Raw genomic sequence first — 54,597 nt, 5'->3', positions numbered from 1 at the left:
CACCGGCCAGGGCGCGGCTGACCGCATGCTGGGCCAGCACATCCAGCGACAGCGTCGGCGGCCTGCGCGCTTCGACCACGCCTTGGGCCAATGCACGGCGCACCGCGGCGTATTCGGCCAGCTCCAGTGCATGGCTGGGCACGCACAGGATGGAACCGCTGGCGCCCGGGCGGTGACGCGCACGTCCCGCGCGTTGGCGCAGGCGGGCCACGCCCTTCGGGCTGCCCAGCTGCAGTACCTGCTCAACCTCGGGGAAGTCCACGCCGAGGTCGAGGCTGGAGGTGGCAACCACGCAGCGCAGCGCGCCCGCGCGCAGGCCATCCTCGACCTGCTGGCGCAGCGCTGGATCCAGCGAGCCGTGGTGCAGCGCAAGCGTGTCCGGGGCTTCCGGCCAGACCGCGGCCAGCGCCTGATGCCACAGTTCTGCCTGCGCACGGGTGTTGGTGAACAACAGGCTACTGCGTGCCCGCATCAACGCGTCCAGCACCCGCGGCAGCTGCGCCAGGCCCAGATGCCCGGCCCACGGAAAACGTTCGCCGGGTTCCGGCAGCAGGCTGCGCACGCTGATCGCGCGCGGGCGCACGCCCTGCACGATCGGCGCGTCGGGCTGTCCGGGCAGCAGCACGTCGCGCGCCTCATCCAGGTTGCCCAGCGTGGCCGAAAGCCCCCACAGCTGCACTGCAGGCGCAGCTTCGCGCAACACCGCCAGGTTCAACTGCAGCAGCACACCGCGCTTGTTGCCCAGCAGCTCATGCCATTCGTCCACCACCACGCAGCGCAGCTGGCGCATGCGCGGCAACGTATCCGGATAGCTCAGCAGCAGCGCCAGTGATTCGGGCGTGGTGACCAGTACGTCGATGCGGCCTTCGCGGGCCTGGCGCCGCTCGCGGTTGCTGGCGTCACCGCTGCGCAGGCCGACACGCCATCCCAGTCCCAAGCCGTCGACGACGGCCTGGAGCGCGCGTGCGGTATCACTGGCCAACGCGCGCAAGGGCGTTACCCACAGCACCTGCAATGGGCGCACCGCACTGGCGCGGCGGGGCGAGGGCGGTGGATCGATCAGCGCCTGCAGCAACGGCCCGCCGAACATCGCCAGCGTCTTGCCGCTGCCCGTGGGCGTATGCAGCAACCCGGATTCGCCGGCCAGGTAGTGGCGCCACATCGCGCGCTGGAAGGGCAGTGAGCGCCAGCCGCGTGCCGCGAACCAGTCTTCCAGCCGGCGCAGTGCCTGGCTGCGGGTCATCGCGCCAGCGCCTGCAGGCTGGCCAGCTGATCGGCCTCGCTGGCAGGCTTGTCGTGGCGCCAGCGCAGGATGCGCGGAAAGCGCACGGCGATCCCCGACTTGTGCCGGCTGCTGCGGTTGACCGCTTCGAAACCCAGCTCGAACACCTGTTCGGCGCGTACGCTGCGCACCGGCCCGAAACGCTCGCGGGTGTTGGCGCGGATCCAGCGGTCAAGCGCGAGGATCTCTTTGTCGTCCAAGCCCGAATACGCCTTGGCCACCGGCACCAGCGTGTCGCCGTCCCAGACGCCGAAGGTGTAGTCGGTGTACAGCGTGCTGCGCCGCCCATGGCCCGCCTGTGCGTACAGGAGCACCGCATCGATGGTGAGCGGATCGACCTTCCATTTCCACCAGTCACCGCGGCGTCGCCCAGCCAGGTAGGGCGAGCCGCGTCGTTTCAGCATCAGCCCTTCCACGCCACGTTCGCGTGCCACATCGCGCATCGCCGCCGCCTGCGCCCAGTCGACGGCGGCAACGTCGGGCGACAGCTGGATCCGCACATCGTCCAGTGCACCGATGACCGCGGCAAGCCGCGTACGCCGTTCCTGCAACGGCAGCTCACGCAGATCCGCGCCATCGTGCTCCAGCAGGTCATAGGCGAGCACGCGTACCGGCGTGTTGCGCAGAGTCGCTGCTCCTGGCTTGCGGCGCTGGATGCGGGTCTGCAGGGCGGTGAATGCGCGCGGCAGGTTGGCGGTCTCGTCCCAGGCCAGCAGCTCTCCGTCCAGCACGCAGCCCTCCGGCAACGCCATCGCGGCGTGCTCGATCTCGGGGAAGCGGCCATCCAGTCGTTCCTCGCCACGGGACCACAGCGCGACTTCGCCACGCCGGCGCAGCAGCTGCAGGCGTATGCCATCCCATTTCCATTCCAGCAGCCAGTCGTCGATCGCGCCGAGGCGTTCGGCAGGATCGCCTTCCAGAGGGGAGGCGAGGAAGAAGGGGTAGGGCTGCTGGCGGTCGGACGGCAGCTCGTCCGGTGACAGCAGTTGAGCCAGCAGCCCGGGCGAGGGGACCCACTCGCCGAGCATGCGCTGGGCGATGCGTGCGATGTCCAGGCCGGACCATTCCGCCAGTGCCTGCTGTACCAGTCGCTGCGAAACGCCAACGCGCAGGGCGCCGGTCAGCAGCTTGTTGAACACCAGGCGTTCGCTGCTGCACAGCTGCCGCCACCCGGCGACGACCGCAGCGCGGCGTACTGCCTCGGGTTGGTTGGCCACGGCCAGCAGATGCTGTTCGATCCAATCAGCCAACGGGCGGTCGGCGGCTGGCTGCGATGGATCATCCAGCAGCAGGGTCAGCGTTTCGGCCAGGTCACCCACCTGCGCATAGCTGTCTTCCACCAACCAGGGGGGCAAGCCGGATTCTTCGGCAATCCAGCCGCGCAGTTCGCCGCTGGCGGCGATCTTCCGGCGTGCGCCGCCCACCTTGCCACCGCTGAGCAGGTACATCGCCCATGCCGCATCGTGCGCGCGCGCCTGGCGGAAGTAGTCGACCAGGGCTGCACGCTTGTCCAGCGTAGCCGTGCTGCGGTCCAGGCGCTGGTAGAGCGCAGCGAAGGCCTTCATTCCTCGCTCCCGAAATCGGTGCGGAAGGCTTCGGCAGCCACGCCGCGCTCGCGCAGGAACGGAATCAACGCATCGGTATTGCCATGGGTAGCGATCACCCGCTGCGCGCCCGTCTGTTCGATGGTCTGCAGCAGTGCTGGCCAATCGGCGTGATCGGAAATGACGAAACCGCGATCGACATTGCGGCGCCGCCGATTGCCGCGCAGCTGCATCCAGCCGGATGCGAAGCCCAGCTGGTGGCGGCCGAAGCGGCGCATCCAGGGCGTACCCGCAGCCGACGGCGGCGCGAGGATCAGCTGGCCGGCGGCATCAGGCTGGCGGCCCTGCTCGGCCACGGTGAGCGTCTCCAGCATCGGCACCCCGGCCTGCCGGTACACCGCCACGCCATTGGCGATGGCGCCGTGCAGCCAGGCTGGTCGATCGTCTAGCGGCAGCAGCTCGGCCAGCACCCGCTGTGCCTTGCCCAATGCGTAGCACAGCACGATCGCGGCTTCGCCACGTTGTTCGCATTCGCGGCGCCACGCCACGATCTCTGCAGCCACCGCCGGCGTGTCCGGCCAGCGGTAGATCGGCAGCGCGAACGTAGCTTCAGTGATGAAGGTATCGCAGGGCACCACTTCGAACGGTGTGCAGGTCGGATCAGGCTGTCGCTTGTAGTCGCCGGAGGCTACCCATACCTGCTGCCCGTCGTCGATGCGTACCTGTGACGAACCGAGCACGTGGCCGGCCGGATGCAGCGATACCTGCACCTGCCCGAGGCGGAACGGCACACCCTCGGCATGCCCCTGCACCGGCACGTCACCCAGACGCCAGCGCAGGATCGGCAGGCTGCCTTCGCTGCAGTGGTACTCCCCCATGCCCGGGCGGGCATGGTCGCCGTGGCCATGGGTGATGACCGCGCGCGCTACCGGTCGCCACGGGTCGATATGGAAATCGCCGGCGGCGCAGTACAGCCCCTCCGGGCGCAGCACCACCAGATCGTCGTTGCCTGCCATGCGGTCACTGTGGCCTGCGTCTCGTGCAGAGGGTGAGAACCGGCCTGAACACGGGCTTGGCAGGCGATGCGGCACAATCGGGCCGCAGACCTCTTGCCGCCAGGATGGACCGGATGAGTGGACCCAGCTTCAGCAGCAACGCACCGTATGAAACCCATGTGGTGTTGAACCAGCCGCCGCCGTTCGCAGGGCGACAGTTGTGGACCGACGACGTGGCGCTGATGGAGGCCGTACAGCGCGAAGGCGCCGCCAGCTTCGCGCCGCGACTGGGTGTCTATGGTGCACTCGCCGGTGATGAACTGTACCGGCTCGGCTTCGATGCCAACCGTGATCGTCCGCGGCTGCGCACGCATGATGCACAGGGCCATCGCATCGACATCGTGGAGTTCCATCCGGCCTATCACCAGTTGATGGACACGGCAAAATCGCACGGTGTCGCTGGATTGTCCTGGCATGAGCCGCAGCCTGGCGCGCACGTGGCACGTGCGGTGTTGAGCTACCTGCATCACCAGGCCGAGGCGGGCACCAGCTGCCCGTTGACCATGACCCATGCGGCAGTGGCGGTACTGCATTCGCAGCCGCATCTGGCCGAGTGGGCGCGCAAGGCCGCTGCGCCGGTCTATGATCCGCGCGACGTGCCGGTGGCGGACAAGGCCGGCATCACCCTGGGCATGGGCATGACCGAGAAGCAGGGCGGCTCGGATGTCCGTGCCAACAGTACGCGCGCCGAACCGATCGATGGCGAGCGTTACCGTCTGGTCGGCCACAAGTGGTTCTTTTCCGCACCGATGTGCGATGGCTTCCTGGTGCTGGCGCAGGCGCCGGGAGGCCTGACCTGCCTGCTGATGCCGCGCCGGCTGGCCGATGGTGACCGCAATGCGTTCCGGTTGATGCGGCTGAAGGACAAGCTCGGCGATTGGGCCAACGCTTCCAGTGAGGTCGAGTTCTGCGGCGCACAGGCATGGCGCGTGGGCGAAGAGGGGCGCGGCGTAGCCACCATCATCGGCATGGTGATGATGACCCGCCTGGACTGCATGCTGGGTGCAGCGGCGGAGATGCGCATGGCGCTGGCGCAGGCGCTGCACCACGCACGTCATCGACGTACCTTCGGCAAGCTGCTGGTCGAGCACCCGCTGATGACCAACGTGCTGGCTGATCTGGCGCTGGAGTCGGAAGCGGCCACGGTGTTGGCGATGCGGATCGCGCGCGCGGTGGATCGCGCCGGTGTGGATGCCAATGAAGCCGCGATGGCGCGGTTGGGGACGGCACTGGGCAAGTACTGGCTGTGCAAGCGCGCGCCCGCCTTCGTCAATGAAGCGCAGGAATGCCTGGGCGGTGCGGGCTACGTGGAGGAGTCGATGCTGCCGCGCCTGTACCGGCAGGCACCGTTGAATTCGATCTGGGAGGGCAGCGGCAACATCCAGTGCCTGGATGTGTTGCGTGCGCTGGCGCGTGAACCGGAGGCGATGGCGGCGCTGCGCGGTGAGCTGGCATCGGTGGCTGACCGTGATGGGCGCTATGCAGCGGCATTGCAGCGTTGGGCAGCGGCACCGCCACCGGAGGAAGCGCAGGCGCGGCTGTTCTGCGAGCGCACTGCGCTGCTGCTGCAGGCGGCGCTGTTGCTGCGTGCGCGCAGCCCGATGGCGGAGGCGTTCGTGCGTAGCAGGCTGGAAGGGGAGCACGGGCTGGCGTTCGGGACGCTGCCGGCGGGGGGGGAGCTGACGGCGATGCTGGCGCGCGCGCTGCCGTAGGAGGCGGCCAACGGCGGAGCCCCTCGTGGTGGGCGCTGATACTGATGGGTGGGCCGCGCGGGTAGGTCGCGCAGGGGGCGCTGCAAGTACGTCCATGTAAGCTCGGGCGCGCCATCCATGGCGCTTACGCCCCTGCGCAACCTACCCGCGCGTCCGTGGACACTTTCCGTACGCGTCCACCACGGAATCAACAGAAAGAGCAGAGAGCGAAAAGCAGAAAAGCCGCGGCAGTGCCGCGGCTTTTCCTGTAGCGCCGAGGCCATGCTCGGCTGGTCGGTAGCGCCGGGCCATGCCCGGCGAACGAACCGTTAGTGCTTGGCTTCTTCCTTGGCGGCGTTGGCCTTGGCGTCATTGGCGACATCGCGGGCCTTGTCGGCGACCTTCTGTGCGGCGTTCGCAGTGGCGTCGCTGGCGTGTGCGGCGGCATCGGTTGCGGCGTCCTTGGCCTTGTCGGCGGCGTTGGCGGTGGCGTCTGCAGCCTTGTCCAGCGCCTGCTGGGTATCGGCGGCGGCCTGCTCGGACGCGGCAGCGGTCTTGTCGGCGGCGTCGCGGGTGGCTTCGGCGGCCTTGTCCACGGCGTCACGGGCGGCAGCGCCTGCGCTGTCGGCAGCCTGCTGTGCGTCCTGCTTGGCCTGTTCGGCTTCCGGGCCCTTGCAGGCGGCCAGGGCCAGCAGCAGGGAGGCGGCCAGCAGGGTGGTGGTGATCGGACGAATCTTCATGGCGGTCTCCGGTACTGCAATGGATGGGGACGCCAGCCTATTCATGCCGTTGTGAAGACGGGGTCGCGATGCAGCGGCTCAGTCGCGCGCATTCGAAAAAAGAAAAAGCCGCTGGCGAACCAGCGGCTTTTCCAGAACAGCGTGAAGAAAGAAGTTATTACTTCTTGGCTTCTTCAGCAGCGTCCTTGGCCTTCTCAGCGGTGCCTTCAGCAGCCTTGGCAGCGTCAGCAGCGGCGCCGGCAGCGGCGTCGGTGGCAGCAGCGCCAGCCTGGGCAGCAGCGTCAACCGAAGCGTCAGCAGCGGTGGCGGCGGTGTCAGCGGCCTGCTGGGCAGCGTCGGCGGTCTGGGCGCCAGCAGCGGCGGCCTGGTCGGCAGCAGCCTGGGCTTCGGTGGCGGCTTCGTTGGCCGAAGCAGCGGCGTCCTGGGCAGCTTCCTGCTTCGAGCAGGCGGCCAGGGCCAGAGCCAGGGACATCGCGACCAGCAGCTTGTTGATGCTCATTGTGTGAATCCTCGTCGTTAGAATTAGGCAACGCGCATGCTGCGCGCCGACAACATGATGACAAGCCAAGATTGGGTGTCAAGCGATCCCGCATTCATTTTTGCGAAATCATCGTTAAACCCATTTAAATCAATTCGATGGCGATAGCCGTTGCTTCGCCACCGCCGATGCACAGGGTGGCAATGCCGCGCTTGCCACCGCGCGTGCGCAGGGCGTTGACCAAGGTCACCACCAGGCGTGCACCGGAGGCACCGATCGGATGGCCCAGCGCGCAGGCGCCGCCATTCACGTTGAGCTTGTCGTGCGGAATGCCCAGTTCGCGCATCGGCGCCATCGCCACCACGGCGAAGGCTTCATTGATCTCGAACAGATCGACCTGGTCCAGCGACCAGCCGGTCTTGTCCAGCAGTTTGTGCAGCGCGCCGATCGGGGCGGTGGTGAACCACTCCGGTTCCTGCGAATGGGTCGCGTGGCCGACGATGCGGGCCAGCGGGGTGATGCCGCGAGCGGCTGCATCTTCCTCGGTCAGCAGGACCACTGCAGCAGCGCCGTCGGAGATGCTGGAGGAACTGGCGGCGGTGACGCTGCCGTCCTTCTTGAAGGCCGGGCGCAGGGTCGGGATCTTGGCGATGTCCGAGCGGCCCGGCTGCTCGTCGGTGGTGACCTCGACCTCGCCCTTGCGGGTGGCGACCTTCACCGCGACGATTTCATCGGCGAACGCACCGTTGGCCTGCGCCGCCTGCGCGCGCTTGACCGATTCGATGGCGTAGGCGTCCTGCTCTTCGCGGCTGAACTGGTATTTGTCCACGGCGCATTCGGCGAATTCACCCATCGCCTTGCCGTCATAAGCGTTGACCAGGCCATCGTGGGCCATGTGATCGACCGCCTGGAAGTTGCCGAAGCGGTTGCCGGTGCGCGAGTTCGGCAGCATGTGCGGCGCGTTGGACATCGATTCCATGCCGCCGGCGACAACGATGCTGGCCGAACCGGCCTTGATCAGGTCATGACCGAGCATGATGGTCTTCATGCCCGAGCCGCACACCTTGTTCAGCGTGGTGGCACCGGTCGACAGCGGGATGCCGGCAGCGATCGCCGCCTGGCGGGCGGGCGCCTGGCCGAGGTTGGCCGGCAGCACGCAGCCCATGAGGACTTCGGAAACGTCGCTGGCCGGGATGCCCGACTGTTCCAGGGCGGCAGCGATGGCGGCCGCGCCGAGGGTCGGGGTCGGCACGCCGTTGAACTGGCCGAGGAAGGAGCCGATGGCGGTGCGCTTGGCGGCGGCGATGACGATGTTGGACATGGCAATCTCGTTGATGCGTAAGCAATGTTCGGAAAGGAGACCGGGGGCCGTTGGATGTGCCCCGGTTTCCCGGCAGACTGCGTGGGGGTCGACCCAAGTATAGAGGGTCGGGGAGGGCCGCCGCTGGGCGCGGCCGCACGCCTGCCGGGATGAAGGCAGGACAACGTTCATGGGAAGGAATCGATGGAACGCACGATGATGGTGAGGTCTGCCCTGGGAACCGCGCTGGTGGTAGCGCTGACGGCCTGTGGTGGAGGTGGCGGGGGCGGCAACGTGCGCATCGATACCCCGCCACCACCGCCGCCACCGACTACCCCGCCACCGACGACGCCGCCCCCGGTCAAACCGCAGGAGCCGGCCTTCGACGCGCATCTGTCAGTCACCAATGCGCGCGCCGCACAGGCTGCCGGCCTGACCGGCCAGAACGTGCGCATCGGCATCGTCGACTCCGGCGTGCAGCGCAATGCGGTGGCGTTGAATGGCCGGGTGCTGGCCAACCTCAACTACATCGATCCGGCCAGGAACAATCTGGGTGTCGATGATGTGGTCGGCCACGGCACCGCCGTGGCCAGCCTCGCCGCCGGCGCGGCAACGGGCTCCTGGCCGGGTGGCATCGCGCCAAAGGCGCAGATCGTGTCGGCACGGATCATTGCCGACAAGCCGCCCGTCGATGACGGCAGCGGCAAGGGCAATTCCTTCAGCGGCCCGCTGGGCGTGGCGCAGGTCCACCAGGACCTGATCAGCTACAACGTGAAGGTGATGAACAATTCGTGGGGCGGCCTGTACTGGACCGATCTACCGACCACCGCGCAGGTGGCCGCCGAATATCGCCCCTTCGTGATCAACCATGGCGGGCTGGTGGTGTTCGCCGCGGGCAATGACGGCCGCAGCGAGCCGAGCAGCCTGGCCGCACTGCCCAGCCAGCAGGGCGTGGCCGGCACGCTGCCGGCTGCCGACCTGGAGCGCGGCTGGCTGGTGGCCACCGCCGTGGATCCGTATGCGCCCGGTACGCTGGCCAGCTATGCCAATGCCTGTGGCCAGGCGGCCCGCTACTGCCTGGCGGCGCCCGGCAGCGCGGTCTACCCCGATGCCAACGGTGGCAGCTACTACTGGAACTACGGCACGTCATTCGCGGCGCCCTTGATTTCCGGTGCGGCGGCGCTGGTCTGGGAGCGCTTCCCGTACTTCAGCAACGATCTGGTGCGGCAGACCCTGCTGGGCACCGCCAAGGATATCGGCGCGCCGGGCGTGGATCCGGTGTTCGGCTACGGCCTGCTCGACATCGGTCGTGCGATCAACGGTCCGGGTCGTTTCGACTGGGGTGATGTGGTCGCCAACGTGGATCTGGCCTCGACCGGCTCGGCGTGGCGCAACGATATCGTCGGCAGCGGCGGGCTGGTCAAGCAGGGCGGGGGCACCCTGGTGCTGGCCGGCAACAACAGCTACACCGGTGCCACCCGCATCGAACGCGGCATCCTGTCGCTGCAGAACGGTGGCGTGATCCGTTCCAACGTGACCATCCTCGGCCAGTCCGATCCGGATTCGACCGGCCTGCAGTTCAATGGCGGCACGCCCCGCGTGATCGGCAATGTGGTCAACGGCAGCAGCGTATTCCTCACCACCGGCAACACCACCGGCACCATCGAGGGCAACTACACCCAGCAGGCCGGCGCACAGTTGATGATCGCACTGGGCGCCAATGCGCTGCAGGTCACCGGCAATGCCGCGATCGACGGTGGCGTGCGCGTGCATGGCTTCGTTTCCGGCTACGTGCCACAGAACGGCAGCCGGCAGGACCTGATCCATGCGGCAGGCGGACTCAGCGGCACCTTCAGTACGCCGGCTACCTCCAGTGGCCTGCAGGGCCTGTCACTGCTGCAGAGCAGCTACGGCTATGACAGCAACAACGCGTGGTTGAACCTGACCCAGGTCAGCGTCACCGCAGCGGCCAGCGGGCTGGGGGCGTCCGCCCAGGTGGCAGCACAGCGCCTGGAAGGTGCATTCGCAGCGCTGGACAAAAACACAGGCCTGCAGGGATCGGCCTTTGGTGCAGCGGCCGGTGCCCTGCAGTGGACCGGCGGTGGCCCGCAGGGCCTGGCCGCCAGCCTGCAGAGCCTGTCCGGTCAAGCGCATGCGCGAGCCGAAGCAGCGACCTTCGACAGCATCGACATGTCGCGGCGTGCGATCGCCGAGCGCTTTGATCGTGTACAGGCCGCACCGCGCCTGCGCGGGAGCTGGCAGAGCGCGCTGGGTGAGGCGGGGCAGGGCAGCTTCGCCGGCAACGCTGCCGACAGCCGGGGCTGGATGGCCGGCCAGGATCTGCCACTGGGCAGCAACGGCCTGATGGGCGTGGCGTTTGGCGAGACCCGCAGCACTGGTGGCAGCAGTTTCGGCGGTGATCGTGGGCGTGATCGCCAGGCGCAGGCACAGTTGTACGCCGGCTGGAATCTGGGACGTGGCTACGCGCTGGCCCAGGTGGGGAGCGGACAGTTCACCCGCGCGCTGGATCGTCAGCTGCTGCTCGGTGCGGGTGCCTATGGCGTCTCCGCGCGGTACGGCGGCCGTTTCAGCAGTGCCAGCGTGGAGGGCGGGTACCGGCTGGGGCGTGCGGGCGCATCAATGACGCCCTACGTCGGTGCCAGCACCACGCGTGTGGAGACCGACGCCTTCAATGAACTCGGCGGCTTTGGTTTCGGCCTGCGGGGCGATGCCAACCGCGTGCAGCGCAGCCAGATGCTGGCCGGTATCCGCGGCGAGCGCGGTTGGGGGCGTTGGACGCTGCGTGGGCATGCCGAATGGCAGCAACGGCTTGATGGTGCGGATGCGGACTGGCAGGCCAGCTTCGTCGGCGTCGATGCCTGGGCGCCGTTGGCGGGCTGGAACGCGCCGCGCGGCAGTGCGCTGATCGGCGTGGCGCTGGAATCGTGGTGGGGCCGCAATGGGCGCCTGAGCCTGGGCTTCGACCAGCGCGTTGGTGGCGAAGGTGCGCGGCAGGCCGCCTTGCGCTACAGCACCGGCTTCTGAAGGACGGCTCGCGCCGGGTCATGCCCGGCGCGACATCGGCAGGTTCAACCGCCGCGCAGGTTGCCCAGGCGCGGGGTGCTGCGGCCCAGCGGCATCTTCAGCTTGCCGATCGACAGGATGCGGCTTTCGGCGATGCGGTCGGCGGCACGCTGCGGCGCGATGTTCTCGCGCTGCGACAGTTCGAAGATGCGGGTGAGGTTGTGGTAGATGCTGCGGATCAGGCGCATTGCGCGTTCGCGGTTGTAACCATCGATCTCCAGCGACACGTTCATCACGCCACCGGCGTTGACTGCATAGTCCGGCGCATACAGGATGCCGCGCGCATGCAGCTCGTCGCCGATTTCCAGGCTCGACAGCTGGTTGTTGGCGGTGCCGCAGATGATCTTCGCCTTGATCCGCGGCAGCGTGTCGGCGTTGATCGCACCTTCCAGCGCGCACGGTGCGAACACGTCGGCGTTCACCTCGTGGATCTCATCCGGTTTGACCGCTTCGGCGCCGAAATCGCTGACCGCGCGATCAACCAGCGCGCTGTCCAGGTCGGTGACGTACAGCTTGGCACCGCGGTCGCGCAGCAGCTTCACCAGTTCCATGCCGATGTGGCCCAGGCCCTGCACGGCGATGCTGGTCTTGCCCACTTCCTCATGGCCGAACTTGAAGCGCATCGACGCCATCAGTGCCTGCAGCGCACCGTAGGCGGTGAACGGGGCGGGATCGCCGGAGCCACCATGGACCTGGTGCACGCCGGTCACGAACTGGCTTTCCAGGTAGATGTTCTCCATGTCGTTGACGTCGGTTCCGACGTCCTCGGCGGTGATGTAGCGCCCGCCCAGTGAATCGACATAGCGGCCGAAGGCACGGAACAGCACTTCGGTCTTGTCCACTTTGGGGTCGCCGATGATCACCGCCTTGCCGCCACCCACGTTGAGGCCGGCCAGCGCATTCTTGTAGGTCATCGTCCGGCTCAGCCGCAGCGCATCGGCCAGCGCCTCGTCGGTGCTGGCGTAGGGGCGCATGCGCACGCCGCCCAGGGCCGGGCCGAGGGTGGTGTTGTGGATGGCGATGATCGCCTTCAGGCCGGCGTCGTGGTTGTGGCAGAACACCACCTGTTCGTGGCCGGTGGTGGCGAGGGTTTCGAATAGCATGGCGTCTCCGATGGCGCGATCAGCGGCGAACTGCAGCGAACGGCCAGTGAACGGTAGGGTCCCAAAACAAAAAAAGCGACGTCGTCGGTGCAGGGGGACGGGTCGCGCGGCGCCATTCTAGTCCATTCCCCCGGCCGGTGCCGTCGACATCGGTGGCCTTCCGGTTAAAGAAGATGAAAGTTCGGCCGATGCTGCGACGACGGCGGGTGGCCGGATTCGCGTGAAGAGGCAGGGCGGTCAGTGACGGCAAGGGCACCACAACGACAGGGCGGGCGGCGATGACGCCGGCCTGGTGGCGATCATTGCGTGGCTGGCTGGCGCGCTCGACCGGGACGGCACCGTCCCGGTTGGCGGCGGCGTCGCGGCAGGCGGTGGCGGCGGCGGCGGCCAGCCTGCAGGGCGAGGCTCTGCCCTCGGCCGAGATCGCTGCACATCTGCAGCGTGGCCTGCATGCACTGGCCCTGTACCCGCGCCTGGCCGGTGAATCCACGGCGGTGCAGGCCGCGGGGTTGGGCGAGGCGGTGGCGCGCGCGCTGCAGGACCGGGACTGGGCGGCCCGTCAGCTGCCGCGCCGCCCGCAACTGCTGCCGCAGCTGATCCAGACGGTCAACGACGATGCTGCGTCGGCGCGGGTGATGGCGGCGATCATCGGCCAGGACCCGGTGCTGACCGGCAACCTGCTGCGCATCGCCAACAGCCCGGCCTACAAGGTGCACGAGCGCCCGGTGGAAAGCCTGCAGCGGGCGGTGACGCTGGTCGGTACCGAAGGCGTGCGACAGATCATCAGCGCAGTTCTGGTGCAGCCGGTGATGCAGGTGCAGTGCGAGGTGTTTCCGCAGTTCAGCACGATCATCTGGGAGCACGCACTGCTGGCCTCGCGCGCAGCCGCTGACCACGCGCGCACGGTCACTTTCGGCGATGCCTTCGCCGCCCAGTGGCTGGGCCTGGTACAGGGGCTGGGGGCCGCGCTGGTGATGCGCCAGCTGCTGCAGGAAGCGCAGGCACGCGATGAAACGGTGGAGCCGGCGCTGGCGCTGCAGCTGCTCCAACAGTGGTCGCTGCCGTTGGCGCAACGCGTGGCTGCGGCCTGGGAGCTGCCCGAGCCGGTGCACCAGGCGCTGGCGCCCGAGGCGGATGGCCCGCTGGCCGACAGCCTGCGCCTGGCCAGCGCGGCCGCAGCGGCCAGCCTGCTGTGCCGGCACGGACATGCCAGCCAGAGCCGCATGCTGGCCCTGCTTGAACAGTTGCCTTCGGCGCCGCCGCATGCGCTGCGCTGGATCTGGCGGCGCCTGCATGGGCGCAGCGTGGAAACACGGGATGACGCCGGACAGGAAGAGGCAGGTCCTGCGCCCTGAGCGCTACAGCTGCGATTCCACCGGCAGCCAGCTGATCACCCGCGACAACCAGCGTTTGCGCGCCGTTGCCCCCGGCTCGGCCTCCACCCAGTGCGGTGGCGGTTCGCGCTCCAGCCAGCGCAACCGGCGACGGTCATCCAGCGCCAGCCACCAGCTGTGCTTGGGATCAGCCAGGCGCAGGTACTCGTCCCGCAGCTGTGCGCCCAGCACCGGATCGTCGAACAGCACGCCCATCTCGGTGTTCAGATAGGCCGAGCGCGGGTCGAGGTTGAACGAACCGACAAAACCGCGGCGGTCATCGACTAGGAACGCCTTGGTATGCAGGCTGGCGCCGCTGCTGCCGAACACGCCGGCATCGCCGGACTGCCCTTGTGCCTTCAGTTCGTAAAGGTGGACGCCGGCTTCAAGCAACGGCACGCGGTAGCCCATGTAGCCACCATGTACGGCGGCGACGTCATTGGCGGCCAGTGAGTTGGTGACCACGCCGACCTGCACGCCCCGCCCGGACATGGCCGAAAAGCCATCCAGGCCCTCGTTGCCGGGAACGAAGTAGGGCGAGATCAACAGGGCCTTGTGCTTGGCGGCCTGCAGCTCGCTGATCAGGGTCGACACCAGCCAGGCAGCGCGATCGTCCTTGCGGTGCTTCATCGGCGGGTCGGACACGATGCGCACTGCACCGCTCCAGCGCAGCGGCTCGGGGCTCGGGCGCTGGCGCTTGCGCGATTCGGCCACGCGCGCCAGGTACGGCAGGGCCACGTCCCGCTGCGCCTCATGGTCCGATTCGCGCACCAGCAGGCGCAGTTGTGCGTCGGTATGGAAGGCAAGCGCGGATACCGGAATGGCGGTTTCGCTGTTCCAGTAGTCGTCGAAGATGCGGTTGGCCTGCTCCACGGCGGGGCCGGCGACCAGCAGGTCCAGATCCTGGAAGTTCACATCGGTGCGCGCGCTGAAATACTCCTCGCCGATGTTGCGGCCACCGACGATCGCGACGCGGCCATCGGCGATCCAGCTCTTGTTGTGCATGCGGTGGTTCACGCTGAAGAAGCGCTGCACCATCTCCACCACGCGCAGGATGCCGGTCCGGTTGCGGAACGGGTTGTACAGGCGGATCTCGATGTTCGGATGCGCATCGAGTGCCATCATCAACGCGTCCTTGTCCTTGGCGTTCATGTCGTCAAGCAGGATGCGCACGCGCACGCCGCGCTCGGCGGCGTCGTACAGCGCCTTGGCCATCAGATGGCCGATCAGGTCGTCGTGCCAGATGTAGTACTGCAGGTCCAGGCTGCGGCCTGCGTGCGCGGTGATCATCGCGCGCGCGGCGAAGGCATCCATGCCATCACTGAGGAACGCCACGCCGGACTGCCCGGGGTGTGCGTCCTGCAGCGGCACGATCTGCTGGTCGATGCGGGTCTGCGCCGGCTGCAGTGGCAGCACATGCGAGGGTGCGCCCTGTGCCTGCGGGGTGAGGTGGTCTGCCAGCAGCAGCCCGGACAGGACCAGCAGCAACAGCGCGGCGAGGATGATCGCAGCGACGCGCAGCAGGCGTCGCCACAGGGGCTTGGGCAGGCTCATGCCCCGATGGTAGATCCACGCCGTGCGTGGATGAAAGCCAACAGACCTATCGCCGTAGATCCACGCCATGCGTGGATGGCAGGGACTTCGCGGTCAGAAGCGCTCGTCGCTGCCCAGGTAACGCCACTGCCCCGCAGGCAGCGGTCCCAGTGCCACGCGGCCAATCCGCAGCCGACGCACGGCCGCGACCTGCAGGCCGGCAGCGGTGACCGCCACGCGCAGGCCCTTGGCTGTCAGGCCCTTGCCGGCGAAGCGCAGGCGCTGCTCGCTCTGCCAGCTGACCTTGGCGCCGCCCGATTCCTGCTGCAGCCGCGCCATCAGCCACGGGCCGCGCTCGGGACCGCCTTCGGCCACTTCGATCAGGTATTCCTGCTCGGTGCGGCCCAGATTGCGTTGCAGGTGAGCCAGCGTGGCCGGGTCCTGGCTGACCACCACCAGGCCGCTGTCGCTGGCCGGAAGCGAGGCGGCCAGCTGCAGGCCGTGGAAGTGACGCTGAAGCGGACGGATGTCGCTGGCATCAAGTTCGCTGCGGCTGTCACTGCTGACCAGCGCGCACAGGGTTTCAGCGGCAACGCCTGCCGGCTTGTGCAGCAGCATGCTGACCCGCTCGGCCTTTTCATCGCTGGCCTGCTCGGCCACGACGATCACCGCGCTGTCATCGACCGGGCGCTGCGGCTGTTCCACCACGTCGCCATTGACCGTGACCCAGCCGCCTTCGATGTAGCGCCGCGCTTCGCCGCGCGGGATGCCGAGCAGGGCGGACAGGCGTTTGTCGAGGCGGATCGGTTCCATGGCGGAAAGGTCAGGCAGGGGGCGCGCAGTGTAGCCGCTGCGGCCGGTCAGCGCTGGCCGCGGTTGGCCAGCTCGGTCAGGTACAGGCGGGTATCGAACTCCAGCTGCAGGTACTCCGGCTCCATGTGCTGGCACAGCTGGTAGAAGGCCTTGTTGTGATCGGCTTCCTTCAGGTGGGCCAGTTCATGCACCACGATCATGCGCAGGAACGCCGCTGGTGCCTGGCGGAACACGGTGGCGATGCGGATCTCGCGGCTGGCCTTGAGGCGGCCGCCGTGCACGCGGGAGATGGCGGTATGGGTGCCCAGCGCGTGCTTGATCACTTCCAGCGTGTTGTCGTAGCAGACCTTGTTGAGCGGCACCGACTTGCGCAGGTAGCGGTCCTTCAGCTCCTGGGTGTAGTCGTACAGCTGGCGGTCGCTGCGCACCTCGTGCGGATCGGGATAGCGCTGCTGCAGCCAGGGGCCGAGCTTGCCCTGCGCCAGTAGTTCACTGACCTGGGCGACCAGGGGTTCGGGATAGCCGGTGAGGTACTTCAGGACTGCCATGCAGGGGCGGCGGGGCGTCGGTAGAATGGGGCATCCAAGATTACACGCGGTACGCATCGACCATGGCAAAGCCCAACGCGCTGCAGGAACAATTGCTCAAGGCCGGCCTGGCCAAGAAGTCGCAGGCCAGCGCTGCCGCGAGCGCGCAGGCCAAGGCCCGGCAGGGCAAGGCCGAATCGACCTCGGCCGATGTCCAGCGCGAGGCTGAACGGGCCCGCGCCGAGAAGGTCGAGCGCGACCGCGCACTGGCCGCCGAGCGCAATGCCCAGGCCAGGCAGGCTGAACAGAAGGCCCAGGCCCGGCAGATCATCACGGCCCATGCCGTGCCTCACAAGGGCGACGACGAGTACCGCTTCAGCGATGGCGTGGCGATCCGCACCCTGCTGATCGACCCCAAGCTGCGCAAGGCGCTGTCGGTGGGCGTGCTGGTCATCGTTGCCCTCGGCGACGGTTACGCCCTGCTGCCGCGTGCCGCTGCCGAAAAAGTGCGTGAACGCGCCCCGGAGGCGATCATCGTCGACCACGGCCAGCCGGGCTCGACCGCCGAGATCTCCACCGGCAATGCCGAGGACGACGCCTACTACGCGCAGTTCCAGGTGCCGGACGACCTGGTCTGGTAAGCCAAAAAGGGGACGGAGGGGATTAAGCCGCAAATGGCTTGCTCCGGCCCGTCTGCCTTCTGCTCAGCTTGCTGAAGGCCCGCCGGTCATGGTTCGGCGCTACCGTTTACTGCGCGGCGTATCGTCCCCATATCAGGCGACACACCTGCGGAGGATGGCCATGGCCACCGGTTGGGCGGGAGACGGCGCGGTCCAGGACCAGATCGACGCCACCGTCGACGATGCGATCGCCCGCGCGAGGCGCCAGCTGCGCGAGGGTCCTGGTCTGGAACATTGTGAGGAATGCGACGCGCCGATCCCGTTGGCGCGGCGCCAGGCCGTGCCCGGGGTACGGCTGTGCGTGGCGTGCCAGCAGGCGCATGACGACGAAGCGCAGGCGCATGCCGGCTACAACCGGCGTGGCAGCAAGGACAGCCAGTTGAGGTAAAGGTTGTTCGGCAGGGCTTGCAGCCCTGCACCTGCCGAAGCCTTCAAGCCAAGGCAACTTCAACGTCAAAAGCGGGCATTCCGCAGGTAGGCGGGACGGTGTGGGTAGACAGGACACGCCGTAAACCCTTCCATGGGGGCTCGATGGCGCCATCCATGGCGCCAACGGTCCTGCCTACCCACATCGTCCCGCCTCTGACAGATTTTCGCGGCTGTCGGTAGGTGTCGACCTTGGTCGACACATCTGTCAGATATCGAATGAGTCATCCACGCATGGCGTGGATCTACCGTGTCGACCCACCCCGCCATCCCGCAGGAAGCCAGCTTTTGTTGTTGCTTCGGCTGTTGCTGGTGCTGTTGCTCCAGCTCATAGCGGGTGCAGGGCGCAGCCCTGCCGCCCCCCTCAGCCGTCGCCCTGGATGCCGCCGGGGGCCTGCGCCGGGTCGCGCCAGCGGCGCACCGTGCGCTGGAAGAACAGGTTGTTCGGCAGCTGCAGCACCGTGCCCTCGTGGCCGTCGCCGGTCTCCTGCAGCGTGGTGTAGATCAGGTTCACGTCGATCACCCGGCCCTTCAGGCCCGGCTTCTCGCCGTTTTCCAGCACCTCGATGTAGTCGTGCAGGCGGAACGGGCGGGTGGTGAAGATCAGCAGCGTGCAGAAGATGTTGGACAGCACGCTCCACGCCGCGAAGAAGGCCACGGCGCCTACGGCTGCGAAGCCGGTGAACGCGGTCCACAGCACCGACGGCTTCGCGCCGAGCAGGCTGAGGATGTACAGCAGGGCACTGAAATAGACCACGAAACTGGTGATCCGGCGCGCACCCATCACCATCTCCGGCGGCAGCGTGTAGTGCTCGGCGAAGCGGCGGATCAGGCGACGGGCGAGCACGCGCAGGAGCCATGCGACCAGCAGCACCAGTACGATCTGCAGCGCGACGCCGGCGTAGTTCAACCACGGGTGGGTCCAGGCGGGCAGGTGATCCTTCAGCGACAACATCATGGGGCGAAAACAGGCGGCGGGAACGGCCCCTGATGTTACCCGGCGCGTGCGGGGGATTCGACCGCCGGGTTCCAGGCCACGCACACCAGTTCCTGGCGGTGCTGCTGCAGGCAAGCGCGGCCATTGTCGGGACGCAGCTGCAGTGACAGGCCCAGCGCCTGCAGCAGGACACAGGCGGTGATCACCAGCAGGGCGGCGCAGGATGGGCTGGACATGGCAGGACTCCTGGACGGCAATTTCGCGAAGGACCTTTCATGGATGCAGCAGCCACCCAAAAGGTTGCATGCCATCGATCATCGATCGGCTCTAAACCTTTTCCCGGGTCGCCGCATCCAAGCGATATGCTCGACACCACCATGCCCGCGCCGCCTGCCGCCAACGACGCCGTCGATGAACCCGCCCTGGTGCGCGCGGCGGCCGCCGGTGATACCGCTGCCTACGAACTGCTGTACCGGCGCCACGCGCCCCGTGTATTCGCTGTGCTGTGGCGGTTGTGTGGCGGCCAGCAGGCACGCGCCGAGGACGCGCTGCAGGAAGCGTTCCTGCAGGCGTGGAAGGCGCTGCCGGGCTTCCGTTTCGAGAGCAGCCTGTCGACCTGGCTGCACCGGCTGGGCGTCAACGCGGCACTGATGGAGCTGCGCGGACGTGCCGGCGGGCAGGATCACGACAGCCTCGACGAAGTGGACGGAGGGTTGCAGGAGCTGGCAGTGCACGATCGTTGCGCCGGCACCGAACGCGACCTCGAACGGGCACTGTCGACACTGCCGCCACGGGCACGTGCGGTACTGGTACTGCACGACATCGAAGGCTGGAAACACCAGGAAATCGCCGAACAGCTGCAGATGGCCGTCGGCAGTTCCAAGGCACAGTTGCATCGTGCGCGCGGCCTGTTGCGCGCACGGCTGGGAGACATGACATGAGTACACACGACCACGATTCCGACCACGATCTGCTGGCCCGGCTGCGCGCGCTGCCGACCGAACGCGGCGTACCCACCGATGGCTGGGCACGCCTGTCGGCGCAGCTGCCGCCGCGTGAACCGCAGGCGGCACCTGCGCCGGGCGACAACGTGGTGGCCCTGCCAGCGCGCTCGCGGCGTCGCTGGTGGCTGCCGGTCGGTGCGGCATTGGCGGCCAGCCTGGCGCTCTACGCGGTGGCACCGTGGCGGCATGCGCAGCCGGAGGTGCCGGTACCTTCAGCGCTGCAGCTGCAGGCGGCGGCGATGACCGAGCAGTACCAGCAGGCCGTCGCTTCGCTGCCCGATGGACGGGCGCCGGAATGGCAGCCGGCGCTGCACGAACTGGATGAAAGCGCAGCGCAGATCCGTGCCGCCTTGGCGCAGGACCCACGTGCGCCGCACCTGCTTGGCCAGCTCAAGCGCACCTACGCGCTGCGGCTGGAACTGACCCGGCAGGCGGCCTATGCCGCCGAGTCCGGCTTGACGACCTGAGGAGACCCCCATGACCCGAACCCTGATTTCCTGCTGTGTCGCGCTGCTGCTGGCCCCTGCCGTGGCGCTGGCCGACACCCGCATCGACGAGCGCCACACCCTGGCCGCGGGCGGTCGCATCGAGCTGAGCAATGTGGCCGGCAAGGTGACCGTGCGTGGCTGGGACCGCAATGACGTGCAGCTCACCGGCACGCTCAGCGACGGCCTGCAGCTGCGTCAGGAGAAAAGTGCCAACCGTGTGCGCTGGGAGATCGAATACCCGCGCCGCAGCAGCAATGGTGGCGCGACGCTGGTACTGAACGTGCCGCGCTCGGTGGAGCTGCTGCTGAGCACGGTCAGCGCCAGCCAGGACATCAGTGGCATCGATGTGCGACGGCTGCAGGCCGACACGGTCAGCGGCAGCCTGAGCGCGGCTGGCCGCAGTGGCGACAGCAAGCTCAACACGGTCAGTGGCAGCGTCAGCGCACGCCTGCAGACGCCGAAGCTGGACGTGAACACGGTCAGTGGCCGGATCGAGGCCGGCGGCGGCGTGTCCGGTGATATCGGTGCGCAGACGGTGTCCGGCCGGGTCGAGGTGGACGCCGGGCGCGTGCAGCGGCTGGCGGTGGAGACCGTCTCGGGCAGCATCGATCTGGCAGCGGCCGGGTTGGCTCCCGGCGGCCGCATCAACGTCGAATCGGTCAGTGCCTCGGTCACGCTGAGCCTGCCGCGCACGGTGTCGGCACAGCTGTCGGTGAACAGCTTCAGTGGTTCGATCAACAGTGACGCCGGGCAGGTGGAGCGGCCGCGCTATGGGCCGGGCAGCCACCTCGATACGCGTCTGGGCGGCGGTGATGGTGACATCCGCATCCAGTCGCATTCGGGCAGTGTGCGGGTACGCCTGGACCGCTGAACGCGATCCGGCAGGCCGCGGCGGCAGCGCCGCCGCGGTCGGTACTGGGTCAGCTGGCTTTCTTCAGCGCCCAGGTGGTGCCGAGGACTTCGATCTTGCCACCGGCCTTGCGGAACGCTGCCAGGTCCGAAGCGATCGAATCGCTGCTGACCACAGTGCTGGCGGCCGCGCCCTTGCGTTCGCTGCGGATGCTGTTGCTGGCCTTCGCGGGGGTCTTTGCCTTGCGGGGCATGGTTGCTCCTGTCAGGTGGAAGGGGAGGAAAGCGCCCAGGCATCGGCCTGGCGCAGGTAGTCCTGCCGCTCGCGGCGGCAGTCATCGCCGCCCATCGAAAACTGGCGGCAGATCGCCGGGCGCTGCGAATAGATCGTGCAACGCAGGTGATAGGGATCGATCGCTGCGCACCAGCCTTCCTCGTTGCGCGCCATCACGGCACGGCCGTGGGTGTCGCGTGACAGGAACTGGCCGGGCACGTGGTCGCCGGGCTGCAGCAGCACGGGCAGCCGGCAACAGACCGCGTCACAACGGCGGCAGTCGATGGGTGCAGGTGCTGCGTCAGGTTGTAAGGCCACAGGGGCCTGGCGGGTGCCCAAAGCGGGTCTCGATGGCGGCTCAGGTACTGCGCGGACCATGAACGAGCCAGGAAGGCATGGCCGCTAGGCCCGCGGGGCGGGCCAGGCTGCACTGTGGACACACACCGGCGTGGCCGGCGGAAGGTGCAGCGTGGTTCTAGCCGACCAAGAGTAACTTAGACCGCGTAACGTTTTGTTAATCCTGGCTGGCTGCCGCCAGCGCAAGGCCCTGGACCACGCCCAGCGAGGGCTCGCCGTGGACCATGCGGGCCTCCGGGAAGGCCTCGGCCACGGCCTGGCGCAGGTAGCCGGCACGGGACATGCCGCCGGTCAGGAACACCGCATCCGGGTCGCCGCCGATGTCGCTGCGGACCTGGGCCAGCAGCTCGCGGATCTGCTCCAGGTAGCCATGGGCGGCGGCGGCCAGGCCGTCGGCGCTGCTGTCGGCATGCAGGTCGCGGGCGATGTAGTCCAGCGTGCTGCGGTGTTCGCTGGCGGCGCTGAGGGCAATCTTGGCGCGTTCGACATCGCGGTACAGGCGGGCGGTATTGCCGGTGTCCTGCAGGGCCTGCAGGCGCGCGCCCCACGGGTCGTCGACGTGATCGTATTTGTGCTGGCGGAAGTCGCGCTGGCGGGTCATGTCCTGCACGGTGGCCGCTTCCACGTAGTGGTGGGCGGGCACGCGGGTGATGCCGCGGCCGAACAGCGGCATGTAGCTGGACAGGCTCAGCGCCAAGTCGATATCGGTACCGCCGCGGGCGATACCCCAGGCGCGGTGGATGCGCGGGGCGTCGTCGCCGCCGACTTCGGCATGCGCGATGTCGGTGGTACCGCCACCGATGTCGACGATCACCGCCTGGTGCCGCTCGCGGCTTTCGGCGTGGTAATGCATGGCCGCCGCGGCCGGTTCCTCGAGGAAATCGATCTGGTCGAAACCGGCCTGGGTGGCGGCTTCGCGCAGGATGTCCAGTGCCTGATCGTTGCCGGCCGCGCCGATCGAGCTGCGGAACTGCACCGGGCGGCCGAGCAGGGCGGCACGCAGCGGCTGGCCAAGCTGGGCGCTGGCGGTCAGGCGGATGTGCTCGAGGATGTGCGCGGCGATGCCGGTGATGGTCTGCTTCGCGCGCGGGTGCAGGTTGTAGCCCAGCATCGACTTCGGGCTCTGCACCAGGTTGCCTTCGTGTTCCTCGAAATAGGCTTCCAGCGCGTCGTCGCCGTAGACCGCGTTCTGCAGCAGGTCGCTGGCGCTGCGCTCCTTGCCGGCGCGGGCTTCCATCCATTCCCGGCGCAGTGCGCGCAGGGCTTCGCGGCGCAGCGCCTGCGGCGTGCGTTCCTGGCCGGCGGCGCGGGCCGCGCGCGCGGCGCTGTCGATCATCTGCTGCAGCTCGTGTTCCTGGCCGGCGTCGAGCTGGAAGTCGTCCGGGTCGGGCACCACGCCAGGGAAGTACACGCTGGTGCGGAACTGCTCGGCGTCGCCGAAGCGGATCGGCAGCAGTTTCCCCTCATGCACGATGGCGGCGGCGGAGTTGCTGGTACCGAAGTCGATGCCGAGGCGCATGGGGAGTTCCGGGGGGCGATCAGGGGCCGCGCACTCTGCTGCAGTTCGTCGCCGACTGCAAGTTCCTGCGGCCTTCTGTTCTGGGTGGGGGTTCCGGATCGGGTCATGCGAGCCGCCGGGCGCTGGCCGGAAAAGGGCAGGGAGCCAGGCGGTTACAATGGCGGCTGTTGATTCACTTTGAGGTACTTGCTGATGTCTTCTGCCCCCGCCTGCCCGCAGTGCACCCTGGAAAACACCTACGCCGATGGTGCGCTGTGGATCTGCGCCGACTGCGGTTTCGAATGGACCGCCGAGGAAAGCGCCGGTTCCGCCCTGGTCGTGCGTGACAGCAACGGCAACACCCTGCAGGCCGGCGACACCGTCACCGTGATCAAGGACCTGAAGGTCAAAGGCTCCTCGATCCCGCTCAAGCAGGGCACCGTGATCCGCAACATCCGCCTGGTCGAGGATGACGCCGAGCACATCGAAGGCAACTCGGACAAGATCAAGGGCCTGGTCCTGAAGACCTGCTTCCTCAAGAAGGCCTGATCGCCTTCAGCGCTTGGCCTGCTGCTGCGCGCGCCAGCGGGCCAGGCTGTCCAGCTTGGCCTGGTAGCGCGCCTGCTCCGGCGCGCCTCCCAGTTCCTGCGCACGCAGCAGTTCGCGATCGGCGCGCTTGAGCTGGCCAGCCAGGAAATAGACGCGTGCCAGCCCGAAGTGGAACTGATGCGCGGTGTCATACAGGCGCACGGCCTGCCGGTAATAGCGGATCGCCTGGTCCAGCTGGCCGGCACGTTCGGCCTTGGCGCCGAACATGTACTGCGCGAACGGGTCTTCGCGCTGCACCGACTTCAACCGGCGCTCAAGTGACTGTGCCTGCGCGGTCAAGCCCAGGCTGCGGAACAGCGCGGAGGCATTGGTCAGTGCGGCATCCTGGCGGCCTTCCAGCTGCAGCGATCGGTCCAGCGCCTGCCGCGCCGCCTCGTTGTTGCCTTCGCGGTGGTCGAGCACGCCGAGGTTGTTCCACACCGGAGCGAACCCGCTGTCCTGAGCCAGGGACGCGTCGAAGAATGCACGCGCGCCGACGAAATCACCGTCGGCGAGGCGCTCCGCACCCCGGTTGTTGTAGAAGTGCGCCAACGCCCGCGCACGGCTGACGGGAACCGGGCCGCGGCGGTCATAGAGCACATTGCGGTCCAGATCAACGGTACCGAAACGCCCACCGACGTCGACACCGGCGTTGACGTGGCCGACGCTGTAGACCACGCCCGCGTCCTGGTCCTGGTACCAGGACACCACCTGCCCGACTTCCTGCACGCGGGCCTGGATGCCAGCCTCCCGCGCAAGCGTCACGAACAGCAGGGTGAAGGCCAGGCAGTTGGCGCGGCGGTGCTGCCAGATATCGCTGACGGTGTAGGTCGCATTGGCGTCGTACTGCAGATCCAGCCCGTGCTGGTCGAAGATCATCTCCACGAGCGCCTGCAGCCGCTGGTCGCGGGAGTAGCTGCGCTGGATCACCTGCTTCTGGAGCATCGCACGCAGGTCCGCGGGAATGGCGAACACTTCTTCCGGGGTCGGCACACGTGCGGCCGACACGGTGATGGTCGGGGTCGTCACCACATCGGCGGGCGGTGCCTGGCCTGCGCCGAAGGCAGGAGCACAGAAGGCCAGCAGCGAAAGAGTGAGGCAATGGGCGGCAGAACGGTACATGACGGTTCCCGGCAGCGGCGGGCGCTCCCGCCTGTGGCGAGTGTATGCCCATGGATGTCCGGCTGCAGCGACCGTTGGTCGGCGCCGCGTTCATCCACAACCGGTGTGGACCAGCGCTCGACAAAGCTGTGGACAACTGGCTCTGGGCCCCGCCCGGCAAGCGTTGTGAGTGCGTGGTGAAAAAACCGCCAGCTTGCCCGGCGCCGGCACAGGCGGGATGATCCGGTCATGGACTTCTCACCGCTGACGCTTGCCCCGGCGCAGTGGCAGGCGCTGCAGGACAGCTATGCAACGCCGCCACGGGCCTACCACCACTTCGGCCATGTGCGCGCGGTGCTGCAGCACTGCCAGGAGGTCGCCGACGGCCCCGGCTGGAAGCAGCCGGCCGAGATCTATCTGGCCGTGCTCTATCACGATGCGATCTACCAGGCGGGGCGCAAGGACAACGAGGCGCGTTCGGCGCAGCTGGCTTTGCAGGCGATCACACAGGCGCCAGAGCTTGCCACTGTCGACGCCGCTCGCGTGGAGCAATTGATCCTGCTGACCGCCCGCCACGGCGCGCTTGGTCCGGAGGATGTGGATGCCGAGGCGGCGCTGTTCCTGGACTGCGACATGGCGATCCTGGCCGCGCCGGAACCGGTGTTCGCTGCCTATGACCGTGGCGTGGCCGAAGAATACAAAGGGGTCGTGCCGGGCTTCCTGTACCGTGCCGGCCGTCGCCGCTTCCTGCAGGGCCTGCTGCGCGCTCCGCGGATCTTCCTCAGCGGGTTCTTCCACCAGCGCCTGGACGCGGCCGCCCGTGACAACCTGCGACGTCAGCTGGGCGTTTGAGCCGGCCCGGTACACTGGTGACCTGTTTCCAATGATTGCCGTTTCCGACCGTGTCCGTCCCTGATCCCGATCCCCGCCCGCTGCCACCGGAAGAACCCGGCCCCAACGAATGCTGCGGCAGTGGTTGCCCGCTGTGTGTGCTGGACCTGTATTCCGATGAGCTGCAGCGCTACCGCAAGGCGCTGGCCGAGTGGAAGACGCGACATCCAGAGGCCGCACCATGAGCCGTGCACGCCCGGCGGCGGTGCTGGCGCTGGTGGCACTGGTGCTGTTCGTGGCCACCGCGCTGTGGACCCAGGTTGCGCGCAGTGATCTGGACTGGGTGCGGGCGACCTTGAGCCTGTACCTGCACGGGCCGTGGGGGCTGGCATTGCGCGCTGCCTACTGCCTGCTGGCGCTGGCCATTGCGGCGCTTGGCATTGCGCTGTATCGCGGCAGCATCGGCCCGCGGCGCAGTGCGGCCGCACCATTGCTGTTCACGGTTTCCGCGCTGGGCCTGGCGACGGTCGCCATCGGCGACAGCTGGCTGCCTGAAGCAACACCGCTGCTGGCACCGTTCATCCATGGGCTGGCAGCCAACACGGCGTTCCTGTGTGCCAGCGTCGGCATGCTGCTGCAGGCCTGGTATCTGCGCCGAGAACCGGGTTGGCAGTCCGCTGCGGGCCTGCTCTGGGGCTGGGCATGGCTGGCCTTTGTGCTGCTGTGGCTGCATGTGCTGTGGCGTGGTGGACCACCGCGTGGGCTGGGACAGAAAGTGGTGATCGCGGTGATCGTTGGCTGGCTGCTGTATCTGGCGATGGCGCTGTACCGTCGCAGCCGTCGGGCCGCAGCCCACTGAATCCCCAACGGACTGCGCCGGTACGTGCCGTGCACGCGGCGGCGGCGTATCGTGTGCGCATTCCATCGGGGATGCGATATGAAGCGTGCAGGGCTGGGCAGGGCAATGGGTGTGGTACTGGCGCTGGCCGCGCTGCCGGCAACGGCGGCCGTGACCCCGCAGCAGTTCAGCCATGGGCGGTTCGAGCAGATTCCGGTGCACATGCCATCCGGCACGCCGCAACGGGTGGTGATCTGGTTCCACGAACCCACGGCTGGTGGTGACACCAGCCGCCTGCCGATCGAGGCCCTGCGTGCCGATGGCGCGCTGGTCGCGGCAGTGGACATTGCGCACCTGCGCGGTGTGCTCAAGCGCGAGGGGGACCCGACCTGTTCGTTCGGTTCCGGTGACGTCGAGAATTTCTCACGTTGGCTGCAGGCCTCGCTGCATCTGCCCGGCTACCACCTGCCGCTGGTCGGCGGTGATGGCGAAGGTGCCGAGATGGCCTATTCGCTGGCAGCGCAGGCCGATACCCAGGTGTTCGCCGGTGTACTGACCACCGGCTTCTGCCCGGACCACAACCACCAGCGCATGGTCTGCGGCGATGGTGTGAAGCACGACAGGCTGCAGCCGGCCGAACTGAATTTTCCGTGGTTGAGCGCGGCCGGTGACCGCGGCTGCAAGGTCGGCCAGGCCAGCGCGTTCGTGCAGCAGGTCGCGATGGCACGCGAGTTCAAGCGCACCGCGCGCGGTGATGCGTCACCGGGCCTGGTGGCTGCGGCACGGGTGATCGGTGCGCAGGCCGGCGTCAGCCTGGCACCGCCGCCTGCTGCACTGAAGGGCCTGCCCGTGGTGGAAATGCCGGCGACCGGCAGCGGCGATACGCTGGCGGTGTTCGTCTCCGGTGACGGTGGCTGGGCTGGCCTGGACAAGAACGTGGCGTCGTCACTCAACGAGCATGGCGTGGCGGTCGTCGGCATCGATTCGCTGCGCTACTTCTGGAGCGAGCGCACACCGAAGGGCTTTGCGGGCGACCTGCAGAAGATCATCGACCACTACCGCCAGCAATGGCACCGCGACAAGGTGATGTTGATCGGTTTCTCGCAGGGCGCCGACGTGCTGCCGGCCACCATCAACCAGCTCGATGCTGGCACCCGTGAGGCGCTGGAGCGCATCGTGCTGCTGTCGGTGGGCAGGAAGGCCGACTTCGAATTCCATGTCAGCAACTGGCTGGGCGGTGGCGGCGACGGCCTGCCGATCGCACCGGAAGTGGCCAGGCTGCCGGCGGAAAAAACGCTGTGCGTGTACGGCGACAAGGATGAGGACGCGCTGTGCCCGGATCTGCCGGCCAATGACGGCGTGAGGAAGGTGAAGCTGCCGGGCGATCACCATTTCGGTGGCGATTACGACCGCCTCGCCGAAGTGATCCTGAAGGGCGGGGTGTAGCGTTTGGTAGACGCCGACCTTGGTCGGCGCTGGGGCTGAAGGCGCCGCGGGATGAGCGTGTCGACCAGGGTCGACACCTACCAGGTGCATGTAGCGTCGAGCCACGCTCGACGGCTGTTGGTAGACGCCGACCTTGGTCGGCGCCGGGGCTGAAGGCACCGCGGGATGAGCGTGTCGACCAAGGTCGACACCTACCAGGCGCATGTAGCGTCGAGCCACGCTCGACGGCTGTTGGTAGACGCCGACCTTGGTCGGCGCCAGGGCTGAAGGTGCCGTGGAATGAGCGTGTCGACCAAGGTCGACACCTACCTGGCGCATGTAGCGTCGAGCCACGCCCGACGGCTGTTGGTAGACGCCGACCTTGGTCGGCGCTGGGGCTGAAGGCGCTGCGGGATGAGCGTGTCGACCAAGGTCGACACCTACCAGGCGCATGTAGCGTCGAGCCACGCTCGACGGCTGTTGGTAGACGCCGACCTTGGTCGGCGCCGGGGCTGAAGGTGCCGTGGAATGAGCGTGTCGACCAAGGTCGACACCTACCCGGCGCATGTAGCGTCGAGCCACGCTCGACGGCTGTTGGTAGACGCCGACCTTGGTCGGCGCCGGGGCTGAAGGCACCGCGGGATGAGCGTGTCGACCAAGGTCGACACCTACCAGGCGCATGTAGCGTCGAGCCACGCCCGACGGCTGTTGGTAGACGCCGACCTTGGTCGGCGCCGGGGCTGAAGGCGCTGCGGGATGAGCGTGTCGACCAAGGTCGACACCTACCGGGTGGCAGGTAGCGCCGGGTCATGCCTGGCGGATCGCGGCTTCAATTCCGCCGCGGATCCAGCGAGATCAGGCGCGTGGCATCCAGCAGCGCAGCCGGCAGATGCATGCCGCCGGGCGCGGCGAGATAGCGCGGCCGCCACTGCGGATCGAACTTCGATTTGAAGCGGCGCAGGCCACTGAATCCGTAGAAGCGTTCGCCGTGCCGCGCCAGCAGGCCGGCCAGTCGGTTCCAGCGACCGGCCAGCCGATGCTGTGCCAGCCCGGACAACGGTGCCATGCCCAGCGAGAAACGCGCATAGCCCTGCGCGCGGCCCCACAGGAACAGTTCGATGAAGAGGAAGTCCATCGTGCCCTTCGGTGCTTCGTTGACGTGGCGCATCAGGTCGACCGACAGCTCGGCGCCGGCCGGTGCCTGCCACAGGTTGGCGAACGCCACGATCTGGCCCTCGGCCTCGACCAGCGCCACCGGGAAGCGCACCAGGTAATCCGGGTCGTAGCTGCCCAGCGAGAAGCCCTTCTCATCGCCGGCCTTGTCTTCCAGCCATGCATTGGAAATTGCGTGCAGGCGCGGCAGCAGGCTGGGAATTTCCTCCACCGGTGCCACGCGGAAGGTCAGGCCACCGCGCTTGCCCCGGTTCCAGGCTTGGCGCAGATCGGCGCGTTCGCGGCCTTCCAGGCCGAAGTCATGCAGCGGCACCATCGCTTCCTCGCCCAGCTTGACCAGGCCCAGGCCCAGGTCGAGGTAGGTCTGCCAGTAGGTCTCGCCCACCTGGTAGAACACCGGGCGCAGGCCCAGCCGGTCGGCTTCCTCGCGGAAGCGCCAGATCAACGCGCGCGCCACGTCAGGCGGGCCGACTGGATCGCCCATCGCGATCAGCGAACCGCCGTAGCGTTGCATCATCACGAAGCCCTGTTTCGCGTCATCGCGCAGCACCGCCTTGTCGGCGGTCAGTACCAGGCAGGCCTGGGTATCGGTGGCACCGGCCAGTACCGGCGCCAGGGACTGCAGCGTGGCTTCGTCGGCGGGTTGCAGCGGGCTGCGCGTGCTGTGCAGCAACCGCGCCAGGCCGAACATCACCAGCGCGATGGCGACCACCAGCAAGGCACGCAGCGCGCGCGGCGCGTTGCCGGACACCGCGAACTGCCACCACAGCTCGTTCTGGTACTCGACGTGGCTGTAAGTGAAGAACAGCAGCCAGGTGACCGCGACCAGCACCAGGCCGAGATTGCGCAGCCACGGCCACGACCAGGCTTCGTCCAGCAGGGCACCCTGGCGGTAGAACTCGCGGCGTGCGGCCCACAGTGCCATCGCCACCAGCACTGCCGAGACCGCGATCAACAGCTGGCCACCACGCAGCCACAGCGGCAGCGGGGTGATCACGCACACTGCCATCGCCAGCATCCACGCCGCATGGCTGCGCCGGGCCAGGCCCTGGCCGATCAGCAGCAGTGCAACGCCGCCGAGGCTGCCGATCAGATGGGATGTCTCCAGGATCGGCAGCGAGGCATTGACCAGGTGACGGCGAGGCGTCGGCAGCGTGCCGTCGATGACCAGCGCGGCGCCGATGCTGAACACCGCCAGCGCGATGATCTGCGGCAGCCACGGGCGCAGCGCGTTCCAGCCGGCGCGGGTTGCGCCGGCGCTGGCCTGCAGCGGCTGCCGCAGGGCAGGCGCAAGGGCGAGCAGGGTGGCCAGCACCAGCGGCAGCACGTAGTAGGTGACGCGATAGATCAGCGCCGCCGCCAGCACCGCTGCCGGTGCCACCTGCGGCAACAGCTTCAGCAGGCTCCACTCGAACACACCCAGGCCCGCGGGCACGGTGGAGACCAGGCCGGCCAGCACTGCCACCAGGTAGAGCCCGACGAAGCCTGGCAGGCCGGTGGGCGTGGAGTCCGGCAGCAGCACGTAGAACGCGGCACTGGCCAGCACCAGTTCGATCACGCTGAGCACGGTGACACCGATCATGGTGCGGCGGTCGGGCAGCCACAACGCATGACCGAATACGCTGAACTGCCGTCCATCGCGGCCGACCAGCAGCACCGTGGCGAGGTAGGCGAGCAACGCGACGATGCCGACGATACGTACCGCATTGGGATCCAGCGGCAGTGCCAAGGCTGCGGCAGCCGGTTCCATGCACAGCGCCACACTGATCAGCAGCCATGCACCGAACACGAAGCCGAGCGTGCTCATCAGCACCACCTGGCCGATCTGCGCCAGGTCCAGGCCGGCGCTGCGGTAGCCACGCAGGCGCACCGCGCCGCCGGTCAACGCGGCAAAACCCACGGTCTGGCCCAGCGTGTGCGCAAGAAAGGCGGTGATGCCGACGCGCGCGGGGTGCACGCGGATGCCGCTGCGACGCAGGCCGATGGCATCGAAACTGATCAGGCAGGCGTAACTGGCCAGGCCGAGTACCACGGTGAGCGCGATCTGCGTGCCGCTGAGCTGCCGGAACGCCTGGCGGATGGCGCGATAGCCGTGCTCGTCGAACTCGTTGGCCAGGCCGTGCAGGGCCAGGGCGAGGATCAGCAGGGGGATGACGATGGTGGCAACCCGCTTCCAGGTTGGCGTGGAAGAGGCAGTGGTGGAATCGACGGGGGCGGTCATCGGCGCAAGGGTGCGGCAGGAGGGGCGAGGGCGGTGTCAACGCGGGCGTGGCGCATCGTGCGCCTGTCATCGTCATTTGACCAGTGGGACCGTCGGAGTCCGGTAGTGACGTGTCGCGGAGGATGCCCGTGCACCCACCGTCGACCGGTTTGGAGGACAATGCAGGCCTGATCAACCGCAGGAGCCACGCCCATGATGGAGCGTTACGACGTCGGACCGCGCATGTCCGAAATGACCGTATACAACAAGGTCGCCTATCTCTCCGGCCAGATTCCGGAAGACACCAGCCAGGACATCACCGGCCAGACCCGGCAGGTGCTGGCAGAAATCGACAAGCTGCTGGCGTTGGTCGCCAGTGACCGCCAGCACGTGCTGCGCGCCGAGGTGTTCCTGGCCGACATGGCCGACTTCGACGGCATGAACAAGGCGTGGGATGAGTGGGTGGTCGAGGGTGCGACCCCGGCGCGTGCCACGGTCGAGGCCAAGCTGGCCCACGCTGACTGGAAGGTCGAGATCGTAGTGACGGCGGCGGTACCGTAGCGGCAGGCAAGGTCAGGTCCCACCAGCGGAGGGTAGAGTCGACGGTTAGTCGACTATCGCGCGCAGCGCGGGGTTTTGCGCCGCCGGAACGAAGAGCAGTCGACCAACAGTCGACTCTACCCCGCCGCTCCACTGCCGGTTGGTCTGGTGGCTACGTTGGCACCAGCTCGATGCAGTCCACCGGGCACGGTGGAATGCACAGCTCGCAACCGGTGCACAGATCGGCAATGACCGTGTGCATGTACTTGGCGCCACCGACGATGGCATCCACCGGGCAGGCCTGGATGCACTTGGTGCAGCCGATGCAGTCGGCTTCCACGATCAATGCCACCTGCGGCGCCTTGTGCTCGCCGCGCGAACGATCAAACGGAATGGCGGGTACGTCCAGTACCTGCGCCAGTGCGCGCGCGCCAGCGTCGCCGCCCGGCGGGCAGCGGTCCACGCCTGCCTCGCCGCGCGCCATGGCCTGCGCGTACGGGCGGCAGCCGTCGTAGCCGCATTGCCCGCATTGGGTCTGCGGCAGCAGGCGGTCGAGGCGTTCGGTCAGGGGAGGAATCAGGCTCATGCGTGGCGAAGGCTGCGCGTTGGGGTTACTTCAAGGGTTTGCCACGGAACCAGCGCTCGTGGGCCAGCGCCAGCATCGGCTTGTCCTCGGAACTGTCACCGTAGGCATGGATGCGCACGTAGCGTGACAGATCGAACTGGCGGCGGATGTGCTCGACCTTGCGCGGGCCACAGTCGCCACCGGCATAGCGACCTGTGAGACGGCCGTCCTGGCTCTCCAGCCGGTTGCAGATCAACTGCAGGTCCAGCTGTTCGCACCACGGCCGCAGGTACAGGTCCAGCGAGCCGGACACGATCACCACGGTGTGCTGCTGTTCCTTGTGCCAGCGGATCTGCTCCAGCATTTCCGGGCGCACCACGTCGGGCAGGAACTCACGCGAGAAGCCGGCGGCCAGCGTGGCGATGTCATCGCTGTGGCGGTCGCTGAAGGTCAAACGGGTGACGTGCGCGCGGATGCGCTCGGCCGAGATCAGTTTCAGCTTGTATGCGGCCAGCCACGGGCCGACTTTCCACCACGCCTGCGCCAGCTGTTCGGCCGTGGCCACGCGGCGCAGGAATCGGCCATAGGTATCGCAGGTGGTCACGGTGTGGTCGAAGTCGAACAGCGCCAGTTCCATTCCGTTGCCTCCCATCGCGTTGCCCCGAGGCCGGTGCTGCCGGCGGGCGTGGCCGCAACCACGCCCGCTGCGGGCATCAGCGGACCGGCATGCCCGGCTGCGCGCCGCCGTCGGCGTCCAGCAGCGCCAGCGCGCCGCCGTCGAAACCGGCCGACAGGATCATGCCTTCGCTCAGGCCGAAGCGCATCTTGCGCGGGGCCAGGTTGGCGATGAACACCACACTGCGGCCGACCAGCTTCTCCGGCTCGCCGTAGCTGGCGCGGATGCCGGAGAAGATCTGGCGCTTGCCCAGCTCGCCGGCGTCCAGTTCGAAGCGCAGCAGCTTGTCAGAACCTTCCACGAACTCGCAGACCAGCACCTTGCCGATGCGCAGGTCGAGCTTGGCGAAATCGTCGATGCCGATGTAGGCCGGAGCATCGGTACCCTTGGCTTCGTCCTTGGCCGGTGCCGGTGCCGGTGCGGCCGGCTTGGCGGCGTCGGTCTTGGCGGCGGGGGCGGCAGCGGCGGCTGGCTGCAGGGTGTCCTTGGAGGCGTCGATCATGGCGTCAATCTTCTTCGGGTCGATACGGGTGAACAGCGGGGTGTACTCGGTGATGCGATGGCCCAGCAGCGGCTGCGCCAGTTCGGTCCAGTCGGTCACCGGCGCGGCCAGGAAGGCCTCGGCCTGCGCAGCGGTGGCCGGCAGCACCGGCTTCAAGGCGGTGACCAGCACGCGGAACAGGTTCAGGCCCTGGCTGCACACGGCCTGCAGCTGCGCGTCGGCGCCATCCTGCTTGGCGATCACCCACGGCTTGACGTCGTCGATGTAGCGGTTGGCTTCGTCGGCCAGGGTCATGGTCAGGCGGATCGCCGCGGCCGGATCGTTGCGCTCGTAGGCTTCACGGATCGGCGCCAGGCCGTCGACGAAGCGCTGGTACTGCGCCGCATCGGGCAGCTGTGCGGCCAACTGGCCGTCGAAACGCTTGCTGATGAAGCCGGCGCAGCGGCTGGCCAGGTTGACGAACTTGCCGACCAGGTCGGCGTTGACGCGGGCGATGAAGTCACCCAGGTTCAGGTCGAGATCGTCGACGCCACCGCCGGACTTGGCGGCGTAGTAGTAGCGCAGCGCTTCCGGCTCCAGGCCGGCGTCGAGGAAGGTACGCGCCATCACGAAGGTGCCGCGCGATTTGCTCATCTTGGCGCCGTCTACGGTCAGGTAGCCGTTGACGTGCAGGCGGGTTGGCGCGCGGTGGCCGGTGCCATGCAGCACCGCCGGCCAGAACAGGCCGTGGAAGTTGACGATGTCCTTGCCGATGAAGTGGTGCAGCTCGGTGGCGGTGCCGGCGCGCAGATGCGCTTCGAAGTCTTCGCCGAGCTTGCCGCACAGGGTCTGGAAGCTGGACAGGTAGCCGATCGGCGCATCCAGCCAGACGTAGAAGTACTTGCCCGGCTGGCCCGGAATCTGGAAACCGAAGTACGGTGCGTCGCGCGAGATGTCCCACGCGCGCAGGCCACCTTCGGCATTGAGCCACTCACCCAGCTTGGCCTTCACGCCCGGCAGGGCGACATCGCCGGCCAGCCATTCGCGCAGGAATGCATCGAAGTGGCCCACCTCGAAGAAGAAGTGCTCCGAATCGCGCATTTCCGGCGTGGCACCGGAGATGACCGAACGCGGCTCCTTCAGGTCGGTCGGCGCATAGGTGGCGCCGCAGACTTCGCAGTTGTCGCCGTACTGGTCGGGGCTGCCGCAGTTCGGGCAGATGCCCTTGACGTAGCGGTCGGGCAGGAACATGCCCTTGGCCGGGTCGTAGAACTGCGCCACCGAGCGGCGGCTGATGTGGCCGGCCGCTTCCAGCTTCAGGTAGAACTGCTCGGTCAGCGCCTTGTTGGCCGCCGAATTGGTCGAGTCGTAGTGATCGAAGGCCACGCCGAAGGCGGCGAAGTCACGTTCGTGACTGGCCTGGATGTTGGCGATGAAGGTTTCCGGGGTGACCCCGGCCTTCTCTGCGGCCAGCATGATCGGCGTGCCGTGGGTGTCGTCGGCGCAGACGAACCAGGCCTTGCCGCCACTCATTCGCCGCGCACGCACCCAGATGTCGGCCTGGATGTAGCCGACCAGGTGGCCCAGATGCAGCGGGCCGTTGGCGTAGGGCAGGGCGGTGGTGACGAGCGCGGTACGGGTCATGGTCGCGGGGTGAAGCCGAGGGGAACCGCAGAGTATCGCATGCCCGCAACGACGTGACCCGGCCGAAGCCGGGTCACGGGGATGAAGCGGGGCCTGGGGGCTTATTCGCGCTGCCAGGTCTGCGCGCGGCAGATGAAGGCAATGCAGCCGGACACGTCCAGCTTGGTGCCGCCGGGCTGCAGTTCCATCTTCGACTTGTAGGTCTTGCCGTTGGCCGGGTCGAGGATGGTGCCGCCGGACCACTTGTTGGCGCCGTCGGCCTTCAGGTTCCAGAGAATGGTCATGCCCTTCACCGGCTTGTTCTTGTTGGCGCCTTCACAGCCGTCGCAGACCGGGTTCGGGCCCTTGTCCGAGTGCAGGATGTCGACCACCTTGCCGGTCAGCGTGCCGTTGGCGGCCTGGCTGATCTCGACGATCGACTTCACCTTGCCGGTTTTGTCGTCGATGGTCTTCCAGCGGCCGGCGGCGCCGTCGGCGGCCTGTGCCGACAGGGCGGCCAGGCACAGCGGCAGTGCCAGCAGCAGGGTCTTGAAGGTCTTGCGCATGGTCCCCTCCCAGGGTTCATTCCGGCACGATGCCGGTACGGGTCGACTGTATACCCATTCGGCGGGGTATGGGGAAGGGGGGGCTTTGCAGGGCTGCGCCCTGCACCTGCGGGGGCAACAGCAACTGCAACAGCAACAGCGGGCTATCCGTGGGATGGCGGGGTGGGTCCGGTTGCGGGGGGCGCTGCAAGTCCCCCTCCGGGGCCCGGCCCAGCCGCTGGCGGCTGTGCGTTCGGGCGCTTGCGAAGCAATGCTTCGCAAGCAAAGCGCCCTCACCCATGTAAGCTCGGTCGCCGCATCCATGCGGCTCACGCCCCCGCAACCGGACCCACCCCGCCTTCGACAGGTCTCCGCGATCTGTTGGAATGCCAGGGCCTACTCTTGGTGGGTGTCGACCTTGGTCGACACGTAGATCCACGCCATGCGTGGATGGGCCTCCGCGATTGAAAATCGCTCACGCGATCTCGTACAACTCCAGTGGAAGGTCGTCGGGGTCGGCGAAGAAGGTGAAGCGTCGGCCGGTGTATTCGTCCACGCGGATCGGTTCGCAGGCGACACCATGCGCGGCCAGGCGCTGGATGAAGGGTTCCAGTGCAGCCACCCGGAACGCGAGGTGGCGCAGACCCTGGGCCTCCGGGCGGCTGGGACGGGGCGGCGGCGAGGGGAAGGAGAACAGTTCCAGCTGGCCGCCGTCGGGCAGGGCCAGATCGAGCTTCCAGGAATCGCGTGCGGCGCGGTGGTTCTCGGCCAGCACGCGCAGGCCGAGGATGCGCACGTAGAAGTCCTTCGAGCGTGCGTAGTCGCTGCAGATCAGTGCGGCGTGGTGGATGCCCAGCAGGGCGTCGGAACCGGGGGTCATTGCAGGGTGTCCAGCCAGCGCTGGGCGATCTTCAGCGCCAGCGGATAGGGTTCGGGGTCGTTGCGGTTGGTCAGCACGATCACAGTCAGGTGCTTCTCCGGGTGGCGCACGATCACGTTGCGGAAGCCGATGCTCTCGCCGCTGTGCCATTGCACCGGACCATTCAGCCGCCAGCCGAAGCCGTAGTGCGGCACATCCGGTTCGGGCGTCGATGTCGCGGGGCTGAACATCGCCCGGCGCGAGGCCTTCGACAGCAGGCGGTCGTCGTACAGCGCGGCATCCCAGCGGGCGAGATTGTCCAGCGAGGAGTAGATTCCGCCGTCTCCCAGTACGGCGCTGGTAGTGCTCTGGTCGGTGCGCTGCCAGCGGCCATCGATCCGGCTGTAGCCATAGGCGCGTGCGGCGACCGTGTCCTCGCCGTCCTGGTGGGCCACGGTATGCGCCATGCCCAGCGGGCGGAAGATGCGCTGCTGCAGAAAGCTCGCGAAATCCTGGCCGGAGGCGCGGCCGACGATCATTGCCAGCAGTGCATAGCCGCTGTTGCTGTAGCGGTACTGCGTGCCGGGTGCGAAATTCAGGCGGTCCTCGTGCGACAGCAGGGTCAGCACGTCGGCGTCATGCACCTGCCGAGGGTCAGCCGGGTCCATCAGGTCTTCGTAGTCGAGCAGGCCACCGGTGTGCGAGAGCAGTTGGCGGATCGTGATGGCCGCTGCAGCCGGCGGCAACTCGGGCAGCCACTGCCGGGCCGGCTGGTCGAGCCCAAGCCGGCCATCCTCCACCAGCAGCAGTACCGCCGCAGCGGTGAACTGCTTGCTGACCGAGGCCAGCCGGAAGTTGCTGGCTGCGGTGATCGTGGTGCCGTCCTCCAGCACCGCCAGGCCGTAGCCGCGGCGGAACACCGGTTGCCCGTCATGCAGCACCAGCACAGCGGCGCCGGGCACCTCGCCGTCGTAGGCCTGCATCAGGCCGTCGATGCCCGCATCCGGTGGGGTCAGCACCGGTGCGGCGGAGGTGGCCAGCGGCAGCAGGCCCAGCACGGCGGCGAACAGGGCGACGGCAGGGCGCATGGCGGCTCCGGAGGGGTCAGGGTGAAGGCGCGGGCGTGGCGCTGGCCGGCTGGGCCATCCAGCGCTCCATCTTGCGGTCCAGCACGTCCAGCGGCATCGAGCCATCCTTCAGCAGTTCGGCGTGGAAGCGGCGCAGGTCGAAGGCGGCACCCTGGCGTGCCTTGGCCTTGTCGCGCAGGGCGACAATGGTGGTCAGGCCGGCCACGTTGGACAGCGCCTGGCCGGGCTGGGCCATGATCCGCTCGACTTCGGCGTTGGCGTCGTCACTGCTCATGTCCACGGTCTTCTGCAGGTAGGCCACGGCCTGCTGCTTGCTCCAGCCCTGGGCGTTCACGCCGGTGTCGGCCACCACGCGGGCAGCGCGCAGCAGGCGCGAATACAGGTAGCCGATGCGATCGTAGGGATCGGTGTAGATGCCCAGGTTCTCACCCAGTGTTTCGGCATACAGGCCCCAGCCTTCGACGAAGGCGAGATCGCCACCCAGGCGGCGGAAGCGCGGCAGCTTGGCCAGCTCCTGCTGCAGGCCCAGTTGCACGTGGTGGCCGGGGATCGCTTCATGCAGGTACTGCACCGGCACGTTCCAGCGCTTGCGGCTGGCCAGGTCGCGGGTGTTCACGTACAGCACGCCCGGTTGCCCGGCCGCAGACGGCTGGTAGGCCGCTGCTGCGGCGGTCAGTGCACGCTCCGGTTCCACCGCGCGCACGTCCAGCGTGGACTTGGGCAGGGTGTCCAGTACCTGCGGCAGGCGTGCGTTGACCTGCTGCTGCACCTGGCGATAGCGGTTGATCAACGCATTGGCGTCGCCGTACTGGAACTGGCGGTCGTTACGCATGCTGCGCAGCAGCTTGGCCGGCGTGCCGCGCAGCTTGGCGTCCTTCATCACCGTGGCGATCTGCGCCTGCAGTTCCTGCACGCGCTGTTCGCCCAGCGCGTGCAGCTGCGCGGCGGTCTGGTCGCTGGCCGTGGTCTGCACGATCAGGTTGGCGTACCAGGCCTGGCCATCGGGCAGTGCGCCCAGGCCGCTGCTGGTGCGCGAGGCGGGCAGGTATTCGGTGGCGATGAAACCGCGCAGGGCACGATAGGCCGGCATGATGCGCAGTTCGATCATGCGCTTGTATTCGGCGCTGATGCGGGCCTTGTCCTCGGCCGCGATGGTGTTCGGCATGGTGCGGATCGGCGACCAGAAGATGCTCTCTTCGGCGGTCGGCTTGATCACTGCATCCAGCTGCGGCAGCACTTTTTCCATCAGGTCGCGTGGCTGCACCACGCCGGCCTTCATGCCCTGGCGCATGTTGTCGATGGCCTGGTCGAACAGCTCGGGAATGCCGAGCGAACGGCGCGACCAGGTGTCGTAGTCCTGCACGGTGTTGAACGGCTGCGCGCCGGCACCTGCACCGAGGATCGCCATGATGCTGCCGACGTTGTAGTACTGGCTGATCGGCATCATCCAGCTCGGGTAGCGCTCGGCGGCCAGCGAAGCGCGCGCGTCGCGCACGAAGATCTCGTAGCTGAGCAGGTCCTGGCCCTGCAGGCCGTCGCTGCCGAGTTTCTCGACCTTGCCCAGCCACTCGGTGGTGAAGTCGTGCGATTGCTGGCGCCACGCGGCGGACAGGATGTTGGGCAGCTGGTCGTTGTAGCGGGCCTCGCCCTGGAAGGTTGCCTGCAGCGGATTCAACCGCATCGAGGCATCCCAGTATTCGTCATACAGGCGCTCCAGCTGCACCTGCTTGGGTACGGCGCGGGCCGGTGCGACCGGACGCGGCGTGGCGCGGCGCGCCGAACTGCCACGGGCCGGCGCGGTAGCGCGGGCAGGCCGGGCCTTGGGCTTGGCGGCCTGGCGGGTCTGCGCAGCGGCAGGGCGGCTGGCCTTCTTTTTCGCTGCTTCGGCCGACGGCACGGCGCTGAACAGGAACAACGCGGCGATGGCGGCGGCCAGGGCGCGGGTGGGATGCGGCATCAGGAGCTTCCGTGGAACACAGACCGTGGAGCTTGCACGATCCGGCCGCGTACGGCCAGCGTGAAGGCGCAGTCAGCTTTTTGTTGCTGGGGCTTCAGTCAGCCGCAGCGGCGGCGCGCAACGATGCGGCTCGCTCGGCACCCAGATAGCGGGTGATGGCACGCCGCATCAGGTACAGCAACGGAATCAGGGCGATCGCAAAGCCCATCTTGTAGATGTAGTTGACGCTGCTGACCGCCAGGAACAGCGAGGTCGGCCAGTGTTGCGGGCCCAGCACGAAGGCGATCCAGATCACCACGAAGCTGTCCACCACCTGCGAGATCGCGGTGGACCCGGTCGCACGCAGCCACACGTGGCGCTCGCCGGTGGCCTGGCGGATGCGATGGAACACCGCCACGTCGATCAGCTGGCCGAGCAGGAAGGCCACCAGCGAACCGGCGATGGTCCACATGCCCTGGCCGAACACCGCTGCGAATGCCGCCTGGTAGTCCGGCACGCCGTGGCCATCCATCGACGTGACCCACCAACTGGCCGGCGCCAGCGAAATGGCCGCGAAGGCGAACAGGAAGCCGTAGCCGATCAGCACCACCGCCAGCCACGAGATGAAGCGCACGCCGCGCTTGCCGAAGAACTCGTTGATGGTGTCGGTCATGATGAACACCACCGGCCACAACAGGGTGCCGGCGGTGAAGCTGAGCGAGCCGGTCTGGCCGAACAGGTTCCAGTTCAGCGGAGCGATGCCCAGGGTGTCTTCCAGCGCGAAGATCTTCACCCCGATCAGCTCGGCCAGCACCGCATTGCCGCAGAAGAACGCGGCCAGCACGATGAACAGCAGGACCGCGCGGTCCTGCAGCGGGCGCTCGATCGGCGCCGGGGTCATTCGGTGCGTTCGCCGGTGCGTTCGCCGGCACGGGTGAACGGCACGCTGGACGGCGCCACGGCACCGCCGGAAATGATGAAGCTCATGGCCTGGTCGACGGTCCAGTCGGTCGGCGTCAGCAGTTCCACCGGCACGATTTCCAGGTAGCCCGAGGTCGGGTTCGGCGTGGTTGGCACATACACCGCGGCCAGCTCACGGTCGGTGCCGTGTTCCTTGATCACACGGGTGACCAGGCCGACCGATTTCATGTCGCGGTGCGGGAAGTCGATCAGCACCACGCGCTGGGTGCTGCCCGGCTCGGTCTGCAGCATGTCCAGCAGCTTCTTGGCGCTGTCGTAGATGATGCTGGCCAGCGGAATGCGCTTGATGACCGCGCCCACCCAGCGCAGCAGGCGTTGGCCGAGCACGCGGCGGCTGGCCACGCCCACCGCCAGGATCACCAGCAGGGTGGCCAGCAGGGCGATGGTGTCCTGGATCCATTCGGCGCGGACCCAACCGAGGTAGTGCGGGAAGCTTGTCGCGATCTGCTCGGACAGCGGTACCACCAAGGGGCTGGAAATGCCCGACAGCAGCACGAACACGAACTTGACCACGACCCAGGTCAGCCAGATCGGCAGCAGGGTGAGCAGGCCGGTCAGGAACAGGCGCTGCAGGGAGGGGCGGGGGACCAGGGCGGGGGCTTCGAGCGACATGCGCGCATTGTAGCGGTCACTGCCGGTCGATTACGCTGGGGAATCGACTGTGGCAACGGCACATGGAAGGGAAGCTGTGTTGAAGATTCTGCGCGGACTGGGCTGGACCCTGGCAGGCCTGCTGGTGCTGGCCATCGTGGTGTGGTGCGCTTCGCGCATGTGGCCGGTGCCCGAATCGCGGCTGCAGGCGCAGCAGCGACTGGAAGCACGCCTGCCGGCGACTGGCCACAACGGTTATGCCCTGTTGTGGACGCTGCCGTTCGACGATCTGGATGCCCGCCAGCGCGAGCAGGCGTTGGCCGAGGACGTGCGCCGTTGGGAGGCCGACCTGCGGGGCAGCAGCGGCGGCCAGACACACCTGGTGGCCAACCATGCCGAGCTGCGCTCGCGGCCCGGTGCCAGTTGCGGGCCGGCCGCCAGCGGCTGCCTCGCCCAGGTCCGCGCGGACCCGCAACGCTTCGTGGAGGCCCATGCTGGGCACCAGCAGTTGCATGCGCGGCTGGATCAGCTGGCCGAAGCGGACTACTTCATGTCGCCGTTCCCGCCGAAGGGCGAGGGCGTTCTGGTTCCGTTGCCGGGCTATGGCGTGGTGATGGACGCCACCAGTGCACGCGCGCTGGCGTACGTGCAGGGCGATATCGACGGTGCCCTGCGAGGTGCCTGCCGTGGCTTGCAACTGGGCCGGCGGCTGTTGCCCGGCAGCAGCTATCTGGTCGAGAGCATCATCGGTGCCAGCCTGGTGCAGGCCAATGCCCAGCTGCTGGCCGACATGCTGGTCGAACTGCCGGCCGACCACCCCTTGCCGGCGGAGTGCGAACAGGCCATGCAGCCGCTGCGGGCCGAGGAACAGAGCCTGTGCCGTGCCATGCAGGGTGAGTACGCGATGAGCCGGGCGGCGATCGAGTCCTCGGCCCAGGAATTTGGTGGCGTCCTGGTGCTGGATCGCAGCAGCACCCTGGCCCGCGTGGCCGGCAATCTTGGCTGGGCCTGTGGCGCGGCAGCCACATCGGCGCTGGAAGCGGATCGCCCGTTGCCAGTGCCGGCGCCACCGCAGCATGACTTCGGCTGCCTGTCGAATGTCATGGGCTGCGTGCTGACCGATATCGCCGCGCCGATCTATCCTGCCTATTCGTCACGGCCACAGGATGCCGCGGCGATGGTGCGGCTGCTGGGGGCGCAGCGTTGGCTGCGGCAGCAGACGGATGATCCGGTGGACGCACTGCAGCGGCTGCCGGTGGCGTTCCGCTCGCCGGTGCGGGCGCCGCAGCTGTCGGCCGACGGCCGCCACCTGCAGGTGCCGCGTCGCTCTCCAGCGCGCAGCGCTGAAGAGAACCCGTGGCTGTCAGTGCCGTTGCAGAAGGAATCGGCTTCGACTGCTGCGGGACGCGACTGAAGCGCGCTCAGCGTGCGTGTGGCTTCAACCGCAGGTAGACCTGCTTGCGCACCTGGGCGACCACCTCGCCGCTTTCATCGACGACATCATTGCTGAACCATCGCAGCACTTTGTCACCAGCGGCGGCTTCGGCGCGCAGTTCGTCCAGCAGTGCGTCGTCGATGCGGAACGAGGTACGCACGGTACCGCGGCCGGGCTTGAGGAAATCGATGGCACCGGCGCGGTCCCACACGTAGTAGTCACGGCCAAGGATATGCAGCAGGCCGAGCATCCAGAACGGATCGGTCATCGCGAACAGGCTGCCGCCGAAGTGGGTACCGACATAGTTCCGGTTCCAGGGCCGCAATCGCAGTTCGACATCGATCTGCCGGTAGTCGGGAGTGATGCGGGTGACGTGGATGCCGGTGAACAGGAACGGCGGCCAGAGGTTGATGCCGAAGCGGAACAGGCGGGCGTTCATGCGGGTCCGGGGCGCAGGGCGAGGTGTCCAGTCTAACCATTCGCATGCGTATGTTGCACCCCGGGCGGCGAGGGTCACGCCTCGCCGTCGATGACATACCCGTCGCGCCCATTGGCCTTGGCCTGGTACAACGCGGTGTCGGCGCCTTCGACGAAATGGTGTGGTTGCAGATCGCCGTCAGGCACGCGGGTGAACACGCCGATGGTGAGGGTGACGGCACCGTCGCTGGCATCGCCGGGCGCCGGCAGTGCACGCACGCAGGCGATCAGGTCCTCGATGACCTGGCGCGCGCCCTCGGCCGGGGTATCGGGCAGCACCAGTGCGAACTCGTCGCCACCGTAGCGCGCGGCCATGTCGCGTGGGCGTCGCGCATGCGCACCGATCAGGCGTGCAACATCGCGCAGCACGCGGTCGCCGACCTGATGGCCGTGGCGGTCGTTGTGGCGCTTGAAATGGTCAACGTCGATCAGTGCGAGGCTCAAGGACTTGCCACTGCGTCGCGCGGCATCGCATTCCTGTTGCAGCGACTGTTCGAAACGCAGGCGATTGCCGAGACCGGTCAGCGCATCGCGGTTGGCCAGGCGGTGCCAGGCCGAGACGCGCCAGGTCGCCCAGGCCAGCAGCACCAGCAGGATGCCCAGCATGGCGCTGGCCGGTGCCCACCACAGGTCACCGGCGCGCAATAGCAACCAGCTCAGCAGCGGTGGAAGCGGCAGCGAGCACAGCGCCGCGAGCCATGGCAGGCGCAGGCCGAGCAGGATCACGCACAGTGCCACCAGGACGCCACTGATGGCGTGCTGCCATAGGCGGGGCAGCAGGTCGATCTGCTTGTGCTGCAGCAGCATCGAAGCGATGTTGGCCTGGTACTCGCTGCCGCTCATCCAGAACTCGCGGGTGGTCGGGGTCAGCAGCCGCGGTGCGATGCCGCTGGCGGTCATGCCCACCACGATGCGGCGGCCGTGCAGCATCGCCATGTCCACGTGACCATCCAGCACATCGGCATAGGACACCTGCGGCAGGCGTTCGGGCGGTCCGGCATAACGCACCCGCACGTAGTCGTTGCGCCGCCATTGATAGGGCGAACCGATCTCCGGGTCGGGGTCGGGCAGGCCGTGCACCGCGCCCGCGGGCAGGTCGGCCAGCGCCAGGCCCAGTGCTGGCCAGTGGGCCTGGCCGATGCCGGCACGCAGGTACACGCCGCGCGCGACACCATCGCCATCCACTTCCACATCGGTGTGGCCGATCGCTGCGGCACTGGCCGCGATCTGCGGAATCGGCAGCATTTCCTCGGCCATGCGGTCGCCGGCGGCCGGTGCCGCGAGTACCGGCAGCACCACCCGGCCGTTCCGGCGTATCGCGGCGGCCAGTTCATCGTCCTGGTGGCTGTCGCGACGATCAGGTTCGGACAGCATCAGGTCCAGTGCGACGCGCTCGGCACCGGCATCGGTCAGCCGGTCGAGCAGGCGGGCATGGATCGAGCGAGGCCAGGGCCATTGGCCGATGCGCTGCAGGCTGCCCTCGTCGATGGCCACAATCAGCACGCTGGGGTCGGGGCGGTAGTCCCAGTTGCCGACCATGGCGTCGTAGGCCGCTTCGTCCTGTCGCCACAGCCACTGGCCCTGGCTGGCGATCACCGTCAGCACCCCGGCCAGCAGTGCCAGCAGGATCCGCTTCGGCCACGGCAGCGGCGAGCGCCTCATAACAACAGCAACAGCAGCAGGGCGCCACCACCGGCGCCGTAGCACAGGCGGCAGGGCAGCTTGATCTGCTGGGCCGGTGAGTACTCACCCGCATGACCATCGTCGTCGATGTACTGCACACGCACATGCAGGGTGCCGCTCCACGGCCGCTTGAAGCTGACCTGCGGCTCGCTCACGGTCTGGTCGACCAGGGGCGCCCTGAAGTCGCCACGACGGTCCACCTGCACCCGGTACTGCTGACCTTCGCTGCCGGCCTGCCAGCGCAGGGTCAGTTCGCCATGCGCGGCTTCCGGCGGCTGCAGCGCCGGATCAACCGGTTCATTGCTCAGCTGCAGCGGCAGCGCCTGGCCGTAGCGGCCCTGGTGGCCGTTGCCATCGCGCGAGGCCACGCGCCAGAAGTACTGGCCCGGCGGCAGTGGCTGCGCCAGGCGCAGGTCGGTGCCTGGGGTGCTCTGTTCCTGCAGTGGCTGCACGAAGCTCGGCTCGGCGGCGATCTGCAGCACGCTGCTGCGCGCGCCGGGCGCCTGGCTCCAACGGAAGCGCGGGCGGTCGCTGTTGACGGTCTGCCCATGCAGGGGGGCCACGGTGAGCGGCGGCGGGGGCTGGTCGCTGAGTTCGAAATCGGCGCTGGCGTCGAGGCCTTCCACGCCCTGCGCATCCACCGCGCGCAACAGGATGCGCAACTGGCCGGGGGGCAGGTCACCGATCGCCAGCCGGGTGTCGGCAGTGGTGGCGGCAAACAGCAGGATTTCCGGCGTCGCTGCCTGTACCACTTCCACGCGGTAGCGCGCGGCGCCGTCGACGGGGTCCCAGGCAAGCAGGGTCGGCAGGGGCGCCAGGCGCACCTCGTCGCTACGCAGCTGCGGCGCTGGAAGAAGGGCGGAGACAGCGTCCGGTGCGGCATCGGCGCTGCTGCTGCGGCTGGCCTGTCCAGGCTGGACCAGGCGCTTGCCGTGGGTGTTGCCGACCTGCACCTTGCCCTGTAGTACTTCGGTGGCAGCCACCTGGCCGGTGTCACCGGCGCTGACCCGGAAGACGGTGCCGCGCACGCTGCTGGTCGCCGTAGGTGCATCGATGATGTAGCGCGAGGCCGGGCCACGGGCAGGTGTCACCCGATTGCTGGCGCGGCCCTGCTGCAGGCGCAGGCGGGTATCGACCATGCCGGTGTGGCCGTAGCGGCTGAGCTGGTCCAGGCGCAGCCGGGAGTACTCGCGCAGCTGCAGGCGCGAGGCGTCAGCGAATTCAAGCGTGACGCTGGAGTCGCCTTCGGTCTGCACGGTGTCACCGATGCGAAGTTGTTCCCCGGCGAGTATCGCGCGCGAGGCGCTGCCATCGGCACCTGACAGTTCGACCTTGCCGCGCACCGACAGCACGCGGGCAGGTGCCGGTTCGATGCGCAGCCAGCTGATCGGGAAGCGCAGCAGCTGCCCCGGCGGCAGCTGGTAGGGGTTGTCGATGCGGTTGTGCTGTTGCAGCTGCTGCCAGCGCACCGAGGGCTTGAGGTACAGGCCTCCCAGATCCCACAGGGTATCGCCGGGACGGACCCGGTAGTTCCAGTCCTGGGCGGCGGCCATGGCCGGCAGGAAGAGAAGAGCGCAGAGCAGCGCGCCCTGGAAGCGCATGGCGAACGACAGCGAGCGGACGAAGGTCACAGTTTGCAATCCCGGCAATGCGGGGGCGCAGCTGCAAGACCCCATGGCCCCGACCTCATCCCCCCGAACGGATCGTGGCGACCGTACGGCCGCCATCCCGCGCATTATTGCCCGCGTTCAGTGCAGGGATTCTGAACGAAGTGGGTTCCCGTTCAGAACAGCAGGGAGGCCATCCGGCGGCGGTACTGGCCGACCAGGTCCTCGTCGGAGATCACATTGAAGGCGTCGATCAGGGCCTTGCGCGGCAGTCCGTCCTCGAACGTGCGGTCGATCCGCAGCATTTCCAGGAACTGGGCCAGCGCGGCTTCGTCGTGGCCACCGAGCAGCAGCTGTACGCCACGCAGGTGGCGTGCCTTGAGGTCCTTGCCATCGGCGGCGATGCGCGCGTCCAGCACTTCGGCGGCCGGGGCGTCCTTCAGGGCCGAGGCGAAGGCCAGCCGGGCGCGTGCACGCACGGCACGGTCGTCGGTGGCCAGATTGGCGGGCAGGCCATCGATCAGCAGACCGGCTTCATCCACGCCACCGATCTGCAGCAGGGCCAGCGCCAGGTCGAGCTTCAGCTCGTCCTTGTCCGGCTCGGCGGCGATCTGCGCGCGCAGCACGTCCACCTGCGCCTGCGGGTCCAGCGGCGCTTCGTCTTCGGCGACGGCGTCGCCGATGTCGGCCGGCACGATGCCGTGCTGGGCCAGGAATTCACGCAGCTGGCCTTCCGGGATGGCCCCCGGGAAGCCGTCCACCAGCTGGCCGCCCTTCACCAGGAACACGGTCGGCACCGAGCGGATCTGGAAGGCGGCGGCGATCTGCTGTTCCTTGTCGACGTCGACCTTGGCCAGTTCGAAGGCGCCGTTGTACTCGGCAGCCAGCTTTTCCAGCATCGGCCCGAGGGTCTTGCACGGCCCGCACCAGGTGGCCCAGAAGTCGACCAGCACCGGCGTCTGCAGCGACTTCTGCAGGACTTCGGCCTCGAAGGTCGCAGTGGTGGCGTCGAATACGTAGGTCGTCTCGGTCATGGGGGAAAGCATCGTTTGGCGTCTGGAGACTGATTCTATGGTGACGATCGATGCCGGTCTCAACCCGGGTTGTAGTAAATGCCTGACAATGCCGCCTTCCTGTCGCCGTCCTTTCCGGAGCCTGCATGTCGTCCCTGTCCCCGTTGCTGCGCCTGTCCGGTCTGGTCGCCGCACTGCTGTTCGTGCTGGCGGTGCTCGGTTTCGGCGCCGGCCTGGAAGGCTACGCACAGGCTCGCCACCCGGTGGCGCTGCTGGGAGCACAGGGGGTGCCGCATGCGCTGGCCTTCAATCTGCTGGGTTTCGTGCTGCCGGGCCTGCTGGCGGTGGTTGTGGCCGAGTGCCTGCGCCGTGGGCTGTCGGCAACCGCCGGCTGGGCGCCGCGGGTGGGCAGCCAGATGCTGCTGCTGGCCGGGTTGGCGTTCGCCGCGATGGGGCTGCTGCCGCTGGATGTGGATGACCTGCACGGGCCGGCCAGCCAGCTGCATGCCAGCGCCTGGATGATCTGGGTGCTGGGTTTCGTTGCCGGGACCCTGTTGCTGGGCACGTCGCAGTTGCGCCAGGCGCATGGCCGCGCGCTGGGCGCAGTGGCGCTCGCCTGTGGCGTACTGGCCGCGCTGGCGGCGTTTGCCCTGCAGGGCGTGTTGGCGGCGCCGCTGGCACAACGGCTTGCGTTCGCCTGCTGGACGGCCTGGCTGGCCCTGGCCCTGCCGTTGTCGCGGCCGCGCTGAGACCGGCCTCGGGCGCTCGCGGAGCCGGCCTTCAGCGGGCGGGATTGGAGACGTTTGCCGCACTGCGGTACGCTGTACCGCTTTGCCGCCGCATCCGCGTGTTCCATGACCAGCGCTGAAACCAACGCCTACGACCCGCAGCAGGTTGAATCCGCCGCCCAGCAGTACTGGGACGCCACCCGTGCCTTCGAAGTCGACGAGACTTCGGACAAGCCGAAGTACTACTGCCTGTCGATGCTTCCGTACCCGTCCGGTGCGCTGCACATGGGCCACGTGCGCAATTACACGATCGGCGACGTGATCAGCCGCTACAAGCGCATGACCGGCCACAACGTGCTGCAGCCGATGGGCTGGGACGCGTTCGGCCTGCCGGCGGAAAACGCTGCGATCAAGAACAAGACCGCACCGGCGGCCTGGACCTACAAGAACATCGAGCACATGCGTGGCCAGTTCAAGGCCATGGGCTATGCCGTTGACTGGTCGCGCGAGTTCGCCACCTGCCGCCCGGACTACTACGTCCACGAGCAGCGCATGTTCACCCGCCTGATGCGCAAGGGCCTGGCCTACCGCCGCAATGCGGTGGTGAACTGGGACCCGGTCGACCAGACCGTGCTGGCCAACGAGCAGGTGATTGACGGCCGCGGCTGGCGCTCCGGCGCCCTGGTCGAGAAGCGCGAGATTCCGCAGTGGTTCCTGCGCATTACCGATTACGCCCAGGAACTGCTGGACGGCCTGGACGAGCTGGACGGCTGGCCGGATTCGGTCAAGACCATGCAGCGCAACTGGATCGGCCGCTCCGAGGGCCTGGAAATCCAGTTCGACGTACGTGACGTTGACGGCGGCGTGCTGGATCCGCTGCGCGTGTTCACCACCCGTCCGGATACCGTGATGGGCGTGACCTTCGTGTCGATCGCCGCCGAACATCCGCTGGCGCTGCATGCGGCGAAGAACAACCCGGAACTGGCCGCGATGCTGGCCGACCTGAAGCAGGGTGGCGTGTCCGAGGCGGAACTGGAAACCCAGGAAAAGCGCGGCATGGACACCGGCCTGCGTGCGCTGCATCCGGTCACCGGCGAGCCGGTGCCGGTGTGGGTCGCCAACTTCGTGCTGATGGGCTACGGCACCGGCGCGGTGATGGCCGTGCCGGGTCATGACCAGCGCGACAACGAAGTGGCCAACAAGTACGGCCTGCCGATCAAGCAGGTGATCGCGCTGAAGGATGCGCGCACCGAAGAAGAGCGCACCTGGGATGGCAGCCGCTGGCAGGACTGGTACAGCGACAAGAGCCGTGCCTTCGAGCTGGTCAACTCGGCCGAGTTCGATGGCCTGGATTTCCAGGGTGCCTTCGAAGCCCTGGCCGAACGATTCGAGCGCAAGGCCCAGGGCCAGCGCCGCGTCAACTACCGCCTGCGCGACTGGGGCGTGAGCCGCCAGCGCTACTGGGGCTGCCCGATTCCGGTGATCTACTGCGCCAAGTGCGGTGCGGTGCCGGTGCCGGAAGAACAGCTGCCGGTGGTGCTGCCGGAGGACGTGGCATTCTCGGGTACCGGTTCGCCGATCAAGACCGATCCGGAATGGCGCAAGACCACCTGCCCGGAATGTGGCGGTGCGGCCGAGCGCGAGACCGACACCTTCGACACCTTCATGGAGTCGAGCTGGTACTACGCCCGCTACACCTCGCCGGGTGCCCGTGATGCCGTCGACAAGCGCGGCAACTACTGGCTGCCGGTGGACCAGTACATCGGTGGCATCGAGCACGCGATCCTGCACCTGATGTATTTCCGCTTCTACCACAAGCTGCTGCGCGACGCGCGGATGGTGGACAGCAACGAACCGGCGCGCAATCTGCTGTGCCAGGGCATGGTGATTGCCGAGACCTACTACCGCCCGAACCCGGATGGCTCGAAGGACTGGATCAACCCGGCCGATGTGGAAGTGCAGCGCGACGAGCGCGGCCGCATCACCGGCGCGACCCTGATCGCCGACGGCCAGCCGGTGGTGGTCGGTGGCACCGAGAAGATGTCCAAGTCGAAGAACAACGGCGTGGACCCGCAGGCGATGGTCGACAAGTACGGCGCCGACACCGTGCGCCTGTTCTCGATGTTCGCCGCGCCGCCGGAACAGTCGCTGGAGTGGAACGAAGCCGGTGTGGATGGCATGGCCCGCTTCCTGCGCCGCCTGTGGGCCCAGGTGCAGAAGCATGCTGCCGATGGCGCCGCTCCGGCGCTGGATGTTGCAGCACTGGATGCCAACCAGAAGGCACTGCGCCGCAAGACCCACGAGACCATCGGCAAGGTCGGTGACGACTATGGCCGCCGCCACAGCTTCAACACCGCCATTGCCGCGGTGATGGAACTGATGAACGCGCTGGCCAAGTTCGAGGACGGCAGTGCGCAGGGGCGCGCGGTGCGCCAGGAAGCGCTGCAGGCCATCGTGCTGCTGCTCAACCCGATCACCCCGCACGCCAGCCATGCCCTGTGGCAGGTGCTGGGCCATGGCGAGACCCTGCTGGAAGACCAGCCGTTCCCGCAGGCCGATGCCGGTGCGCTGGTGCGCGACGCGCTGACCCTGGCCGTGCAGGTCAACGGCAAGCTGCGTGGCACCATCGACGTGGCGGCCGACGCCGCGCGCGAGCAGGTCGAGGCACTGGCCCTGGCCGAGCCCAACGCGGCCAAGTTCATGGAAGGCCTGACGGTGCGCAAGATCATCATCGTGCCGGGCAAGATCGTGAACATCGTCGCCGCCTGATGTACCCCGTACCGGCCACCCGCGTGGTGGCCGGTACCATTCCGGTGCAGGGCCCGGCGTTTGATGGCCCTGCATTCACGCGGCTTCGGGCACGCTGTGTGTTGCCGTGATCGCCCGGCTCCGCCAGACTGTCTCCATGACCCGAATCCTGCTTGCCCTCGTTCTTGTCCTCGGCCTTGCCGGCTGCGGTTTCCATCTGCGCAACAAGCTGATGCTGCCGACCGACACGGCACCGGTGAAGGTGGTTTCCACTGCGCCGTACAGCGAACTGGTCAAGCTGCTCAACCGCAGCCTGCTGGCCTCCGGCGCCAGGCTGGCCGATGAGGACAGCAAGGAGCCCAGCGCCCAGCTGCAGGTACTGTCCGAGCGCTGGGGCGACCTGCCGATCGCCATCGACTCGCAGGGCCGTGCGCAGGAATACAGCCTGCGCTACGCGGTGATCTTCATCTTCCGTCGCGAAGACGGCAGCGAGCTGGTGCCGCAGCAGGTGATCGAGCTGTCGCGCGACTACGTGTCGCCGCCGACCGACGCCACCGGTACCACCACCGAACGTGAAATCCTGGCCAATGAACTGCGCCGGGAAATGTCCGCCTCGATCATCCGCCGCATCGACAGCGTGGTGCGTGCCGAGATCGAGAAGGGCGGCAGCCTGTCGGCGCCGAAGGACAAGCCCATCGAAGGCGCGGTACCGGCCGAGCCGGTCCCCGCAGCCAAGCACTGAGCCGCGCGCATGGAACTGCGTCCGGAGCAGCTGGCCAGCCAGGGCGCTGATACCGCGCTGGCGCCGGTCTACCTGATTGCCGGCCCGGAAACCCTGCGCGTGCTGGAGGCGGCCGACGCCATCCGCGCACGTGCGCGCGCCTCGGGCATTGGCGAACGTGAAGTGTTCGACGCCGATGGGCGTGATTTCGACTGGAACCAGCTCGACGCCAGTTTCAATGCCCCCAGCCTGTTCAGCGCCCGTCGCCTGGTCGAGGTGCGCCTGCCCAGCGGCAAGCCGGGCAAGGACGGTGCCGAGGTGATCAGCCAGTTCTGCGCCAATCCGGCGCCGGACGTGGTGTTGATGATCACCGCCAACGAATGGAGCAAGGCGCACCAGGGCAAGTGGGCCGAAGCGGTCAACCGCATCGGCGTGCTGTCGGTGGCGTGGGCGATCAAGCCGCACGAACTGCCGGACTGGATCGAGCGCCGCCTGCGTGGCAAGGGCCTGCGCGCGGACCCGGCCGCCGTGCAGCGCCTGGCCGAGCGGGTGGAAGGCAACCTGCTGGCTGCCGCCCAGGAAATCGACAAGCTGGCGCTGTTGGCCGATGGCCAGCCGCTGGATGTGGAGCGCATGGAGTCGCTGGTGGCCGACGCCGCCCGCTATGACGTGTTCCGGCTGGTGGAGGCGACATTCTCCGGGCAACCGCCGGCGGTGCTGCGCATGCTGGCCGGCCTGCGAGGCGAGGGTGAGGCGGTGGCTGCGTTGATGCCGATGGTGATCCGCGAGCTGCTGGCCGGTGCTGGCCTGGCCCGGGTGCAGGCCCGTGGTGGCAACCTGGCCGCCGAAATGAAATCGCGCGGCATCTGGGAATCGCGGCAGGCGCCGTACAAGCGCGCGCTGCAGCGGCATCCGGAAAGCAAGCGCTGGGAGCGCTTCGTGGCTGAAGCGGGACTGGTCGACCGTATCGCCAAGGGGCGCGCCGACGGTGATGCCTGGCTGGCGCTGGAGCGCCTGCTGGTGGCTGTGGCCGAACCGCGTGCCGTGCGCCTGCTGGCACGGGCCTGAGCAATGAGCCTGCGGATCTACTACGGGGGCACCTTTGATCCGGTGCACCTCGGGCACCTGGCGATCGCGCGGGCTGCCCGTGACGAACTGCAGGTTGCCGTGCGCATGCTGCCGGCGGCCGATCCGCCGCACCGTGCCGTGCCCGGCGCCACGGCCGAGCAGCGCTGCACCATGCTGTCGCTGGCCATCGGCGACGAACCGGGCCTGCTGCTGGACCGGCGCGAGCTGGATCGCGCGGTGCGTTTCCCCGGTCGGCCGTCCTACACCGTGGACACCCTGCGCGAGCTGCGCGGCGAGCTGGGGCCGAGCCGGCCGCTGGCCTGGCTGGTCGGCGCCGACAGCCTGCTTGGCCTGTCCCGCTGGCACGAATGGGAGGCGTTGTTCGGGCTGGCTCATTTCGTGGTGGCGGAGCGCCCGGGTAGTCCGTTGCAGGCCGCGGTGGATGGCGAGCTGGGCCGGGCGCTGGAAGGGCGTTGGGCCGACACCGAGCAGGCCCTGTTCGCCAGCCCGGCCGGGCGCATCCTGCGCCTGCACCACCCGCTGCGCGAGGAATCGGCCAGCGCGGTGCGCTCGCAGATCGCCGCCGGCGGCCCCTGGCGCGCCCTGCTGCCACCCGGCGTGGCGGACTATGTGGCTGCACACGGGCTGTACCGCCCGGCCAGGCCGTGAATGGCGCAGCGGCGCCATCCCCGTATAATCGCCCCCACGTTTATCGAGTCGATCCACTTTGAGCAACCAGACCCAGCCCCAGACCATCAAGGTCGATCTGCCCAGCCCGCCGCCGTCCGTGCCGGAACTGCTGGCCAGCGTCCGCCAAGCCACCGAAGACCTGAAGGCCAAGGACCTGGTCGAGATCGACGTGCGCGGCCGGTCCAGCGTTGCCGACTACATGATCGTCGTTTCGGGCACCTCGACCCGCCACGTCAAGTCGATTGCCGACGAAGTCGTGCGCTTCGCCAAGAACATCGACGTGATGCCGCTGGGCGTGGAAGGCGAGCGCGAAGCCGAGTGGGTGCTGGTCGATCTGGGCGACGTGATCGTCCATGTGATGCTGCCGCGCGTGCGTGAGTTCTACGCCCTCGAGCGCCTGTGGACCGTCGGCGACCAGCCGCCGTCCAGCGACGACGAAGTGGCCTGAGCCACACGTTGATGCATCCCTTCGACGGCGCCGATGGCGCCGTCGACGTTTTGGAGGACCGTTGATGAAAGCCCGCCTGATCGCCACCGGTGAACGCGCCCCCAGCTGGGTGGCGCAGGGCTTCGCCGAGTACCAGAAGCGGCTGTCGCACTGGCTGCCGTTCGAGCTGGTGGAAATCGAGCCCGGCCTGCGTGGCAAGGGGCGCGATCCGCGTCGCGCCACCGAAGATGAAGGCAAGCGGGTCATCGCTGCGCTGCCGAAGAATGCCTATGTGGTGGCGCTGGACGTGCCGGGCCGCCAGCTCAGTTCCGAACAGCTGGCGCAGCGCCTGGAACACTGGCGCGGGCAGGGAAGGGACCTGGCGTTCCTGATCGGTGGTCCGGAAGGGCATTCGCCGGAGGTGTCCGCGCTGGCCGATGAGAAGTGGTCGATCGGCCCGCTGACGCTGCCGCATATGCTGGTGCGCCTGGTGGTGGCCGAGCAGCTTTATCGGGCTGCCGCAATGATTGCCAATCACCCCTACCATCGCGCGTGAAGAGTGGTTATACTAGTCGTCTGCCCGAATAGCTCAGCCGGTTAGAGCACTTGACTGTTAATCAGGGGGTCGTTGGTTCGAGTCCAACTTCGGGCGCCACCTTGAAAAACCTGCATCGCGAGATGCAGGTTTTTTTTTGCGTCTTTGTAGCGTCGAGGTTGCGCGACTGCTGTTGTGGAGCCGAGCCATGCTCGGCTGCTGCGGATGAACCAGCCGAGCCTGGACTCGGGTCTACAGCGTGAGATTGCCTCGCCAGAACGCCACCAGCGTAGCAACCGCCACAACCAGGATCGCAGCGAACAGTACCCCTTCCCAACGCGTAAATACCTGTTCGCCGCGTTGGTGCCGGGTCAATGCGAACAACACC

The 54,597-nt window shown here is 67.9% G+C and carries 53 protein-coding genes and 1 tRNA gene (2 of these 54 only partly in view); 23 read left to right on the top strand and 31 right to left on the bottom strand.

Annotated features, from left to right (window positions below; translation table 11 throughout):
- The 3 genes in view from ACZLHH_RS17215 to ACZLHH_RS17205 are tightly spaced (each overlapping or abutting the next) and all read right to left on the bottom strand, a layout consistent with a single transcriptional unit that may run on beyond the window.
- A protein-coding gene (locus ACZLHH_RS17215; protein ID WP_180844930.1) for a ligase-associated DNA damage response DEXH box helicase crosses the window boundary here: on the bottom strand, positions 1-1,243 show its 5' portion. 1,217 nt of this gene lie to the left of the window's left edge; 1,243 of the gene's 2,460 nt are visible here — the first part of the coding sequence; its start codon is at positions 1,241-1,243; its stop codon lies beyond the left edge, outside the window.
- Positions 1,240-2,847: an ATP-dependent DNA ligase gene (locus tag ACZLHH_RS17210; protein ID WP_032129348.1), complete on the bottom strand. Its 1,608-nt coding sequence runs from the start codon at positions 2,845-2,847 to the stop codon at positions 1,240-1,242. The genes ACZLHH_RS17215 and ACZLHH_RS17210 overlap by 4 nt, the downstream gene beginning before the upstream one ends.
- On the bottom strand, positions 2,844-3,842 hold the full coding sequence (locus ACZLHH_RS17205) for a ligase-associated DNA damage response exonuclease (RefSeq protein ID WP_180844931.1): 999 nt from the start codon (positions 3,840-3,842) through the stop codon (positions 2,844-2,846). The genes ACZLHH_RS17210 and ACZLHH_RS17205 overlap by 4 nt, the downstream gene beginning before the upstream one ends.
- Before the next feature lie 113 nt (positions 3,843-3,955).
- Between ACZLHH_RS17205 and ACZLHH_RS17200 the strand changes: the two genes are divergently transcribed.
- On the top strand, positions 3,956-5,593 hold the full coding sequence (locus ACZLHH_RS17200; RefSeq protein ID WP_180844932.1) for an acyl-CoA dehydrogenase family protein: 1,638 nt from the start codon (positions 3,956-3,958) through the stop codon (positions 5,591-5,593).
- A gap of 308 nt (positions 5,594-5,901) precedes the next feature.
- On the opposite strand, the gene ACZLHH_RS17195 is transcribed toward ACZLHH_RS17200, so the two are convergent.
- The 3 genes from ACZLHH_RS17195 to ACZLHH_RS17185 all read right to left on the bottom strand — a co-directional run bounded on the left by ACZLHH_RS17195 (position 5,902) and on the right by ACZLHH_RS17185 (position 8,111).
- Positions 5,902-6,312: a hypothetical protein gene (locus ACZLHH_RS17195; RefSeq protein ID WP_014647982.1), complete on the bottom strand. Its 411-nt coding sequence runs from the start codon at positions 6,310-6,312 to the stop codon at positions 5,902-5,904.
- Between the two features lie 157 nt (positions 6,313-6,469).
- On the bottom strand, positions 6,470-6,811 hold the full coding sequence (locus ACZLHH_RS17190) for a hypothetical protein (protein ID WP_004153024.1): 342 nt from the start codon (positions 6,809-6,811) through the stop codon (positions 6,470-6,472).
- A 124-nt stretch (positions 6,812-6,935) separates the two neighbouring features.
- Entirely contained in the window at positions 6,936-8,111 is a 1,176-nt protein-coding gene (locus tag ACZLHH_RS17185; RefSeq protein WP_010482849.1) for a thiolase family protein, read from the bottom strand.
- 183 nt (positions 8,112-8,294) lie between these two features.
- Between ACZLHH_RS17185 and ACZLHH_RS17180 the strand changes: the two genes are divergently transcribed.
- Positions 8,295-11,135, top strand: a complete 2,841-nt coding sequence (locus tag ACZLHH_RS17180; protein WP_180844933.1) for a S8 family serine peptidase — start codon at positions 8,295-8,297, stop codon at positions 11,133-11,135.
- Between the two features lie 44 nt (positions 11,136-11,179).
- Here ACZLHH_RS17180 and ACZLHH_RS17175 read toward each other — a convergent pair whose 3' ends face one another.
- Entirely contained in the window at positions 11,180-12,277 is a 1,098-nt protein-coding gene (locus tag ACZLHH_RS17175) for a Glu/Leu/Phe/Val dehydrogenase dimerization domain-containing protein (protein WP_010482852.1), read from the bottom strand.
- Positions 12,278-12,555: 278 nt separating this feature from the next.
- On the opposite strand from ACZLHH_RS17175, the gene ACZLHH_RS17170 reads away from it, so the two are divergent.
- Positions 12,556-13,632: an HDOD domain-containing protein gene (locus tag ACZLHH_RS17170; protein ID WP_032129353.1), complete on the top strand. Its 1,077-nt coding sequence runs from the start codon at positions 12,556-12,558 to the stop codon at positions 13,630-13,632.
- Positions 13,633-13,635: 3 nt separating this feature from the next.
- On the opposite strand, the gene ACZLHH_RS17165 is transcribed toward ACZLHH_RS17170, so the two are convergent.
- The 3 genes from ACZLHH_RS17165 to ACZLHH_RS17155 all read right to left on the bottom strand — a co-directional run bounded on the left by ACZLHH_RS17165 (position 13,636) and on the right by ACZLHH_RS17155 (position 16,544).
- Positions 13,636-15,204, bottom strand: coding sequence for a phospholipase D family protein (locus ACZLHH_RS17165; protein WP_180844934.1), 1,569 nt, complete (start codon positions 15,202-15,204; stop codon positions 13,636-13,638).
- A 93-nt stretch (positions 15,205-15,297) separates the two neighbouring features.
- Positions 15,298-15,996, bottom strand: a complete 699-nt coding sequence (locus ACZLHH_RS17160; RefSeq protein WP_154353117.1) for an RNA pseudouridine synthase — start codon at positions 15,994-15,996, stop codon at positions 15,298-15,300.
- Between the two features lie 47 nt (positions 15,997-16,043).
- Positions 16,044-16,544 (bottom strand): M48 metallopeptidase family protein, encoded by a 501-nt coding sequence (locus ACZLHH_RS17155; RefSeq protein ID WP_005414217.1) that lies wholly within the window; start codon positions 16,542-16,544, stop codon positions 16,044-16,046.
- A 62-nt stretch (positions 16,545-16,606) separates the two neighbouring features.
- Here ACZLHH_RS17155 and ACZLHH_RS17150 point away from each other — a divergent pair, with 62 nt between their 5' ends.
- Both ACZLHH_RS17150 and ACZLHH_RS17145 read left to right on the top strand, forming a co-directional pair.
- Positions 16,607-17,164, top strand: coding sequence for a DUF2058 domain-containing protein (locus ACZLHH_RS17150; protein WP_071229426.1), 558 nt, complete (start codon positions 16,607-16,609; stop codon positions 17,162-17,164).
- A 160-nt stretch (positions 17,165-17,324) separates the two neighbouring features.
- Positions 17,325-17,591 (top strand): DksA/TraR family C4-type zinc finger protein, encoded by a 267-nt coding sequence (locus tag ACZLHH_RS17145; RefSeq protein ID WP_032129365.1) that lies wholly within the window; start codon positions 17,325-17,327, stop codon positions 17,589-17,591.
- A 402-nt stretch (positions 17,592-17,993) separates the two neighbouring features.
- Here the strand turns inward: ACZLHH_RS17145 and ACZLHH_RS17140 are convergent, their stop codons facing one another.
- Both ACZLHH_RS17140 and ACZLHH_RS17135 read right to left on the bottom strand, forming a co-directional pair.
- Positions 17,994-18,587 (bottom strand): mechanosensitive ion channel family protein, encoded by a 594-nt coding sequence (locus tag ACZLHH_RS17140; RefSeq protein ID WP_080291803.1) that lies wholly within the window; start codon positions 18,585-18,587, stop codon positions 17,994-17,996.
- Between the two features lie 35 nt (positions 18,588-18,622).
- A complete protein-coding gene (locus tag ACZLHH_RS17135) occupies positions 18,623-18,802 on the bottom strand; it encodes a hypothetical protein (RefSeq protein ID WP_049398314.1) in 180 nt (59 codons plus the stop codon).
- A 126-nt stretch (positions 18,803-18,928) separates the two neighbouring features.
- Between ACZLHH_RS17135 and ACZLHH_RS17130 the strand changes: the two genes are divergently transcribed.
- From ACZLHH_RS17130 to ACZLHH_RS17120, 3 genes are read left to right on the top strand one after another with little or no spacing between them, the layout of a single operon-like run.
- The gene (locus ACZLHH_RS17130) at positions 18,929-19,507 is read left to right on the top strand and encodes an RNA polymerase sigma factor (protein ID WP_032129359.1); all 579 of its coding nucleotides are present in this window, start codon (positions 18,929-18,931) and stop codon (positions 19,505-19,507) included.
- On the top strand, positions 19,504-20,037 hold the full coding sequence (locus tag ACZLHH_RS17125) for a hypothetical protein (RefSeq protein ID WP_032129360.1): 534 nt from the start codon (positions 19,504-19,506) through the stop codon (positions 20,035-20,037). The genes ACZLHH_RS17130 and ACZLHH_RS17125 overlap by 4 nt, the downstream gene beginning before the upstream one ends.
- A gap of 10 nt (positions 20,038-20,047) precedes the next feature.
- Entirely contained in the window at positions 20,048-20,929 is an 882-nt protein-coding gene (locus ACZLHH_RS17120) for a DUF4097 family beta strand repeat-containing protein (protein WP_032129361.1), read from the top strand.
- A 49-nt stretch (positions 20,930-20,978) separates the two neighbouring features.
- On the opposite strand, the gene ACZLHH_RS17115 is transcribed toward ACZLHH_RS17120, so the two are convergent.
- The 3 genes from ACZLHH_RS17115 to ACZLHH_RS17105 form a co-directional block, all read right to left on the bottom strand.
- On the bottom strand, positions 20,979-21,161 hold the full coding sequence (locus tag ACZLHH_RS17115) for a hypothetical protein (protein WP_005410566.1): 183 nt from the start codon (positions 21,159-21,161) through the stop codon (positions 20,979-20,981).
- An 11-nt stretch (positions 21,162-21,172) separates the two neighbouring features.
- Positions 21,173-21,424, bottom strand: a complete 252-nt coding sequence (locus tag ACZLHH_RS17110) for a YkgJ family cysteine cluster protein (protein ID WP_005410565.1) — start codon at positions 21,422-21,424, stop codon at positions 21,173-21,175.
- 271 nt (positions 21,425-21,695) lie between these two features.
- Entirely contained in the window at positions 21,696-23,057 is a 1,362-nt protein-coding gene (locus ACZLHH_RS17105; RefSeq protein ID WP_180844935.1) for an Hsp70 family protein, read from the bottom strand.
- A gap of 192 nt (positions 23,058-23,249) precedes the next feature.
- Between ACZLHH_RS17105 and ACZLHH_RS17100 the strand changes: the two genes are divergently transcribed.
- Positions 23,250-23,585, top strand: coding sequence for a zinc ribbon domain-containing protein YjdM (locus tag ACZLHH_RS17100; protein ID WP_019337002.1), 336 nt, complete (start codon positions 23,250-23,252; stop codon positions 23,583-23,585).
- Positions 23,586-23,591: 6 nt separating this feature from the next.
- Here ACZLHH_RS17100 and ACZLHH_RS17095 read toward each other — a convergent pair whose 3' ends face one another.
- Entirely contained in the window at positions 23,592-24,746 is a 1,155-nt protein-coding gene (locus ACZLHH_RS17095; RefSeq protein WP_032129363.1) for a tetratricopeptide repeat protein, read from the bottom strand.
- A 228-nt stretch (positions 24,747-24,974) separates the two neighbouring features.
- On the opposite strand from ACZLHH_RS17095, the gene ACZLHH_RS17090 reads away from it, so the two are divergent.
- From ACZLHH_RS17090 to ACZLHH_RS17075, 4 genes are all read left to right on the top strand, one after another.
- Positions 24,975-25,577, top strand: a complete 603-nt coding sequence (locus ACZLHH_RS17090; RefSeq protein ID WP_164081437.1) for an HD domain-containing protein — start codon at positions 24,975-24,977, stop codon at positions 25,575-25,577.
- 50 nt (positions 25,578-25,627) lie between these two features.
- On the top strand, positions 25,628-25,801 hold the full coding sequence (locus tag ACZLHH_RS17085; protein ID WP_049398321.1) for an oxidoreductase-like domain-containing protein: 174 nt from the start codon (positions 25,628-25,630) through the stop codon (positions 25,799-25,801).
- Positions 25,798-26,415, top strand: coding sequence for a DUF998 domain-containing protein (locus ACZLHH_RS17080; RefSeq protein ID WP_032130397.1), 618 nt, complete (start codon positions 25,798-25,800; stop codon positions 26,413-26,415). The genes ACZLHH_RS17085 and ACZLHH_RS17080 overlap by 4 nt, the downstream gene beginning before the upstream one ends.
- Positions 26,416-26,493: 78 nt before the next feature.
- The gene (locus ACZLHH_RS17075; protein WP_053092114.1) at positions 26,494-27,840 is read left to right on the top strand and encodes a virulence factor family protein; all 1,347 of its coding nucleotides are present in this window, start codon (positions 26,494-26,496) and stop codon (positions 27,838-27,840) included.
- A gap of 808 nt (positions 27,841-28,648) precedes the next feature.
- Here ACZLHH_RS17075 and mprF read toward each other — a convergent pair.
- Complete coding sequence (gene mprF, locus ACZLHH_RS17070) at positions 28,649-31,213, bottom strand: bifunctional lysylphosphatidylglycerol flippase/synthetase MprF (RefSeq protein ID WP_180844936.1); 2,565 nt, start codon at positions 31,211-31,213, stop codon at positions 28,649-28,651.
- Between the two features lie 192 nt (positions 31,214-31,405).
- Here mprF and ACZLHH_RS17065 point away from each other — a divergent pair, with 192 nt between their 5' ends.
- Positions 31,406-31,753, top strand: a complete 348-nt coding sequence (locus tag ACZLHH_RS17065; protein ID WP_005410556.1) for a RidA family protein — start codon at positions 31,406-31,408, stop codon at positions 31,751-31,753.
- 151 nt (positions 31,754-31,904) lie between these two features.
- Here ACZLHH_RS17065 and rnfB read toward each other — a convergent pair whose 3' ends face one another.
- The 9 genes from rnfB to ACZLHH_RS17020 all read right to left on the bottom strand — a co-directional run bounded on the left by rnfB (position 31,905) and on the right by ACZLHH_RS17020 (position 41,098).
- Complete coding sequence (gene rnfB, locus ACZLHH_RS17060; RefSeq protein WP_080291848.1) at positions 31,905-32,318, bottom strand: Rnf electron transport complex subunit RnfB; 414 nt, start codon at positions 32,316-32,318, stop codon at positions 31,905-31,907.
- Positions 32,319-32,343: 25 nt separating this feature from the next.
- On the bottom strand, positions 32,344-32,934 hold the full coding sequence (locus tag ACZLHH_RS17055; RefSeq protein WP_049421042.1) for an HAD family hydrolase: 591 nt from the start codon (positions 32,932-32,934) through the stop codon (positions 32,344-32,346).
- Positions 32,935-33,010: 76 nt separating this feature from the next.
- The gene (metG, locus tag ACZLHH_RS17050) at positions 33,011-35,098 is read right to left on the bottom strand and encodes a methionine--tRNA ligase (protein WP_180844937.1); all 2,088 of its coding nucleotides are present in this window, start codon (positions 35,096-35,098) and stop codon (positions 33,011-33,013) included.
- A gap of 101 nt (positions 35,099-35,199) precedes the next feature.
- The gene (locus ACZLHH_RS17045) at positions 35,200-35,643 is read right to left on the bottom strand and encodes a DUF2147 domain-containing protein (protein ID WP_071228702.1); all 444 of its coding nucleotides are present in this window, start codon (positions 35,641-35,643) and stop codon (positions 35,200-35,202) included.
- A 454-nt stretch (positions 35,644-36,097) separates the two neighbouring features.
- Entirely contained in the window at positions 36,098-36,502 is a 405-nt protein-coding gene (gene gloA2, locus ACZLHH_RS17040; RefSeq protein ID WP_005410551.1) for an SMU1112c/YaeR family gloxylase I-like metalloprotein, read from the bottom strand.
- A complete protein-coding gene (locus tag ACZLHH_RS17035) occupies positions 36,499-37,569 on the bottom strand; it encodes a serine hydrolase domain-containing protein (protein ID WP_180844938.1) in 1,071 nt (356 codons plus the stop codon). Before ACZLHH_RS17035 ends, gloA2 begins: the two co-directional genes overlap by 4 nt.
- Before the next feature lie 16 nt (positions 37,570-37,585).
- On the bottom strand, positions 37,586-39,526 hold the full coding sequence (locus ACZLHH_RS17030) for a DUF885 domain-containing protein (RefSeq protein WP_049421047.1): 1,941 nt from the start codon (positions 39,524-39,526) through the stop codon (positions 37,586-37,588).
- Between the two features lie 94 nt (positions 39,527-39,620).
- Positions 39,621-40,406 carry a queuosine precursor transporter gene (locus ACZLHH_RS17025; protein ID WP_049437362.1) on the bottom strand — a complete coding sequence of 262 codons (786 nt, stop codon included), beginning with the start codon at positions 40,404-40,406 and terminating at the stop codon, positions 39,621-39,623.
- Positions 40,403-41,098: a DUF502 domain-containing protein gene (locus ACZLHH_RS17020; RefSeq protein ID WP_005414135.1), complete on the bottom strand. Its 696-nt coding sequence runs from the start codon at positions 41,096-41,098 to the stop codon at positions 40,403-40,405. The genes ACZLHH_RS17025 and ACZLHH_RS17020 overlap by 4 nt, the downstream gene beginning before the upstream one ends.
- 76 nt (positions 41,099-41,174) lie before the next feature.
- On the opposite strand from ACZLHH_RS17020, the gene ACZLHH_RS17015 reads away from it, so the two are divergent.
- Positions 41,175-42,491 (top strand): hypothetical protein, encoded by a 1,317-nt coding sequence (locus tag ACZLHH_RS17015; protein ID WP_197573217.1) that lies wholly within the window; start codon positions 41,175-41,177, stop codon positions 42,489-42,491.
- Between the two features lie 7 nt (positions 42,492-42,498).
- Here the strand turns inward: ACZLHH_RS17015 and ACZLHH_RS17010 are convergent, their stop codons facing one another.
- The 4 genes from ACZLHH_RS17010 to trxA form a co-directional block, all read right to left on the bottom strand.
- A complete protein-coding gene (locus ACZLHH_RS17010; protein WP_153855788.1) occupies positions 42,499-42,951 on the bottom strand; it encodes a DUF4442 domain-containing protein in 453 nt (150 codons plus the stop codon).
- 74 nt (positions 42,952-43,025) lie between these two features.
- Entirely contained in the window at positions 43,026-44,651 is a 1,626-nt protein-coding gene (locus ACZLHH_RS17005) for a CHASE2 domain-containing protein (RefSeq protein WP_180844940.1), read from the bottom strand.
- The gene (locus ACZLHH_RS17000) at positions 44,648-46,348 is read right to left on the bottom strand and encodes a FecR family protein (protein ID WP_180844941.1); all 1,701 of its coding nucleotides are present in this window, start codon (positions 46,346-46,348) and stop codon (positions 44,648-44,650) included. The genes ACZLHH_RS17005 and ACZLHH_RS17000 overlap by 4 nt, the downstream gene beginning before the upstream one ends.
- 107 nt (positions 46,349-46,455) lie before the next feature.
- Positions 46,456-47,313, bottom strand: coding sequence for a thioredoxin (gene trxA, locus ACZLHH_RS16995; protein WP_049463215.1), 858 nt, complete (start codon positions 47,311-47,313; stop codon positions 46,456-46,458).
- A gap of 125 nt (positions 47,314-47,438) precedes the next feature.
- Here trxA and ACZLHH_RS16990 point away from each other — a divergent pair, with 125 nt between their 5' ends.
- The 8 genes from ACZLHH_RS16990 (at position 47,439) to ACZLHH_RS16955 (ending at position 54,329) form a co-directional block, all read left to right on the top strand.
- Complete coding sequence (locus tag ACZLHH_RS16990) at positions 47,439-48,041, top strand: DUF998 domain-containing protein (RefSeq protein ID WP_049421055.1); 603 nt, start codon at positions 47,439-47,441, stop codon at positions 48,039-48,041.
- A gap of 105 nt (positions 48,042-48,146) precedes the next feature.
- Positions 48,147-50,789 carry a leucine--tRNA ligase gene (gene leuS, locus ACZLHH_RS16985; RefSeq protein WP_121504589.1) on the top strand — a complete coding sequence of 881 codons (2,643 nt, stop codon included), beginning with the start codon at positions 48,147-48,149 and terminating at the stop codon, positions 50,787-50,789.
- Between the two features lie 136 nt (positions 50,790-50,925).
- Positions 50,926-51,510, top strand: coding sequence for an LPS-assembly lipoprotein LptE (locus ACZLHH_RS16980; RefSeq protein WP_032128984.1), 585 nt, complete (start codon positions 50,926-50,928; stop codon positions 51,508-51,510).
- Between the two features lie 9 nt (positions 51,511-51,519).
- Positions 51,520-52,557 (top strand): DNA polymerase III subunit delta, encoded by a 1,038-nt coding sequence (holA, locus tag ACZLHH_RS16975; protein WP_032128985.1) that lies wholly within the window; start codon positions 51,520-51,522, stop codon positions 52,555-52,557.
- A 3-nt stretch (positions 52,558-52,560) separates the two neighbouring features.
- Complete coding sequence (gene nadD, locus ACZLHH_RS16970; RefSeq protein ID WP_180844942.1) at positions 52,561-53,226, top strand: nicotinate-nucleotide adenylyltransferase; 666 nt, start codon at positions 52,561-52,563, stop codon at positions 53,224-53,226.
- A gap of 58 nt (positions 53,227-53,284) precedes the next feature.
- Entirely contained in the window at positions 53,285-53,695 is a 411-nt protein-coding gene (rsfS, locus tag ACZLHH_RS16965; RefSeq protein ID WP_005418109.1) for a ribosome silencing factor, read from the top strand.
- A 64-nt stretch (positions 53,696-53,759) separates the two neighbouring features.
- A complete protein-coding gene (gene rlmH, locus ACZLHH_RS16960) occupies positions 53,760-54,230 on the top strand; it encodes a 23S rRNA (pseudouridine(1915)-N(3))-methyltransferase RlmH (RefSeq protein ID WP_005418108.1) in 471 nt (156 codons plus the stop codon).
- Positions 54,231-54,252: 22 nt separating this feature from the next.
- Positions 54,253-54,329: transfer RNA gene (locus ACZLHH_RS16955), tRNA-Asn, on the top strand.
- Between the two features lie 132 nt (positions 54,330-54,461).
- Here ACZLHH_RS16955 and ACZLHH_RS16950 read toward each other — a convergent pair.
- Positions 54,462-54,597, bottom strand: the 3' end of a protein-coding gene (locus tag ACZLHH_RS16950) for a basic amino acid/polyamine antiporter (RefSeq protein ID WP_180844943.1). It continues 1,286 nt past the right edge of the window; 136 of the gene's 1,422 nt are visible here — the last part of the coding sequence; its start codon lies beyond the right edge, outside the window; its stop codon occupies positions 54,462-54,464.

It is taken from the genome of Stenotrophomonas sp. 28608_Sma, from assembly GCF_056486185.1.
Note: the sequence above shows the minus strand (reverse complement) of the source record. Positions and strands in the feature narration are given on the sequence as shown.

What these genes read in the sequence shown, in the direction of transcription:
- ACZLHH_RS17210 (WP_032129348.1), bottom strand. Translation starts at nt 2,847, where the DNA reads ATGAAGGCCTTCGCTGCGCTCTACCAGCGCCTGGACCGCAGCACGGCT.
- ACZLHH_RS17205 (WP_180844931.1), bottom strand. Translation starts at nt 3,842, where the DNA reads ATGGCAGGCAACGACGATCTGGTGGTGCTGCGCCCGGAGGGGCTGTAC.
- ACZLHH_RS17200 (WP_180844932.1), top strand. Translation starts at nt 3,956, where the DNA reads ATGAGTGGACCCAGCTTCAGCAGCAACGCACCGTATGAAACCCATGTG.
- ACZLHH_RS17195 (WP_014647982.1), bottom strand. Translation starts at nt 6,312, where the DNA reads ATGAAGATTCGTCCGATCACCACCACCCTGCTGGCCGCCTCCCTGCTG.
- ACZLHH_RS17190 (WP_004153024.1), bottom strand. Translation starts at nt 6,811, where the DNA reads ATGAGCATCAACAAGCTGCTGGTCGCGATGTCCCTGGCTCTGGCCCTG.
- ACZLHH_RS17185 (WP_010482849.1), bottom strand. Translation starts at nt 8,111, where the DNA reads ATGTCCAACATCGTCATCGCCGCCGCCAAGCGCACCGCCATCGGCTCC.
- ACZLHH_RS17180 (WP_180844933.1), top strand. Translation starts at nt 8,295, where the DNA reads ATGGAACGCACGATGATGGTGAGGTCTGCCCTGGGAACCGCGCTGGTG.
- ACZLHH_RS17175 (WP_010482852.1), bottom strand. Translation starts at nt 12,277, where the DNA reads ATGCTATTCGAAACCCTCGCCACCACCGGCCACGAACAGGTGGTGTTC.
- ACZLHH_RS17170 (WP_032129353.1), top strand. Translation starts at nt 12,556, where the DNA reads ATGACGCCGGCCTGGTGGCGATCATTGCGTGGCTGGCTGGCGCGCTCG.
- ACZLHH_RS17165 (WP_180844934.1), bottom strand. Translation starts at nt 15,204, where the DNA reads ATGAGCCTGCCCAAGCCCCTGTGGCGACGCCTGCTGCGCGTCGCTGCG.
- ACZLHH_RS17160 (WP_154353117.1), bottom strand. Translation starts at nt 15,996, where the DNA reads ATGGAACCGATCCGCCTCGACAAACGCCTGTCCGCCCTGCTCGGCATC.
- ACZLHH_RS17155 (WP_005414217.1), bottom strand. Translation starts at nt 16,544, where the DNA reads ATGGCAGTCCTGAAGTACCTCACCGGCTATCCCGAACCCCTGGTCGCC.
- ACZLHH_RS17150 (WP_071229426.1), top strand. Translation starts at nt 16,607, where the DNA reads ATGGCAAAGCCCAACGCGCTGCAGGAACAATTGCTCAAGGCCGGCCTG.
- ACZLHH_RS17145 (WP_032129365.1), top strand. Translation starts at nt 17,325, where the DNA reads ATGGCCACCGGTTGGGCGGGAGACGGCGCGGTCCAGGACCAGATCGAC.
- ACZLHH_RS17140 (WP_080291803.1), bottom strand. Translation starts at nt 18,587, where the DNA reads ATGATGTTGTCGCTGAAGGATCACCTGCCCGCCTGGACCCACCCGTGG.
- ACZLHH_RS17135 (WP_049398314.1), bottom strand. Translation starts at nt 18,802, where the DNA reads ATGTCCAGCCCATCCTGCGCCGCCCTGCTGGTGATCACCGCCTGTGTC.
- ACZLHH_RS17130 (WP_032129359.1), top strand. Translation starts at nt 18,929, where the DNA reads ATGCTCGACACCACCATGCCCGCGCCGCCTGCCGCCAACGACGCCGTC.
- ACZLHH_RS17125 (WP_032129360.1), top strand. Translation starts at nt 19,504, where the DNA reads ATGAGTACACACGACCACGATTCCGACCACGATCTGCTGGCCCGGCTG.
- ACZLHH_RS17120 (WP_032129361.1), top strand. Translation starts at nt 20,048, where the DNA reads ATGACCCGAACCCTGATTTCCTGCTGTGTCGCGCTGCTGCTGGCCCCT.
- ACZLHH_RS17115 (WP_005410566.1), bottom strand. Translation starts at nt 21,161, where the DNA reads ATGCCCCGCAAGGCAAAGACCCCCGCGAAGGCCAGCAACAGCATCCGC.
- ACZLHH_RS17105 (WP_180844935.1), bottom strand. Translation starts at nt 23,057, where the DNA reads ATGCGCCTCGGCATCGACTTCGGTACCAGCAACTCCGCCGCCGCCATC.
- ACZLHH_RS17100 (WP_019337002.1), top strand. Translation starts at nt 23,250, where the DNA reads ATGTCTTCTGCCCCCGCCTGCCCGCAGTGCACCCTGGAAAACACCTAC.
- ACZLHH_RS17095 (WP_032129363.1), bottom strand. Translation starts at nt 24,746, where the DNA reads ATGTACCGTTCTGCCGCCCATTGCCTCACTCTTTCGCTGCTGGCCTTC.
- ACZLHH_RS17090 (WP_164081437.1), top strand. Translation starts at nt 24,975, where the DNA reads ATGGACTTCTCACCGCTGACGCTTGCCCCGGCGCAGTGGCAGGCGCTG.
- ACZLHH_RS17080 (WP_032130397.1), top strand. Translation starts at nt 25,798, where the DNA reads ATGAGCCGTGCACGCCCGGCGGCGGTGCTGGCGCTGGTGGCACTGGTG.
- ACZLHH_RS17075 (WP_053092114.1), top strand. Translation starts at nt 26,494, where the DNA reads ATGAAGCGTGCAGGGCTGGGCAGGGCAATGGGTGTGGTACTGGCGCTG.
- mprF (WP_180844936.1), bottom strand. Translation starts at nt 31,213, where the DNA reads ATGACCGCCCCCGTCGATTCCACCACTGCCTCTTCCACGCCAACCTGG.
- ACZLHH_RS17065 (WP_005410556.1), top strand. Translation starts at nt 31,406, where the DNA reads ATGATGGAGCGTTACGACGTCGGACCGCGCATGTCCGAAATGACCGTA.
- rnfB (WP_080291848.1), bottom strand. Translation starts at nt 32,318, where the DNA reads ATGAGCCTGATTCCTCCCCTGACCGAACGCCTCGACCGCCTGCTGCCG.
- ACZLHH_RS17055 (WP_049421042.1), bottom strand. Translation starts at nt 32,934, where the DNA reads ATGGAACTGGCGCTGTTCGACTTCGACCACACCGTGACCACCTGCGAT.
- metG (WP_180844937.1), bottom strand. Translation starts at nt 35,098, where the DNA reads ATGACCCGTACCGCGCTCGTCACCACCGCCCTGCCCTACGCCAACGGC.
- ACZLHH_RS17045 (WP_071228702.1), bottom strand. Translation starts at nt 35,643, where the DNA reads ATGCGCAAGACCTTCAAGACCCTGCTGCTGGCACTGCCGCTGTGCCTG.
- gloA2 (WP_005410551.1), bottom strand. Translation starts at nt 36,502, where the DNA reads ATGACCCCCGGTTCCGACGCCCTGCTGGGCATCCACCACGCCGCACTG.
- ACZLHH_RS17035 (WP_180844938.1), bottom strand. Translation starts at nt 37,569, where the DNA reads ATGCGCCCTGCCGTCGCCCTGTTCGCCGCCGTGCTGGGCCTGCTGCCG.
- ACZLHH_RS17030 (WP_049421047.1), bottom strand. Translation starts at nt 39,526, where the DNA reads ATGCCGCATCCCACCCGCGCCCTGGCCGCCGCCATCGCCGCGTTGTTC.
- ACZLHH_RS17025 (WP_049437362.1), bottom strand. Translation starts at nt 40,406, where the DNA reads ATGACCCCGGCGCCGATCGAGCGCCCGCTGCAGGACCGCGCGGTCCTG.
- ACZLHH_RS17020 (WP_005414135.1), bottom strand. Translation starts at nt 41,098, where the DNA reads ATGTCGCTCGAAGCCCCCGCCCTGGTCCCCCGCCCCTCCCTGCAGCGC.
- ACZLHH_RS17010 (WP_153855788.1), bottom strand. Translation starts at nt 42,951, where the DNA reads ATGAACGCCCGCCTGTTCCGCTTCGGCATCAACCTCTGGCCGCCGTTC.
- ACZLHH_RS17005 (WP_180844940.1), bottom strand. Translation starts at nt 44,651, where the DNA reads ATGAGGCGCTCGCCGCTGCCGTGGCCGAAGCGGATCCTGCTGGCACTG.
- ACZLHH_RS17000 (WP_180844941.1), bottom strand. Translation starts at nt 46,348, where the DNA reads ATGGGGTCTTGCAGCTGCGCCCCCGCATTGCCGGGATTGCAAACTGTG.
- trxA (WP_049463215.1), bottom strand. Translation starts at nt 47,313, where the DNA reads ATGACCGAGACGACCTACGTATTCGACGCCACCACTGCGACCTTCGAG.
- ACZLHH_RS16990 (WP_049421055.1), top strand. Translation starts at nt 47,439, where the DNA reads ATGTCGTCCCTGTCCCCGTTGCTGCGCCTGTCCGGTCTGGTCGCCGCA.
- leuS (WP_121504589.1), top strand. Translation starts at nt 48,147, where the DNA reads ATGACCAGCGCTGAAACCAACGCCTACGACCCGCAGCAGGTTGAATCC.
- ACZLHH_RS16980 (WP_032128984.1), top strand. Translation starts at nt 50,926, where the DNA reads ATGACCCGAATCCTGCTTGCCCTCGTTCTTGTCCTCGGCCTTGCCGGC.
- holA (WP_032128985.1), top strand. Translation starts at nt 51,520, where the DNA reads ATGGAACTGCGTCCGGAGCAGCTGGCCAGCCAGGGCGCTGATACCGCG.
- nadD (WP_180844942.1), top strand. Translation starts at nt 52,561, where the DNA reads ATGAGCCTGCGGATCTACTACGGGGGCACCTTTGATCCGGTGCACCTC.
- rlmH (WP_005418108.1), top strand. Translation starts at nt 53,760, where the DNA reads ATGAAAGCCCGCCTGATCGCCACCGGTGAACGCGCCCCCAGCTGGGTG.